Raw genomic sequence first — 57,671 nt, forward strand, 5'->3', positions numbered from 1 at the left:
TGGTATCTCCTTACTAGGAGACCAGCAGTTAAGCTGATGCCGAATTCTTTCAGATATGAAGACGAGATTCTGACAGCCGACTTCGTCACTCGCAATAGCAAGACAGGAAAAGCTGACGTTCATACATTAGGCACCGACACTCGACATCTAGGACACCTAAGCGATTTTCAGATTTATGCAGATGGCTCATATTTTTCGTTCAGAACATCAGAGACCGTGATTCACGGTGATTCATGGGCACTCGCTTCATTGCTGGCCGAGGCCAGAGGAGATGTATCGCTACAGGAAGTCCTCTACGTTGGACAAGCATTCGGATCGAACAATTCGCGCAACTCGTATGAGCGCACTCTTACCCACAAGAAGCTACAGCGAATCTACGAAGATCACATTGACAGTGGATACGAAATCTTTGTAGTTCCACTGGCATGCGAAAAGTCGATATTCATCAGCGATGATCACATTGAAGACGCGGAGCCTGGTCCGGACCTCGAAATATACTGGCGAGATCTCGTCACCGTAGAAGGTAAAGTCCTGCGCGCGTCAGTCGATTTGATCGAACACAGCATAATTTCACATTTCTCTCCTCACTATAATGAGAAGCTTGTCGAGTGGCGTGCTTCGAGGCCAACCGACGCGATGCAAAAGATGCGCAAGGCGGGATTCCGCCTTCTTCACATCCACCTGAGTGGATGGCATGGCCTTGCCCGCTTTTATTCATCGGCGACACCTACACCATATAAAAGTCATCTCATATCGCACGACCTACCACCGAGTGAGCTGGCCGCTCCAGATGTCTTGCGAGGGATTTCAGCGCAACAAATGAGTGATTGGCGCTTCGGCTCCTACATGTTGCGACAAGGCCAGGACATTGTGGCGAACCTGGCTGAGAATTCAGGTGCGGCGATGCGTATCTTTGGCGACGCAGCACCTGCCATTCGTAAACCTTCCGGCATCAAAATACCTCCTCCAGAGGTACCCGCCGATACTGCCACGGAACATCACGAAGTCATTAGAGGAGAAATCAATCGAGTCAGGGAATCGGAGCGCCAGGCTAAGGAGCCGCCACAACACCCTGGACTGCCGACGTATGATCCACGCAGAGGCACGATTCAGATAGGCAAATACTCGGATGGAAGTCCGTCGCACCTCCAACTTTACGACCCAAAGACTGGGATAATCCAATCAGTTCTTATTATTGGCAGCCACGGCATGGGCAAATCAGCTAGCTTGCAAACCCTGATCATAGAAGCGTACGCCTCGGGCGTGTTTGATGTCATACCAGTCAATCCGCTCAATAACGACAGCTTGGCGGACATCTCCCGCGCGCTTCACAAGGACCGCCCACTAGTCACAAGCGTCAATGACGCCATTCATGTCCTAGAAATCGCGCTTCGCGTAATTGAGGAGCGGAAAGAGGGAGGGTATGTAGGGTTCCCCGGACGTGACAAGCCCGGACTATTTATAGCGATTGACGATGCTGACCAGATTCTTAGGGACGAGCGAGCCCACGAACTCGTCGAAGTAATTCGAAAGTCGGGAGGCAGAGTTGGTGTAGGACTTATGTTGGTCGTCTCTGAGATCTCATCCTTCGAGCTTAATGACGCCATCATGCAGACGCTCGTAACTTTCCCGCAACAATTGGCATTTATGAAGGACGGCTACTACGTGATGGCCGACCTTAAGGCTCGTTACGGACCAAAAAGAGAAATCACATGGGATCGTAACTCGGTCACTTTTGTTTTGCAGCGAGACTCGTCGAACACCCGCCTCGGCATCATTGTCGATACATTCGATCCTGCACTTGAGCCAGATCTCGCCAAGTCCAAATGTGCCCAGCAGATAATTCCCGACGAAGTTCGAGTTGGCAGTTGGAGGATGATTGATAGTGTAAATCGATGGAGCATCCATGGTCTCAATATGCGCGAGTGGATGCTGGCTCGACATGATGATGCTTGGGCCGTAACTGTGAACTTGGCCACCTTCTCGAATGAAGCTTTCGAGGATGCTGCAGACGTACTCAAGTGGGCAAACTCGGCTTTCAGTTATAGGTTCGATGGTGAGCTAGGTCGCTGGCAAGCAGGTCCGACCGTAGAGGGAGTTCTCACTCTCTACGCAGACGCAAAGAGAGAAATTGTTCCTAAGCATCGATCGCTTGAGTCGGTATATCAGATCATGGTCAAGAACTATTGGGCCAATGGCTAGCCTCAACAAAGAGGTTCTGATACTTCGGCAATCAGTACTCTCACGCGTTCTGCGGTCATCTCCTCGTCGGGCAGGCGCAGCCATACCGGGCCGGACGTGCCAGGGCAAGCCGTCATTCACGTGTACATGTATCCCGGTGAACTTCCGCGTGCGCTGGTTGTCCTGCCCGCACATGGCGGCTTGCCCTGGTGCGGCTGGTCTGGTGTCCCTTGGGGTGGCCGACGAGGAGATGGCCGCACAGGACCCCAGCCACTTCACATCACAGCAACCACCGATCTTTGGCCATCTCCGAGGAGGGCCGGGGTTTGGGGCGGAGCCCCATATTTCCCTCAAGCCGCGGGGCAGGTGCCTCGTGCGATTGGTCTGCCATGGACTCTGATCGTGGCGCTGCGGGAGTGGGCGAGGTCTGAGGAGGAGCGGGCGTCAGGGACGGCCAGGTCCATCATGCTCGGATGTGCCGCTTGCCGGCACGCGCGCCGCCGCGGCGGGACCGGCCGGAGAGCCGCAGCCCGCCGCGAGCGAGCGCGCAGGGGCCGGGGCTTCAGTGTTGGTGTCCCCGCGGTGGCGCGGTGTTGGCAGCGGAGACCGGAGAGCGGTGGACAGGCAGGCCCGGCGTTCGTCTCAGAGAGCTGCTACTCCTGCGAGCTGATGGAGTCGTGGTGATCGTTGCGCGTGGTACAGCCTCGCCTCGGAGTCCTCTCGTCGTCGCTCTTGGTGAAGCATTGCCGAAGCCCGCTCGTCTTGCTTATGGCCTTCCGCGTCAGGTCACACCCGAGGTCGCGGCCCCCTCCCCTGACCCGGCATGATCGCGCCGTACCCGCCGCTACGCGGCGGGCTTGAAGACGTGGAGAAAGTTCTCATTCATCGGCCCTCGATGGCCTGTGTCTAGTCCCAGAAGATGAGTGACGATTCTGTCCCAGGACATGCACGACAGGTGATCTAGGAAACATTGCTGACCTTGCGGGGCCGGTTAGCTTTGACATTGCGGATCGGAAGGTCGGTGGTGCGCCGCACGACTCGTGGCCCTTCCGGCAGGTCGATGGTCAAGGTGGTGTCACTGACGTGCACGGTGACGACCTGGCCCGCATGCAGGCGGCCCAGGCAGACCGTCTGACGTGCCACCATGACCACGCCGAACGCGTTGGCGCGGCGTTGCACCATCACCGGCGAGTTCGACACGACCGAAGCATCTGGCCCCGTAAGGACGGCCGATACGGCTATGCCGCGTTCGTTCAGACCACGGCGGGAACGGTCAAGCGAGTGCAGGGCTCTTCCCGGACCCAGGATGACGCACGGAAGAAGCTGACCGAGCTTCTCCGCCAAGCCGACCAAGGCATTCCCGTCTCGTCGGAGAACTGGACTGTGGCCGACTTCCTGACGTACTGGCTCAAGCACATCGTCAGCGAAGAGCGGCGCCCCAAGACCTATCAGGGTTACGAGGGCGTGGTCCGCCTCCATCTCATCCCTGGGTTGGGCAGGAAGCGGCTCGGCAAACTCAACGCCCAGGACGTCAGGTTGTTCATCAATCGAGTCCGCTCCGAGTGCCAGTGCTGCCGGAACGGCTGGGATGCTTCTCGCGAGACTTTTCAGTGCTGTGCCCTCAAGAATGGCACCTGCTGTCAGTCACGGTTGTCGACACGTATGGTGCAGTCCATTCATGCGGTTCTCCGGAACGCCTTGGAGTGCGCTGTCCGAGAGGAGATCATCGCCCGCAACGTCGCCAAACTGGTCAAGGTCCCGGTTCCCAAGTACAAGGTCAATCGCGGACTCACCGTTCCGCAAGCTCGGGCGGTCCTCAAGGCCGGTCGCGAACACCGGCTCTATGCCTTGTACGTCCTGGCGCTCTGCCTCGGCCTGCGCCGCGGGGAACTGCTTGGGCTCCGCTGGGAAGACGTCGATCTCGACGGCACCAAGCTAGAAGTCGTACAGAGCCTCCAGCGCGTCGGCGGACGCCTCCAGTTCGTCCGCCCCAAGACCGCCGACTCGGAGCGAACCGTCCCGCTACCTCTGATCTGCCTAGAAGCCCTGAAGGAGCACCGCAAGAAGCAGTTCGCAGAACGCTCAGACCGCTGGGAAGAGTGGAAGGAACACGGCCTTGTTTTCCCCTCCCGATGCGGCACCCCCATGGAGCCGGACAACCTACGACGAAGCTGGGGAGCCATTCGCAAGGCCGCCGGCCTCGGCGAGATGCGCTTCCACGATCTCCGCCACACCTGCGTGACACTCCTGCTCAACCTCGGTGTCCCGCCCCAGGTCGTCCGCGACATCGTAGGCCACAGCGACATCGAGGTGACCATGACCATCTACGCCCACGTCTCCCTCGACGACAAGCGCGCGGCACTGCACAGGCTCGGGGAAGCACTCTGGTAAGCCAAAGCAGCCGCACAGTGCCTCGACGCTCACTCCAGCGTCGAGGCACTCATCCTTACTTACCAGCGTCCTTCTCGGTCGTCTCGGAGGGTTCGTCATTCTGGCGAGACTGATCGGATCCGCCGGTGCGAGCGATCGCCTCGATCAGCTGCGCTACGGCTTCGGGCCGTTGGTCATCGTTAAGCTCCCGAATGAGCCTCTGCGCGACAAGAAATCTGAACGTCTCCTCGGGCTGAGCGAAGTATGACCGGAGGTGACGAGCTGTGGTCTCTTGTAGTCGCAGGAAAGTTCGCCCGATGTACGCGGCAAGTACCGCCCCGGCCGTACCGACCAGGCCAACAACGATGCTCGACGGCGGGGACAGTGTCTTCCAGGCTGCGATACCCGATGTGCCGACGATGATCAGGAAGCCGCCCAGAATCGCCCACTGAGCATTCCGAAAGCTCTGCTCCGCATGCTGATCGGCCCTTGTGTGATACCCACGCAGACGTTCATTGGTGATCTTCCAGAGCTCGCTGAGATAAGAATCGTCTTGTCCGATCAGTTCCGCCTCGCGAGAGCCCAGCTGAACATCCCGTCGGACTTCTCTGTTCTTGTCCTCGAAGCGCTGCTGTTGGGCCTGACGTGCATAGACCAAAGCTATGACGGCAACCAGGAAGATCACGGATAGGGCGAGCAGCACCCCAACCAAGTCGATAAAGGCGTCGGCGTACGCACCCTGGTAGACCGCCCATAGCGTGATCATCCACATCACGATTGCTAGCCACAAAGCAGCAAGAGTGACGGCGAGCCAACCGAACAATCGTGCCCGCTTCCGTTCAGGTGACCCCGACCATTCCTCTTGGTTCACATTACTGTCGAACGACACCTGACCAAGATTGCGCAACGGAACCTCAGCATGGCCTCAAACGATCAAACCGTTACAGAGCGTCAGGTGTAGTCGTTGCTGTCACTGCTGCTGTCACCGAATCAAAAAGCCCCGCACGCTGATCGCGTCGGGGCGTTTTTGCTGTTCAAGAAGGGTGGTCAGGGGCAGGGTCGAACTGCCGACCTTCCGCTTTTCAGGCGGACGCTCGTACCAACTGAGCTACCTGACCCAGAGCGGTCCTGACGGGACTTGAACCCGCGACCTCCACCTTGACAGGGTGGCGAGCACTCCAAACTGCTCTACAGGACCTTGCTTTCGTTCCGGCCTTCCGGCCGAACCGCCTCGCTTAGCTTACCAGTCTTTCGGAGGTCTTCGACCTTCCGTCCGGCTGGTGTCGCCGTGTGCCCCCAACGGGATTCGAACCCGTGCCGCCGCCTTGAAAGGGCGGTGTCCTAGGCCGCTAGACGATGGGGGCCCGGGACTTTCGTCCCGTTCCTGACGTCTTCCGTTGGAGACCTCTGAAGCATAGGGGACGAGTGCCCCAAGTGCCAAAGTGGTTGTCCACCGGAAGCTCCGCTGACGCTTCCCGTTGGCGACGGGGACGTCGTTGGTGCTGGGGAAATCATACGTCGAGGGTCCGGCTCGACGTGACGCTGGATGTGCACCGACTGCTCTCCGAGGCCGCCGAGCGTGATGTCGTCCCAGGCCTGGAGCCTGTGCGTGGTCTTGTCGAAGTACAGAACCGATGCCTGGACGGGTGTCGGTTCGGCGTGTTCGAGGGCGCGGAGTCCGGCGCCGCCGGTGGAGCCCTGGACGAGGACGCGGGTGCCGGACGGCAGGAGCGTGGTCGAGCGGCGGTGGGAGTGGCCGGCCAGGACCAGCGGAGCGAATCCGGAGAAGCCCTTGGCCGCGTCGGGGTCGTGGATGGCGACCAGGTCGACGGGAGAGGGCTGTGGCAGCCGTACGGCGTGCTCGCGGCCGAACTCACGCATGCGGGCCGGATCGTTGTCGGCCGGCACCGACTTGTCGGGGGTGAAGCGGGGGTCGCCCAGGCCGTAGATGCGCAGCCCGGCGACGGTGGTGGAGTCGTCGTCGAGGACGACCGCGTTCTTCTGCGCGGCGACCGCGCGCTCGGTGACCTTGGAGTCGTGGTTGCCGCGCACGAAGACGTACGGCACGCGGAGCTTGCCGATCTCCTCCATGAAGGCGTTCTCGGCCTTGGTGCCGTGGTCGGAGATGTCGCCGGTGTCCACGATGACGTCGACCATGAACTGCTCCTTGAGCGAGCGGACGACGTTCCACGCGATCGGGTTGATGTGGATGTCGGAGACGTGCAGGACCTTGATGGAGGCGGGGGCGGGGTCGTAGGTGGGCAGCGCGGAGACCGTGTCGTACAGCTTGGAGACGTTCGTCACGAGCTTGGTGAGCTGCTGGCGGTACGACTCGAACTTGGTCACGATCGACTGGGCGCTGCCCACGAGTGACGGCGCGGCGGCGATCAGCCCCGAGTAGCGGGGCTCCACGAGGGAGCTGGGGCGGAAGGTGAGGGCGGCGACGGCGCCGGTGCCCGCGAGGGCGACGGCGGCGGCCAGCAGGCTGTAGAGGGCGACCCTGGGCCGGCGGAAGACGAGGTATCCGGCGAGCAGCGCTCCCGCGGCGGCGCACAGCAGGGAACGGATCACCAACGCCTGGACTCCGCCGCGCAGGTCGTCCTCGATGATCTCGGGCAGCCGGGTGGCGAGCTTCGGGTCGTCGATGAAGGCTCTGGCCTTGTCCTGGTCGATGTTCTCGAGCGTGATGCGCAGGCGGAGCGGCGCGTCGTGGCTGCGGAACCTGAGGGTGCCGAGCGGGTGGGCGTCGACCACGGTCTCACCGGTCAACGCGGGCCTGAGCGACATCCCCGTCTCGACGGGACCGACCTGGGCGCGGACCGTCCCGCTGAGGATGATGCCGAGCCAGGCGCCGACCGCGGACACGAGAAGCACCGCCGCGACCCGGGCAGGCCGCGACCGTATGACGGTTCTGATGACGTTCATACGCCTTCTTGCCTACCTGACGGACGGGGCAGAATGGCAACCGTGATAGAGGTCTCCCGGGAGAAGTTCGAAGAACTCGTGGCCGAAGCATTGGACACGATCCCTCCCGACCTGACCCGCGTGATGGACAACGTCGTGGTGGTGGTCGTGGACGACCCGCCGGAGCCTGATCTTCTCGGGCTGTACACCGGTGTTCCCCTGACGCAGCGCGGCGATTGGTACTCGGCGGTCCTGCCCGACCGCATCGAGATCTACCGCAACCCCATCTGTGAAATGTGCGACAGCGAGGCACAGGTCGTGCAGGAAGTGCAGATCACGGTCGTCCACGAGATAGCGCACCATTTCGGGATCGACGACGAGCGGCTCCATCAGCTGGGCTGGTGATCGCGGGCCCGCGATTACAGTTTGCAAGAGCTTGGCTGCTTTCGGTTGCGCAGCAGCCCCCTCCCCGGCACCTTAGGTCACATAGCGAGCACACTGAGTCAGGTTCAGCGGGGACCTATGGGGGCTAGGCTTCCGGGGAGGCACAGGCGTGCCCCTGAACGGCGGGCCACGTACGGCGAGGTCTTCGCCCTACGTGAGTTCCGCGCGCTCTGGTACGGCCAGGGCCTTTCCCTGCTGGGCGACCAGCTCGCCCAGGTGGCGCTGGCCGTGCTCGTGTTCCACCGGACACAGTCCGCCCTCGCCACGGCCGCCGTCTACGCGCTGACCTACCTGCCGTCGATCCTCGGCGGGCCGCTGCTCGCGGGCCTGGCCGACCGCTTCGCGCGCCGCCGGGTGATGATCGTGTGCGATCTCCTGCGCGCGCTGCTCGTGGCCGTCATGGCCGTTCCCGGCATGCCGTTCGCCGTGCTGTGCGTGCTGGTGTTCTTCGTCGTGCTGCTCAGCGCGCCGTTCTCGGCGGCCAGGGCGGCGCTGCTGCCCGAGGTGCTCGAGGGCGACCGCTATGTCATGGGCTCGGCCCTGCAGAACATGACCAACCAGGCCGTCCAGATGCTCGGATTCGCCGCCGGCGGCGCCGCGATCGCCTTCCTCGGGCCCTACCGGGCGCTGGCGCTGGACGCGGCCACCTTCCTCGCCTCCGCACTGATCCTCGTCTCAGGGGTACGGCGGAGGCCGGCCGCCGGCCGTACGGACGGGAAGAAGCCGTCGATGTGGCACATGACGCGCGCCGGAGCCGTGCTCGTCTTCGGTGACAGGAAGCTGCGCACGCTCGTCCTGTTCGCCTGGCTGTGCGGGTTCTACGTGCTGCCTGAGGGCATCGCGGTGCCGTACGCCGTGGAGCTGGCGAAGGACGCCTCGCTGCCGGTACCGGTGATCACCGGCCTGCTGATGGCGGCCATGCCGGCGGGGACTGTGCTGGGGGCCTTCCTCCTCAGCAGGTTCGTCTCGCCCGCGGGGCGGCTGCACGCCATGGGGTGGCTGTCGATGCTCACGTGCGCGCCGCTGATCGTGTGCGCGATGCGGCCGTCGCTGGCGGTCGTGCTGGCCCTGTGGGTCCTGTCGGGGATCGGGGGCGCCTACCAGCTCGCGGCCAACGCCGCCTTCGTCCAGTGCGTCCCGGCCGAGCGGCGCGGCCAGGCGTTCGGCCTGGTGCAGTCAGGGCTGATGGCCGCGCAGGGCATCGGCATCCTGATCGGCGGCATAGCCGCCGAGAGACTCGGCCCCGAGCCCGTCGTCGCCCTGGCGGGGATCAGCGGGGTGACGGTCGCGGCCGTGCTGGCCATGATGTGGACCGAGTCTCGCGGCGACATCGTCGCCAGAGTGCGCGCCCAGGCCGCCGCCTGAGCCCGCCGGCACGGTCACGCCTGCGGCTTCTGGTCACCGGGCATGCCGGGCTCCTGGCGCTGCCAGCCTGCGGCCGGGCTGTAGTCGGGGGTCGCCTGGTGCCAGGTGTCCTTGGCCTGCTTGTTGTTGATCAGGTCCTGGACGATCGAGGTGTTCTTGCCCTCCTCGGGCATGAGCAGCCAGCCGATCGCGTAGACGCCGATGCCGGCGCCGCCGAACAGCGTGGCGATCGCCAGGCCGATCCTGACCAGGTTGGCGTCGATGCCGACGTAGTCGCCGATGCCCGAGCAGACGCCCGCGATGATCCTGCCCTGGCGGGTCCTGCGCAGCTGCTTGAAGTTCGATTCGCTCATGGCTCAAGACTGCCCCTGGGCCCGCTGTTTCCACATCGGGATTGCCCCTGGTAGAACCCTGGGGTATGGACGACTTGCTACGGGTCGACTTGCTACGGGTCGACGACAGGCTCACCGGCGACCAGAAACTGATCAGGGACACCGTCCGGTCGTTCGTCGCCGACCGCGTCCTGCCGTACGTGGGCGACTGGTTCGAAGAGGCCGTCTTCCCCGCCCGCGAGCTCGCGCCCGCCCTCGGCGAGCTGGGGCTGCTCGGCATGCACCTCGAGGGGTACGGCTGCGCCGGCACCGACGCGACCTCGTACGGCCTGGCCTGCCGCGAGCTCGAAGCGGGCGACTCGGGGCTGCGCTCGTTCGTGTCGGTCCAGGGTTCGCTGGCCATGTTCCCCATCTGGAAGTACGGGTCCGACGAGCAGAAGCGGCAATGGCTACCCCTGATGGCCTCAGGGTCGGCCATCGGGTGCTTCGGCCTCACCGAACCCGACCACGGATCCGACCCCTCCGCCATGCGCACCTTCGCCAAGCGCGACGGCTCCGACTGGATTCTCAACGGATCCAAGATGTGGATCACCAACGGGTCCATCGCCGACGTGGCCGTCGTCTGGGCCCAGACCGACGACGGCATCCGCGGCTTCGTCGTCCCGACCGACACGCCCGGATTCTCCGCGCCCCCGATCCACAAGAAGATGTCGCTGCGCGCGTCGGTGACCTCCTCGCTCTACTTCGACGACCTCCGCCTGCCCGGCTCGGCCGTCCTGCCCGGCGTGACCGGCCTGCGCGGGCCGCTCTCCTGCCTGTCGGAGGCCCGCTTCGGCATCCTCTGGGGCGTCGTCGGCGCCGCCCGCGCCTGCCTGGAGACGGCGCTCGACTACGCGCGCACCCGCGTCCAGTTCGACCGGCCCATCGCCGGATTCCAGCTCACGCAAGAGAAGCTTGCGTGGATGTACGTCGGACTGGCACAGTCGTCGCTGACCGCTTTCCACCTGGGAGCCCTGAAGGACGCGGGGGCACTCACGCCCCAGCAGATCAGCTTCGGGAAACTCGCCAACGTGCGGGCCGCGCTGGACATCGCCCGGCAGGCCCGCTCGATCCTCGGCGGAAACGGGATCACACTGGAGTACCCGGTGATCAGGCACATGACGAACCTGGAGAGCGTGCTGACGTACGAGGGGACTGAGGAGATCCATACGCTGGTGCTGGGAGAGGCGTTGACCGGGTTGTCGGCGTACAGGTGATGTGCCTGACGTCGCGCGGGGGGCGGTAGCCTCTGTACCCTGCATCTTGCGAGGGGCGTTAGCTCAATTGGCAGAGCTGCGGACTTTTAATCCGTAGGTTCCGGGTTCGAGCCCCGGGCGCCCTACCACTCTTCACCTCGAATACCGCTGCTGAGCTGGGGTTTCCCTCCCGTACGGCGTGAGCCAGGTGGGCAGCTGAATGCCACCGGATGCCGCCGTATGCCACGCCTCCCGGAATATACGCGGAATGGATCTTGGCGCGTTTGCCCAGGTCGGCCGCGCGTTTCGGAAGCTTCCAGGACTGTGCCTCCGAAAACTCTATCCATGCAGGTCAAGCGGCATGTGAGTACTCGTGGAGGACCCGCCGAGCAGGTTCCCGCCGGCGTATGTTCAGGTCGGCGATGCGCTTCGGATCGGTGATCGGATCCGGCACGGTACGCAACGGTGCCGCTTGGGCCAGGGCCTGATGGGCTCGGTGCTTGTTGTAGAACTTTTCGTACTCGCGCAGGGCGTGCCGTAGGTGGCGTTCGTTCCAGATCAGGCAGCGGTCGAGACGCTCTCGGCGGCACGACTGCACCCATCGTTCCATGATCGCGTTCATGCGCGGCATCCGGATACCGGTGAGTCCGACGCCGAAGCCAGCATCCGGCTCCGACAGCCACTCGCGATTGAAGCCGCGCTCCTCAAACCAGCGACAGATCCACGGCACTCGATCAGGAGCCGCGCGGTGCCGAGTCTTGCGGCCCCGTTCAGTGATCGTCGCCTGTACATGGCCGACCGCCTGTCCGTCGGCTACCCTGCGGATGATCCAGTTGTGCCATTCCGCCTGCCCATCGGGAGAATGGCCGACGACCTGCCGCGTGTAGAGGGCGCGCAGGCCGTCCAGCGTGGGGGCCGAACCGCCGATGAAGGCGTAGAGATCGTCACCGCTCAGGACGTCCACCATCTCGTCGGCGTCGGCCACGGTCAGCGGGGTGAGCGAGACCCGGGTCATGCTCCCCTTGTCCCGGGTACGCGCCTTGCCCTTGCCCTTGGGCTTCACGAAGATCCCCAATCTTGTAGCGCAGGATAGCGACCGGTTCCGCAGGAGGCGCATACTGGAGGGGATGAAGCCAGCTAGCGGCGGTCCCCGCCGTCACCTGCCCACAAGTCCCTTCAAACCCGCGCCCCCCGCTCCACCTGCCGAGCGGTTCAGCCTCAACGACCAAGTGACCCACGATCGGTATGGCCTTGGCGTCGTCGTCGGTGTCGAAGACGAGATCGCCGTGTTCGTCGATTTCGGATCACGGCGGGAACGAATCACAACGCCATTCAACAAGCTGTACAAGCTCTGAGACCACTGCACCACGGGGAAACACACAGCGCGAGCACATCCACGCCGGCGCCCGCCCACCTGGGCCGGCTGTTCCTCGACGAGCCCGTTCCCGCCGCCCGCTACGCCTCCGAGTTGCTCGACGACCCGGCCATGGAGCGCATCACACGCGCCTCCCTGCCCTGTGCGCCGCCTCGCTGCTCTTGTCTTTCGTGGCGGGCTGGGCGATCAGCGGCAGCCTGTACGGCAGGCTGACCGCGCCTCTGGAGCCGCTATGCCCAGGCGACAGCAAGGGCGCAGTGACCAGCGCGGACCCAACCCCTGTGATTCCCCGAGCGAAGGCCGCCACCATGACAATCACCGGCATTGCCAGGAGATCTGCGGATATCACCAGATCAGTTCTTTTCAACCATGTTCAGGCTTCAGAATGGGACACCACACGCGCAGCGAGACGACGTCGACACCCGCCGTGGTGTAGTACGGGTCCTCGGCCATGATCCGATCCACCCGCGCACGGTCAACGGTGAAGACCAGCAACGCTCCCGAGTCGTCCTCCCAAGGGCCGGCCAGAAGCAGAGCGCCCTGCTCGTGCAGCGCGCGCAACCGTTCGCGGTGAGCGGGCCGCGCCGCCAGACGCGCGCGGTCGTTGGTGAAGGACAGTTCTACGCAGATCATGGAGGGGAACGGTACGGACTCCTCGCCCGCGCTTCTGTATCGCGAGATACTCTCCCAGATGTGGACAAAGGGGAACTGGCGGCGGTGCCTCTGTTCTCAATGCTCAAGGATGCGCGCCTCGAGCGGCTCGCCGAGCAGTGCCCGCCGCGGGAAGTCCCCGCGGGCGCCACTGTCGCGCGTTTCGGTGACCCGGCTCAGCATCTGGTCATTCTCGAGCAGGGGACCCTGTCTGCCACTTACGACACCGGTGACGGCTCGAGGGTTCGATTCGCGACGGTGACGGGGCCCTGCGTGATCGACAAAGCCGCGGTGCTGGACGGCGGAGCGCACACGGCCACCTGGACCGCCTCGGCCACCTGCCGGGTTCGCTTCCTGCCGGTAAGCCTCCTTCGAGGTCTCATCGACGAAGTGCCGGCGCTACGCGACCACGTACTGCGCCACCTGTCAGGGCAGGTGAACCGTGACCGGCGGGCCCATGTCCGCCGGGCCGCGCCGCGACCGGTCGTCCAGATCGCAGACTGGGTCGCCGAGTCCATGCGTGAACAAGGGAGCCGGATCACGCTGCCAGGGGCGCAACAAGGACTCGGCGAGGAGATCGGCCTGTCGCGGGTCACGGTCAACCGCGCCCTGCGAGTTCTCGCCGAGGCAGGCGCCATCCGCGTCGAGCCCGGCGTCATCGTGGTGCTAGATCCCAGACGACTCAGCGCCATGTCCCGTAGAAGCTGAACCTCCCGCTGCAGAAATCTGGTGCTGCACAGCAGCCCCGGCTATCGCAGTCCCGCCACCTCCGAGTCCTCCCTCTCAGCCTGACCGCCACACCGGTGGCGTGTTTGAGATGGATGATCAGCATCAGTCGCAGATGTAGCGGGGCTGTCGTGCCAGGACGCGCTGTCCGACCGGGTGGAGCGGCTCGTCCCCGCCGCTGACGGGGTCGGCCTCCGGGGCCCGACAGGCCGGGATGTCGGCCTGGCCCGGGCCCACATCCATGACCAGGCCAAGCTGGCGGACAGCCCGCTGCTGTCCTGCGCCCGCACGGCGACGGTGCAGGACCCGCAGGAGTGGCTGCGGGATGCCGTGCGCCTGCTGGAGGACGGCGACGCACCGGAGGACGCCAAGGCGGGGTGGATCTAGCTGACCGGCGCGGTGATGATCGCGGTGACCAGGTCTTCCACCTCGGCCCGCGACATCGCCGCAGCCGCGGCGTACGCGGCGGCGAAACCGGACTCAAGATGAAAAGGGCTCGGCCGGGAATTTCCCGTCCCGGTCTCGGATCAGATAACCCGCCGACTTCATCGCCTGAATGACCCGGCCCGCAGTCGGGTACGCAGTGGTGCCGGGCACGCGGACACGCCATGTCCGGGCAATGAAATTGGCCTCGGCCATAAGGATGCCGAGGCCCATCAGGCGCGCTGGCTCAGAAGACGTATACTTCTTGCCAGGTTACCCGGTAGTTGGTCTTACAGGTGTACTCGTGGCGCGAGCCCGCCGCGAGGGGATGGAAGTGCTTCAGGTACCTGGCGTTGCCATAAGTGCATTGCACGGAGTGCTGCCATTCGCCTAGGTACTGCGCACAGAAGGCATAGGCTGTACGGCCCCCATCGATGGTTCCGGAGTAGCATCCGTCGGGAGCCGCCCTTTTAGCAGCGGGAACCTCCGGCTGCTCGCCGGCCGTCACCAGAGCTCTTCCAGCCCGGTGGATGGTGTGCGATTTGACACGAGCGTCGCCGCCCAATGAGCAGGAGATCTCATTGGTGGTCGTGAAGGGTTCGAAGTATTGCTCGTCCCCATTGCTGCCAGAGCAGTACACCTCATGGATATACGATCCGGGGGTACAGGATGCGCGTGACGTGCGTCCAGCGTCCAAGAGGCGGATCGTGCATGGCGCGGCCGACGTGCTGGAAGTAGTCGCGGTGGCGGCAGAAGCCGCTGCCGGGACGGTCAGCACAATAGTGGAGAGGGCTGCCGCCAGGACGGAACATAAGGCAATGAAGCGCTTGATGACCTGACTCCTTTCATGAGGGGTAGGAGCCCCAGGTTGAGACGGGACGAGAGTTGCATACGGCGAGCAGATCGCTCGAGCCTTGACTTGCAGCATCTCATGTGTCAATCAATGCGGTTGAGTTGCTGCTTCATGCTTGAGCGTGAGACATCCCTGGTGAGGGTTAAACAACATCGCAGCCCCTTCTCTCCGGACGCCTGCGTTTAAATAGATTTGTAAGCAGGTTCCGGACAGCCGAATTCGGAGATATGCTGCAGACGCCACGCCCGAACTCGTTGACCATGGCTGCAGGTGTCGTTAATCCGTTGCCGGCCGCCATGCGCATCGCCGATGATTGCGGCCATGGCCACGACTCGACGAGCCGACATGTTCACCGAGGACGGCAAGCCGTCCGACGACGACCCGCGTGAGAACGGACCGACGTTGGGCGACGAGCGCGTCACGCTGGTCGAAGCCCTGCGCTGTGCACGCCTCACCTTGGAGATGAAATGCTCAGGGCTTGATGCGGAGGCCATGGCGCGGCGTGCCGTTGAACCATCGACGATGTCGCTCCTGGGGCTGGTGCGACACCTGGCCGAGATGGAGCGTCGAACGTTCCGGGAGATGATGGCGGGACAGGACGTGTCCCCGCTGTTCTGCTCCGACATCGACCGTGACGGTGATTTCGATGGTGCTGTCCCCGACCCCCATGTAGTCACGCAGGCGTGGGAGGCATGGCGTACGGAGGTGGACTTCGCCACGCGATTGGTGGCCGAGGCGCCCAGTCTCGACATCACCGGCGACGATCCCTTGAATCAGCATGGCGGCGGTGGAGGGGCGATGTCGCTGCGCGAGGTGCTGGTCGGAATGATCTGGGAGTACGGCCGCCACATGGGTCACGTCGACCTGTTGCGCGAGCGGATCGACGGACGCATAGGCCAGTGATGATCACGGGTAGGGCACGCCGACCCCGTTGACGTACGACGGAACGACGCAGGACTCCGGCATCTGAAGATGGTCCCACCACAGATCAACTTCACAGGAGCCCCGCGCCATCATGGGTGTCACATACACCGCCGCGCTGTCCGTGCGGGCGGAGACCGTGCTGTACCTGTCGCGGTAGTGCGCCACTGTGACCGCCCACCGTCCGCAGGCCGGTCTCAGCCCCGCCACAGGCCCGAACGGCTCAGCCGGTCGGCGGGGGAAGGACCGGCTTGAACGCCGTGAGAAGGATGCTGCCCATTCCGGACATCGCGGCGCAGTTGGCGATCGCGCTCTCGACGCGTTCCACGGCCTCGACTCCGTATTCGGCCGTCAGCTCGTCCCGGTGGCGGTCGAATCTCTCAAGGATCCGGCCGTAGAAGGGTTCGGTGTGTTCGCTGATGTCTTCCGTGGACTCGATCTCGAGATCCGCCACGCGCAGGGCCCTCGTGTAGGCCTCCTCGGGTTCTATGGACAGGACCTGGAACATGTCGAAGTACGCCGCCAACCGTGACCGCATCTCGTCGGTGAGGGGGGCGCGCAGGTACGGGGTCTCGACCACCACCCGTCCACCGGGCCGCAGCACCCGGGCGATCTCCGCGAACAGCGGTTCCGGCATGAAATGTGGTGTCGTCTCCAGAATCAGCACCGCGTCGAACGAGGCTTCGGGGTACGAGGTGGCCAGGGCGTCGCACCGTTCGAAGGACACCGACGATTCCACGCCGCGTTCACGCGCCCAGGCCCTTCCACGTTCCAGGGCGTGCTCGTTGACGTCGATCGCCGTCACTCGCGCTCCGGTGGTCTCGGCTACCGCCACGGCGGGGCGTCCGTTCCCGCAGCCGACATCCAGCACGTGGTCGCCGGCGACGGCTTTCAGCCTTTCGATCACCACGCGGGTCAGCCGTTCGGTGGCCTCCTCGATCGAGGACCGGTCCTCCGGTCCCGACCAGTACCCGTAGTGCAGGTCGGGTCCGCCGACCTTCTCGGTCAGGGCGGCCAGGTACTCGTATGAGCCGGCGATGTCTTCGGTTCCGGGAAGCGATCCGCTCGACATTTCTCCTCCATCCGTTGAAAGGGGTCCGCTGCAGGCCGCCGGCGCAACAGAGCGACAGGCGACCGTCGCCGCGCTGCCGCGCGGAGACCGGCGCACATGGGTTTCCGCTCGCCGTCCGGTCCGGATGGCCGCTGGTTCCCAGCGCGGTGCTACCACGCCACCGGAAGCGATTCGACGCTGTATGCCGCGTTCATCGGGGTGAACCGCAGTTCGTCGAACGGGACGGCCAGACGCAGGCCGGGGAAGCGGCGTAGCAGGCGGGAGATGCCGATCCGTATCTCCATCCTGGCCAGTTCCGCTCCTAGACAGTGGCGCGGGCCGTGTCCGAAGGCGAGATGGGGCGGCGGTTCGCGGCTGATGTCGAACCGGTCCAATCCGGGGCCCAGGTCCCTGTCGCGATTGGCTGACGGCAGGTGGCACAGGACGTACTCTCCGGCCCTGACCTCCTGGCCACCGACCGTGGTGTCCTCGGCGGCGGTGAACACCTTCCCGAAGGCCACCACCGACAGGTGGCGGAGCAACTCCTCGACGGCGTGGTCCGTGTCGGCGGAGCCGTCACGCAGCGCGGCGGCCTGGTCGGGGTGGTACAGCAGCAGCAGGACGCCCAGAGCGATCGTCCCGGACGTCGTCGCGTATCCCGCGAGCAACAACTGGGCGGCGATCCCGGCGACCTCGGAGTCGGACAGCTCCGCTCCGTGCGAGGTGATCAGTCTGCCGACGAGCCCGGGAACCGTACGACGGCGGCACTCCCCGACGAAGCCGCTCAGGTACGTGTCCAGCTCGCCGAACGCGACCGCCTGGTCCTGCGGGTCTGCGGTGAAGTCGAGCAGCATGTCCACGTGCGGCAGGAGCCTGGGCCGGTCCGATTCCGGGATCCCGAGGAGTTCGAAGAACAGCCGTGACGGGACAGCGAGCGCGAAGTCCGCGACCAGGTCGGCGGGAGGTCCCAGCCGGTCTATCGCGTCCAGACAGTCGTCGACCACGCTCTCGACCCGCGGGAGGAACTCCCGCATCCGGCGCGCGCTGAACTCGGCGTTGAGCATCCGCCGGACGCGGCCGTGCTCGCGTGGACCGTACGTCGAGAAGAACCCCGGACGCGGTGGGGGGAAGCCTCCTTCCGGCATGGGTATGGGAATCGGGCCGTCGATCGCGGCTTCGGAGCTGAACCGGGCCTGGTCGGAGATCACCTGGAACACGTCGGTGTAGCGGGTGACCATCCAGGCGCTCGCTCCGGTGGACAGGGTGATGCGGGTCACCGGTTCCGAGGCCCGGAGACGGGCGAGTTCTTCGGCCGGGTCGAACGGGCAGGTGCTCGATCGGCGGACGAAGATCGGGACAGTCGAGCGGGGCGGGGTCACGGGCGTGGAACCTCTTTCACGAACGGGCCGACCTCGGAGGGCTCCTCGCGGCCGAGGCGCCGCGTGCCGGCGCCCGAGGCCGGAATCGAGCTGAGACGGTTACCGATGTCGGCGACGAGGTCCGCTTCCGCCTGCAGCAGGTAGAAGTGCCCTCCGGGGAAGGTACGGAACTCGACGCCGGCATCCGTGACCTGGCTCCAGGCGCGCATGTCCTCCTGGCTCACCTGCTCGTCGTCCGCTCCCCGGTAGGCGACGATCGGAATGGTGAGCCGCGGCGAGCGCGTGGGCCGATAGGCGTGAAGGAGATCATGGTCCGCCCGTAGCGCGGGCATCACCACGCTCATCAGCTCGGGGGCGTACCGTAGCAGCGGGTCCGCGGAGCGCGCCTGCTCGGCGAGCTCGTCATCACTGAGCGGGACCTTCCAGGTGCCGTCTGCGTGCGCGGGTGGCGCGATGTGCGCGGACACCAGCAGCGCGTGCGGAGTGATGCCCTGCTGGGTGATGAGCCGGACGGCGACCTCGTAGGCGACCACGGCGCCCATGCTGTGCCCGAACAGGGCGAGAGGCCGGTCGGCCAGGGGCGCCAGCGCCTGGCAGATGTGGTCGACCAGGAGGTCCATGCGGGTGATCGGATGTTCGTTGAACCTGTCCTGCCGGCCTGGGTAGCACACGGCGACGAACTCGACGTCCGCGGGGATCCGGGCCTGCCAGCCCCGGTAGAAGGCCGGGGTTCCGCCGGCGTGGGGTAGGCAGACGAGTCGCAGCCGTGGCTCGGGGAGCGTCCGCTGCCGGCGGAGCCAGAGCCGGGAGACGCCCGGGATCGTTTCGGTCATGGGACGTCACTTCCTTCGAGATCCATCAGGAGCCGCCCTTCGCCTGGCGTGTCGTCGCCGGCCGCCGGGGCCTCGGCGAGCGTTCTGGCCAAGCCCTCGATCGTCGGGGCGCTGAAGAGCGCCTTCACCGAAAGCCGCGCCCCGAACCGTTCCCTGCAGCGCTGGACGACTTGGAGTGCGCTGAGCGAATGTCCGCCCAGGCTGAAGAAGTCGTCGTGTCTGCCGATGGCGCTGGCACCGAGCACTTCCTGCCACACCGTCAGGAGTTCGAGCTCGTGGGGACTCCAGTCACCGGTGTCGCCGGAGCGGCCGGACGTGTCGGCCGCGGGTACGGCGGGAGCGGACCAGCGCGCAGGCCGGGGCTCGGTGGCGGACTCCGGGCTGGGGGCGTGGGCAGCTCCGGGAGGGCTGGAGGACACGATGACCTGTCCCAGGGGGACGGCCGCCAGGCACCTTTCGAAGGCCGCGATCCCTTCGTCGGGGCTCAGCCCGCCGGTCAGCGCCTCGCCGGTGAGGGCGTGATGGTGGCGTTCCACGTCGCGGGCCATCCCGACGCCGTTCCAGCGGTCCCAGTTGACCGACAGGATCGGTGTCCCGTCGCGACGCGTGTGCAGGGCGAAGGTGTCCTGGAAGGCGTTGGCCGCGCCGTAGCAGGACAGGCCGGGAGCGCCGGAGAAGGACGCGAGCGAGGAGCACAACAGGATGAATTCGGGGCGCGCGCCTGTCTCTGCGAGGGCGGAGACCAGGGTGGCGGTTCCCGTGGTCTTCGCCCGCAGGGCGGCGTCGATGCTCTCCCGGTCCAGGAACTGCGCCATGCCGCCGCCTGGCACGCCGGCGGCGTGGATCACGCCGTGGATCGTGCCGAACCTCATCTGGACTTCGCGCAGGATCTCGCCGAGGGCCGCCGGGTCGGCGACGTCCGCGTGGCGGAGCAGGATGTCGTTCTCACGCCCCGCGAGCAGTGCTCGCACATCCAGACCGGACTCGCCTTCGGGAGACGCGTCACGCGTGCCCCGCCCGATGAGGGCGAGCCGCGCCGAATGGCGGCGCGTCAGATGTTCGGCCAGCCGCAGGCCGATCCCGCTCGTTCCGCCGGTGATCACGTAGGTTCCGCCGGGGCGGAACGAGGGACCCGCCCCTGGCGGTGTCTCCAGCGCCTCGAATCCCCGCAGCCATCGGTGGCCTGCCCGGAGACCGACGGGGTCCTGCCGCGGAGGGCGGGAGAACTCGCCGAGGATCTGCCTGGCCCGTCGCCTGTGGTCTGCGCTGTCGTCGGCGTCCACGTCCACCAGCCGGACGGGCACGTCGGTCAGTTCGCAGCGGAGCGGTCCGGCGGCTCCGATCGTGAGAGCTGCCCGAGGATCGAGCAGTTCGCCTCCGGTGATCTCCAGGGCTCCTGTCGTGACCAGGCAGAGATCCGTCTTCCCGAGACGGCCGCCCAGCGCGTGGGCCAGGCCGACGATCTCGCTCAGTGGCCCGCCCACGTCCGCGGGGAGCGTCGCTCCCCACAGGCAGATGATCCGCAGGGGTCTGCCCGGTCCCTGTTCGGTCGCTTTCAGCAGCCGTTCGTAGTGCTCGGGACGCTGAGGGTCGATCTCGTAGTGTTCGGGGTGCCGCGGGATGGTCGTGGCCCGGGGTGAGGACCCGCGCCGGAACTCTCGTCCCGGGGTGACGACGGTGACGGACGCTCTCCGTTCCTCCAGCTCGGCGGTGATCGCCTCGGCGAGGGGCGAGACATCGGAGAACAGGATCCATCCCGTCTCGTCCGGGGCCGTCCCGGGATCCGCCGGATCCGTTTCCACGGCGCGTTTCCAGCTGACCCCGTAGAGCCCTTCAGATGAGCGCCGAGCGGGCGCGGGTTCCGGGGCCTGTGTCGGTTCGGGCAGGTGCAGGGTGGACGCGAATGGATAGGGCGCCGCGGGGTGCCGTCGGCGCGGCTGCGGCCAGAGCGCGGGCAGGTCGACGTCGACTCCGGCCTCCCACAGCCGGGCCAGCGCGCGGAGCAGGACCTCTCTGTCGGGGCGCTCGTCCAGCGGATGGCGGGTGGTGTTGATGACGACGGAGTCCTGACCGGCCCGTGCTCCGGCCAGCGTGGTCAGCGTGGTGCCGGGCCCCATCTCGATGAGGACCTTCGGGCCCCGTGCCAGGACGTGGTCGAGCCCCGCGTCGAACCGGACCGTCCGGCGCAGGTGGGAGACCCAGTACTCGGGGTCACTGAGATCGGCCTCGTCATCCCCTGTCACGTTGGAGACCACGGGTACCGACGGGGCCTGCAGTTCGATGCCGTTCAGGAAGTCGCGGAACTCGTCGAGGACCGGATCGACCAGGTGGGAGTGGGCGGCGGTGCTGAGCGGGAGCAGCCGACAGGCGATCCCCTGCCGGTCCAGCGACCGGCCGACCTCGGCGATCCGAGCGGACCGGCCGGCCAGCACGCACGCTCCCGGCCCGTTGACCGCCGACAGGCAGACCTCTTCGCCGAGGAACGGCTCGACCTGCCGTACCGGGGCCGAGACCGCGAGCATCGCACCGTCGCGCAGCCGGGACAGGAGCTCACCGCGTTTGGCCACGATCGCGAGGGCGTCGCGCAGCGACACCACGCCGGCGACGCAGGCCGCGGTGTACTCCCCGAGGCTGTGCCCGATCAGCAGGGCGGGTCTGACCCCGAAGGATCCGATGAGCCGGGTCAGCGCGATCTCCATGATGAACACGGCCGGTAGCGCCAGTGAAGGGTCGGTCTCCTCGGCCGCGCTCCTCGCATCCGGCGCGGCCCACAGGGCGTGCAGCCGCTCGGCGGTGGGACGGTCGGGCAGCAGGCGCAGGCACTCGTCCACGGCCATGCGGAAGACCGGTTCGTCGCGGTAGAGCTCCCGCCCCATCGAGGGATACTGCGTCCCCCCTCCAGGGAACATGAACACCACGTCGTCTCGGGTCGCCCAGGCGCGTGAGAACCGCCCTGCGGTCGCCCACTCCCGCGGGGCCGCCACGGCGGCGGATCGGTCGCGAAAGACTCCCGCGTACCGGTGGGGAAAGTGGCGGCGTCCGGCTGCCAGGGTGTAGGCGAGATCGGCGAACTCGGTGTCGGAGGCGTCCTGGAGCGCGTCGGCGCAGGATCGGGTCAGCTCGGCCAAGGCCGCGTCGTCACGCGCCGACAGGGCCACGAGCTGCCACGGCTCGGCGGGTGGCCGGGCCGGGAGGGCCGGTGGCTGTTCGAGGATCGCGTGGGCATTGGTGCCTCCGATGCCGAAGGCGCTGACGGCCGCCCTGCGCGGGGCGCCGGTCTCCGGCCAGTCCGCCGCCTCGACCGCGGGGCGAAACGGGCTCGTCTCGAAGTCGATCTCGGGGTTGGGGCGCAGGGGCGTGACGGGGCTCGGTGGGATCCGGCCGTGGTACAGCATCAACGCGACCTTGATGAAACCCGCCACCCCGGCCGCCGCATCGGTATGTCCGATGTTGGACTTCACCGAACCCACCCGGCAGTACCCCCGGCCTACCGCGGCGGCGGCCCGGTACGCCCGGGTCAGCGCGGCGACCTCCACGGCGTCTCCGATCGCGGTGGCCGTCCCGTGGGCCTCGACATAGGAGACGGTGTCCGGGCGGACCGCGGCGACCGCGAGCGCCGCCTCCACCACCGCCTGCTGGCCGCGCACGCCCGGCGCCGCATAGCTGAGCTTGTCCGAGCCGTCATTGTTGACGGCGCTCCCCTTGACCACGGCGTAGATGCGGTCCCCGTCGGCGAGCGCGTCGTCGAGCCTGCGCAGGACCACGATGCCGAGGCCGTCGGCGGGGACGAAGCCCGAGGCGTCCCGGTCGAAGGAGCGGACCTGGCCGTCGGCGGACCAGACGCCGCCTTCCTGATGAAGGTAGCCCTGACGGCGCAGAGGGGTCCAGGAGACCCCACCGGCCAGAGCCATGTCGCAGTCATGGGTGATGAGCGCCCGGCAGGCCAGATGGATCGCGACCAGGGACGTGGAGCAGGCGGTCTGCACAGCGATGCTCGGCCCGGTCAGGCCCAGCTTGTAGGAAACCCGGGTGGGCAGGAAGTCCTTGTCGTCGGCCGCCATGAGCAGGTCCGCGGACGTACCGAGGAAGGTCTGGTGGTTCCTCGCGCGGTGGGTGCCGAGGGTCTGGCCCGCGTAGACTCCGACGGTGCCGGCGAACCCCTCGGGTGTGTGACCGGCGTCCTCCATGGCGTGCCACGCCTCTTCGAGGAACATGCGCTGCTGTGGGTCGATGAGGGCTGCCTCGCGCGCCGGATAGCCGAAGAAGACCGCGTCGAAGCATTCGGCGTCCCACAGCACGCCGGCCGCGGGGACGAGGGCGGGATCGGCGATCCGCTCCCGACCCGCGCCGCCTGCCGCGAGCTCCTCTTGGGTGAGCTCGCGGATGCCCCGGCCACCGTCGCGGATGAGCCGCCAGTACTCGGCGGGGCCGCGGGCACCGGGGTACCTGCAGGCGATGCCGACGACGGCGATGTCGGTGCCCGCGGGATCACGCTCCGCCGCCTCCGGCCCACGGGTGCTCGTCGGGCTCACCTCGTCTGCTCCTTTCCGAGACGCTCCCCGAGCCGGCGCCCGCCGTCGTGCAGTCTCCTCCTGCTCCCGGCGGGCCTTTCGGCCCTGCATTCACCGTGTCCGTCGTGCTCGTCGAGCAACGCCGCCAGCAGCCGCACGTTGTGAGTCGCCATGAGGTCGGCGATCGGCACCAGCACCCCCCAGCGCTTCTTGATGTCGGCCTGGAGCTTGACGAGATCGGCCGAGGTGCCCCCGAGATCGAAGAAGTTCTCCTCGACAGCGACGTCGTCCAGGTGCAGGAGCCGTCCCACGACCTCGGCCAGCTCCCTTTCGCGCACCGACGCGGGGACCGTGTCCCCGCCCGCTGTCCGTGGCCGGACCTCCGGGCGGGGCAGCGCACCGCGGTCGACCTTGCCGTGGGACGTCAGCGGAAGCCGGTCCATCGTGACGAAGACCGACGGGATCATGTACGCCGGAAGGAGATCGGCCAGGAAGTCCCGATACTCTCCCGAGGAGAGCGGCAGCCCTGCCGTGAGCTGCACATGGGCGGTGAGCCTGACGGCTTCGGCCTCCCCGGTCGCGGTCACCACAGCCCCGGTGACGCGAGGATGGCACATCAGCGCCGCTTCGACCTCGCCCGGCTCGATGCGGTACCCCCGGATGTTGAGTTGCCCGTCGATCCGCCCCATGAAGTCGATGACGCCTCCGGGCAGCCGCCGGGCCAGGTCACCTGTCCGGTACAGACGTGCCCCGGCGCGACCGGAGAACGGGTCGGGAACGAACTTCTCCCGGGTCAGGTCCGGCCGGTTCGCGTATCCCCGCGCCACCCCACGTCCTGCGATGCACAACTCACCGGTCTCACCGTCCGGTACGGGGTCACCCGCCGGGCCGAGGATGTGGATCTCGACTCCCCTCATCGGATGGCCGATGGAGGGCTTGCCCTCTCCCGGCAGGCAGCGTCCCGCCGTCGCGGACACGGTCGCCTCCGTCGGGCCGTAGGCGTTGAACACCCGCAACCGCCTCCCCCACCGCTCCACCAGGAACTCCGGCAGCGGTTCGCCGCCCGACGTCATGGTGGTGACCGGTATCGACTCATCGTCCGGCAAGGTCGCCAGGAGCGACGGGGCGCCGGACAGGTGGGTGACGCCGAACTCGCGCAGGACCCGGCTCAGCTCCGGGCCGCACAGCGGTGACCTTGCCGAGGGGACGCACAAGGTTCCCCCGTTGAGCAGGCTCATGGAGAACTCCCACACCCAGGCGTCGAACGTGAACGGCGCGAACTGCAGGACCCTGGCCCCCTCCAGGTCGCCGAACAGGTCCCCCAGCCCCTCAGCCAGGTTGGTCACGCCACCGTGCTCCACCATCACCCCCTTCGGGGCGCCCGTCGATCCCGAGGTGTAGAGGAGGTAGGCGAGGTCTTCCCCATCAGGTACGGCGGCGCCGCCGTCCGGATCCTTACGCCCGGCGGCGCCTGTTGCCGCACGGCGGGGTGCGTCCGGTCGTACGGTTCGCACACCGCGCCCGGGCAGGACGCTGTGCGGGTCAAGCTCGGAGACGACAAGCCGGGCGCCCGTGTCGGCCAGCACCAGTTCGGTGCGCCTGGACAGGTGTGCGGGAGGCAGGGGCACATAGGCGGCACCGGCCTTCCAGACAGCCAATACCACGACGGGCAGCAGGTAGGAGTGCTCCGTGAGGACGCCCACCACGTCACCCGCGCCCGCCCCCGCTGCGACGAGTTCCTCGGACAGGATGGTGGCGCGCTCCTCCAGCTCCGCGTAGGTCATCCGGCCGCCCCGGTGGACGAGGGCGTCACGGTCGGGCACGGTCCGCGCCCATGTCGCGAAGAGATGGTGCGCGCCGACCTTCTCACCGCTCGGATCGATACCGCGCATGTTTCCGCCTCACCCGCCGCCGACGGGCACTCGGCCGGCGGACGATTCGCGGCGGTCGCGGAACCACGTGGTGAGCACCGCGATGTGCTCGCGCCGGTAGCCCCGGTCCATCGCTTCGCGCACGCGCTCGCGCATCACGCCGAGATAGGAGCGGTCGATCCCGGCCTGCTCCGCGATGCGGGTCAGGTTGTCGAGAACGTCCAGGTGGGAGGTGAGCGGAGCCTGTTCGTAGGTGTAGTCCCCGCGATCGATGAGGTCGAGGCCGACCTCGATCGTGTTCTGGAAACCGGGGTCGTAGAGCGGCACGGATTCGGCGAAATCCGCCAGCGGGACGCCCATGGCCTCCGCGATGGCCGAGCATTCGAGGAAGCCGTTGATGAACGCGTAGTAGAAGGCGCTGGAGACGACGTGGTACGCCTTCACGTAAGCGGGATCGGCGCCGAGATAGGCCTGCCTGCCGCCCAGCGCGGACGTCACGCTCTTCAACCGCTCGAAGTCCTCGACGGCCCCGCCGTAGACCGTGAAGCAATCCTCGGTCCCGATGGCGTCGGGGTAGTTGAGGATCGCGGCCTCCATGTACGCCCCTCCCCCGGCCTCCACCCGCCCGCGCAGCGGGGTGACGTTCTCGGGAGTGCCGCTGGCGTTCTGGACGACGAGCCTGCCGGAGAAGTTCGGAGCCGCCTCGTCGATGACCCGATGGGTGATGTCGTAGTTGAGCAGGCACATCAGCACGATCGGTGAGGCCGCGACAGCGTCGGCCGCCGTCGCGTGGGAGTGGATCCCCTCCTCGACGAGCACGTCCGACCGCTCGCGCGTACGGTTCCAGACCGAGACCTCCAGTCCGGAACGCGCACAGGCCCGCGCGACCGCCGAACCGATCACTCCGGTCCCGATGACCGTGACGTCCGTCATATCAGAGCTCCATCCTGGTGAAAGTCATGATCACGCCGCCGATCTCGGTGGCGTCCGCCCACGCGGAGAAGGTGTCCAGCAGCCGGTCAGCCTCGGCCGCACCGCCGACAGCCTCCAGGTCGGTCCTGCGTTCCCGGAGCCCTCGCACCAGGCGGGGGAAGGAGTGGCGGACGTTGTCGGTGATGTCGACGAGCTCCACGGCGGCCATTCCGGCCGCGCGCGCCGCCGAGAGGTGCTGCTCGGGCGAGTCGAGCGATACCGCGTTCAGCATGGTCAGATAGGGGCCGATCCGCCGCCAGGTCTCCTCGGTCATCGGCGTGCGAACGTACGGGGTCTCGACCACCAGGCGGCCTCCGGGGCGCAGAACCCGGGAGATGCGCTGGTAGAGCGGGGCGATCTCGAAATGCGGGGTGCTCTCGAACGCCAGCACCGCGTCGAACGAAGCGGGAGGGAACGGAAGGTCCGCCGCGTCGATCCGCCGGAACTCCACCAGAGCGTCCACCTGCCGCGACCGAGCGTGCTCGGCACCGTTGCGCAGTGCATGCCGGTCGACGTCGATCGCGGTGACCCGCGCCCCCGAAGTCTGTGCGATCCGTACGGCCGGGCGGCCGTTTCCGCAGCCCACGTCCAGCACATGAGACCCGGGCCCCACATGCAGCTTGGACGCCACGAGGTCGGTCAGCCGCTCGGTGGCCTCCTCGATCGAGGCTCCGTCGTGCGATCCGGCCCAGAAACCGTAATGGCGATCGGGTCCGGCGGCCGCGTCCACCAAGGCCGCGATTCCGTTGTACGCCGTCTCGGTCTCCGAGCGTGCGCGCGAAATCAACCGGTCACTTTCCATGCTCATGCGAGATGCTTCTCATATCCGTTCAGGGCTTGACATGACAGCCTTTTCCGAGAACAACGATGTGAATCATCGTCCATCGACTGATCCGGCCCGGGCGGCGACACTCCGTCACGCAGGTGAAGTTTTGACACGTATTGCATCGGGTCGGCGCGCCCAGGGAGCCACTTTCACCGGAAATTGATTCCGCGACCGTAGGTCCATGGAAAACGGCAGTCACCCAAGAATGGCGACGAACCCATGGGCCGGAGTGGCGAACCCGGTGCTCACGGTGGAACAGCCGGTGCCATCGCCCCTGGTATCTCCCACTCCGCGCACGTCGTCAAACCCAAGGAGAGGAAGATCCATCGCCGACGCCGCATCGGACGCCGACCATCGATACGGGTCCGCCGGTGGCGGGCTCCAGGGAGCGATCACGCAGGCCGGGACCCCATACCGTCAAGCTAATATCCGCGACGGTACAGGAAACGGATGGAAAACTTGCTCGATCCGGGCCGGAGTGCGTAACCGATAATCAATTGTCCCGCCGACGTGCAACGAAAGGCGCAGGCAGTCGGTCACAGATCCTCAGAAGGGTATAGCCCGTTCGGGAGTCCCGAGCCGACGCTCCGGAAACGATGAGCGGCCGACGGGCCGGGATACCGCCCCTCGCGTGTCGCCGACGAACGATTCCAAGACCGGAGAGAATATGGACACTGTTTCTGAACCTGCCGACTATCCTTTCGGGGAACCCGTCCGCCTCGACGTCCATCCGGAATACGCGCGGTGCCGCAAACGGCCGGGGCTGGTCAAGGTCCGCCCGCCCTACGGCGACGACGCCTGGCTGGTGACCCGCTTCCATGACATCCGCTTCGTGCTGCGCGACCGACGTTTCGTCCGAACGCCCCCTCCCGGGGGCGACGAGGCCCGCCTGACCGTCCTCCCCCTCCAGGACAGCATCCTCAACACCGACCCGCCCCAGCAGACCCGACTGCGTAAAGCCGTGGCCGGCGGGCTGGGGTTCAACACCGAGCGCGTCCACGCACTCCAGGAGCTGGCGGAGCGCCACTCCCGCAGATTCATGACCGTGCTTCTGGCCGAGTCGCCCCCGCTCGATCTGGTCGACGCCTACATCAAGCCGCTGGTCGTGGAGATCCTGTGTCCCGTCATCGGCATCCCCCAGCAGGACCTGTCGATCTTCCTGAACTGGTTCGAGGGATTCGCGAGCACCGCGCTTTCCGCCGACGTCGTGGCGGCCAGGGTCGAAGAGATCTCCGACTACACCGACCGTCTCATCGCCGAGCGGCGGAACCGGCCTCGCAACGATCTGGTCAGCGCTCTCACCGGTGCCGCCTATCGGGAGAAACAACTCACCGAGCCGGAGATCAAGGAACTGGTCAACGACATCCTCCTGGCGATCGACAACGTCACGACACAACTGACGAACGCCGCCTACCTGCTGATCACCTCGCCGGTCCACCTGCGGGAGCTGCAGGCCGATCCAGGACTGATCCCTCAGGCGGTCGAGGAACTCCTGCGCTACGCGCCGTTCCCCTCCCACGCCACCTTCTCCCGTTACGCCACGGAGGACATCGAGGTGGGAGGAACCCTGGTACGGGCAGGAGAGCAGGTCCTGCCCGCCCTTCCCGCGGGGAATCACGATCCGTCCGCGTTCCCCGATCCCGGTGAGATCGACTTCCACCGCACGACCAACCCGCATCTGTCCTTCGGGCACGGTACGCATCACTGCATGGGTCCCCCCCTGGTGCGCATGCTGATGAGGGTCATGGCCTCCTCCCTCACGCAGCATCCGTCCATGTGCCTCGCCGTACCGGAGGAACTGCTGGCGTGGCGGTCGGATCTCCTGATCCGGCGCCTGGAGTCCTTGCCTGTCACCTGGTGATCCATTCACCCGGACCAGGTCAGGCTGCACGGCCCGACTGTCCGCAGGACAGAAATTGTTCGGCGAAATTCGGAAGAATTGAAACATGAAATCGGCGGCCACGTCGTTCCGTGGCCGCCGATTCCGGCTATCTAGCAGATGTCACACCGCGCCGAAAGTCTTGCTGCTGCGCGCTCCGAGGTTTTCGCTGCCGACGAAGAAGTCGCGGCACGCCCGGAAGTATTCTTCGGGGCTGATGCGACCGTCACCGTCGGTGTCGATGCTCTGCGAACCGACCTGGGCGTCATTCTCGGACAGCCCCATGGCGGCCAGCAGCGCCCCGTACTCGGACCGGGACAGGTAGCCGTCGTCGTCGACGTCGGCCACCTCGAACTCGGCGTCGGTGATGGGACGCAGCAACTCGTCGGCGTTCTCCCTCTTGGCGTTGTTCTCCATGTAGGAGCGGAACTCCTCCCTGGAGATGGCGTGGTTCCTGTCCGTGTCCATGGCCTCAACCATGATCGTCCAGCACCGGTCGTACGCCTCGGTGATCCGCCTTCCCTTGACGGACGTCTTGTCCAGGTTGAAGCGCTTCAGCATCCTCTCTCCGAGGGCCTGGAGATCGCTGCGCTCGATCCTGTTATCGCCGTTGACGTCAACCAGGTTGAACCAGTGGTCTGACTTGCGGGCAACAGCGCCGACAGCCATTTATACCTCCCATTGAGATTGCGATCGGACCGAATAAGCCCGTTGATTGTCATGCCCGCACCGGTCGCCGCAAAAAACAAAGAGGACGGCTGTTCATCGCAAACCGTCGGCGAAGCGGAATCCGGCCGGCGGGGTACCCGCGGCCGCCATTCCGGAGACCCGGTAGGTTCGCCGGGCCCTTCTGCCTTGCGTGAAAGGCAGGGTCATCGGGATGCCGCCGCTCCGATGGCCGACGAGCCGGTAGACGTACGCCCTGGGAGCCGTGCGCGTTCCGTCATGTGCCGGTGATCCGCTTCAGTGCCTTGCGTCCCCGGGTCAGCGTGTCGCGCGCCTGGTTGAGGTCTCCGATCACGGTCGCCTTGTCCACCTGCTCCCTGGCCTGCTCGTAGGCGTCCAGGACGCGGTGCCAGTCCGTGGCGCTCGTCTCCCGCGCGCGGTCGTCCGCGGCGTCGATCTCCTCGCCGAAGCGCGTCACCTCCTCGGCCAGCTCGGCCCTGACCTCAGCCAGCCGGGCGGCGGTACGGGCCCCATGCTCACGGCGAGCCCGGCGGCGCTTGGCCGAGCCTCTCGCGACGCCGTAGGCGATCAGGAGCAGCAGTCCTGCGAGGATCCCCCAGAAGATCTTCCAGCCGAGCGCGAGGGTGGCGTGCGAGCCGGACAGGTCGACCCCGACCCCACTCTCGGGCCCGCCTGCCCCTGCGCCGGCTAGATGACCGAACAGAAGACGCGACGCGCCTACTCGAGCGCCTTGCGCTAACTGTCACACGGACAACGGCCAGTAGAGCGTGTAGGCCAACACCGCGCCCACCGCGATCGACAGCGGCCAGAGCGGTATGAGCCACAGCGCTACCAGGCGGGCGCGCCGACGCCGTTCAGGAATGAACGAGACCAACCACCCGAGCAGCGCACACCCGAACGGCGCACCGAGCCGGCCCGCCTCTCGTGCTGGAGAGTGAGGGCGCCGCTCTTTGCGCGGCATGGCGCGTGAAGAGCGGCGCGTGTGCTGCGGCGCCGTCATCTGGTGACGGGTTCAGCCTTTGTAGTCGGTGGTGTGGGTCTCGGAGCCGGTCGGCCACAGATATCTGCCGTGGTCCGCGGTCGAATAGTTGCTGTTGCCGTCTCCCGGACGGGCCTGGATGAGGTTGCGGCGCCAGGTGGAGCCGCGGGCCGATCCGCTCCAGAAATTGCCGTACAGGAAGCCGTACAGCTGCTCGAGTTCCGCCGAGAACACGTTGTCGGTGACGGTGATGTTCCTGGCGTTGTTGGTGACACCGATGCTGATGGCGTATCCCCAGCCGGAGACGTAGTTGTTGGTGACCTTGATGTTCTGGTAGACGCCGTTGCCCTGCAGGGCCAGGGCGTTGGTGTTGCCCACCGAGGCCAGGGTGTTGTGGTGGACGATCATGGGACCGCCGTTGCCTTCGCTCTGCGGGCCGATGCCGTCGTGATGGTAGACGTCGCGAGCCGTGTCGGCCATGTCATGGATGTAGTTGTTCGTCCAGGTCGACGGGCGGCCGGGGAAGCCCGTCACCATTTCCATGCCCGCGTTGCCCCAGATGTCGTTGTGGTCCATGACGGCCACGGCTTCCTTCATCGTCGTGGCGAGCTGCCAGGACTTCTTGAAAGGAGTACCGGGCTTGGAGTGGGCCGACGAGACGGTGCCGTTGTTGCCCGGCGGCCTCGAGTAGGAACTCGGCTTGAACGTCGAGTACAGGAACTTGATGCCGGTGTCCGAGTAGATCTGGACGAGGTTGTCGTTGGGGTTGGTGCCCTCGAAAAGACAGCCGACGAACGTGAGGTTGTCGCCGTAGATATAGATCTTCAACGCGCGGAAACGCTTGAAGGAGATGACGCTGTTGTCGGGGAACCTGAGCGTCAGCGGTTTGGTGTCGCTCATCTTCGGCGCGTGGTCGGTGAGCTTGCCGGGGTACTTGCCCAGGCCCAGGCCTCCGGCGTTGGCCGGCGTGTTGGCGTAACCGGTGTTCGAGAAGTCGGGCCAGACCCCGGAACCGTCGTTGGGCCGGGCGCCGAAGCCCGGAACCGGCTTCGCCGGCCCGCCGTTCGCGGCCGGGCTCGCGGACGGCGTGGGCGTGACGGCGCTCGCGGACGAGGTCGGCGTGACGGCGCTTGCCGACGGGGTGGGTGCGACGGCGCTCGCGGGCAGAGCAGGCGCGACGGCGCTCGCGGGCAGGGCGGGCGCGAGGAACGCGAGAGCGGCGACGGCGGCGAGGCCGCTGCGGGTGAACGCGCGGGCGAGCGGAGAGCTGCCTCGGCTGGATAATCTCTTGATCTTGTACTCCGGTGCAGTCGGTTGTGAGCGTTACCGGCGGGTCGAGGCCCCTGTGCGGTCCGGGAGGAACCGCCTCCTTCAGCCCAGAGGTTCCCTCGACACCAGGAAGTGCTCCGAGGCCACCGGAGGTTACAGGTGATTTTCCTGACCCACCCGCCGCAGGACGCAGCTCGCTCGGCGGGGTTCCACGCTCGTGGCCGGATTCTCCCGCCCTCGTCCGCTCCGTCCTCGGCAACCAGCGGCGATGATCCCGGAACACTACACCAACAAGATCGTTGACACCATGTACAACGATCTGTGACGTCACCAATACCAGGTCGAGGGCGGCCCCGGCGGCCCACCCGATCGCCGGGGCCACCGGATCGCGCGAGGCCACCGGATCGCGCAGGGCCACCGGGACGGCCTTGCCGGTGTTCCGGGGCGTGACCTCGTTCCCGAGGGTTCGCCGGCGCCGTACCCCGGACCGGCCCCAGGCTCAGCGCCTGATCACCCCGGGGTGCGCGGCGTCGAACTCGGCGAGCCCCTCGGGGGTGAGCCTCAGGTAGAGGCCGCCGGGAACGTCCACCACCAGAGGCTTGCCCTTGCCATAGACCACGACGGAGACGTCCAACGCGAGGTAGGTGTTCTCGTGCTGCTTCTCCAGGAAGTTGCGTTCGACGATGTTGGCGTTCCGCGAAGCGGCTTCGTCCGCCGTCTTCACGCTGCCGCCGATGCCGCCGAAGCCCAGCGTCCCGTCGCCGGTCGATCCGGCGGACCCGCCACCTCGGACCGACTGGCCCCGGCCCTGCTCCTGGCCGTGCCCGCTCGTGCTCATGGTCTGCTCGTAGACGCGTTGCTTGACCATCGCGCTGGCGACCTCGTGGGCCCCCGTGACGTCGATCCCCACCTTGCCGATCCCGGGGATCTCGTACTCATGCGCGAGCAGCTGCTCGAGATGGGCGCGCATGGTCCTTTCCTTGGTGGCCTCGGCGACGGACATGCCGGCCGGGCGAGAGAGTTCGTATCCGTTGGGCCGGTCGGCCAGCGAGGGCACCTCCGCCCGGAGCTTCGGCGGTACCGCGGCCATCGGTGCCCATTCCTCCACCAGACCGGCGGCCGGGAACGCGACCTGGCTGACGTCTCCCTTGGGGACGCCCTTCCCGAGCGTGCTGGACATGCTGTTGGGCCCTGCCGTCTCCGCCCATCGCGGGTCTGCGGCGACGACCGGCGTGTGCGCCGTGACGGGGGTTCCCTGCGGCACCTCCGTGGTGAGGTGTCCCGGCACCAGGACGCCGAGTTCGCCGCTCACGACCGCTCTGGACGTCGAGGTGACCCCGACATGCCGGTCGAAGAACCTCCCGGCTCCGTCGTGTCCGGTCACCTCGCCCACCTTGAGCAGCACCTTGCGGGCAGCGCCCTGCACGGGTTCCAGGACAGGGCGGACCGGGACGCGCTCGAGCGTGATCTCGTACGCGACCGGATGCCTGAACTCGTGCGGAGCTTCGCGCGTCTGGTAACGGTTGATCGCTTTCCCGATCGTTCCGTGCGCGTCCACGGTGTGGGAGTCGCGGTAGTTCGCGTACCCCGCTTCGGCTCCCCTGACGTCGTCCGAAGACTCCAGGTAGCGCCCGAGCAGCTCCGTGCCGCGGTCCGAGCCCCTTTCGTGCACCTGCAGGTCGCCGCTGAGGCGCTCGCTGCGGAGCATGAGGCCGGTGTCGGAACGCTCACCGACGTGTACGCCCTCGCCGGGCTGGGCCTTGACCCGGATGCCCACGCGTTCGATGACCCGGCCGTGTTCGTCGGTGATGAACAGCCAGGAGGACACTCCGTTCCCGCGGAGTTCCCCCAGTCTCGTGCCGAGCGCGTCCTGGCCGTAGAGGCCACGCAGGTGCTCGGCCACGGGGTGGTTCGTGAACTCCTGGTCAGGAAGGAGGAGCTGCTCGTCTCGGAGCATCTTGAAGATCGTCGGGAGTACGGCCTGCGCGTCGAGATACTGAACGGAGGCGGCGCTCATCGCCGCCTCGGGCGCGGCGTAGGCGCGGGTCGTGTCCCCCGCCTGCTGGGCGGGCTCCACGGGTTCCACGGGCTTCGGACCTTCCAGTCCGTTACGGCGTGCCACCTCGTCCGGAAGGACGAGGTCCATGATGTCCGCCACCCGGACGTACGTGGTCGGGCCCCGTTCGACCGTCGCCCCGTCGGTCTTGGTCGGTGTCACCTCCACGACCAGGTCCGCGCGGTACCAGTGCGAGGTGCTCCCGTCCGAGTAGGTGACCCGGGCCACGTCGCTGCCACCCAGGTAGGAGCTTTCCTGGGTCATCCGCTTCGCGGTGCCGTGCACGCCCGCTCGCGCGACGACCTTGCGCTCGGTTCCGCCGCCTTCCTCGCTTCCTCGCGCGTGACCTGCCTGCTCGCCGTCGCCGCCGAGGGTGACGCGCAGACCGGTCCGGGCGTGCCCGCCCAGGGACTGTCTGCTGCGCTCGCCGTCCGTCGCCCTCGAGTTGCTGTTCGAGTAGCTTTCGTGCTCCACCCCGGTCTCCGACTTGACGTGCTTCATGTCGGCCACGTGGACCTTCACATGCACGTCGTGGCGCGTCCCCCCGCGATCGGACACGGTGTAGTACAGGCCGTCGGGGTGAGAGGTGACCATGGTTTCCAGCTTGATCACATCAGTCGCGGTCTCGAACGCATGCGGTACGTCCAGACGCTCCGCGGGCACCGGCAGTCCCGCCCATCTGGCGTACGCCTCGGCCACCGCCATGGGCAGGTCAGGCATGGCGCCCAGACGGACGATGGCGGACAGCTCGCCCTCACGAGGCCGCCACACGTCGCCGGGCGGCTCCGTCGACGACTCGATGCGTCCCACGTGCGCGACGTCCTGCGCGAGCACGGGCGACTCCGGCAGGTGGACGTTCGGTACGAGGACCTCCGCCTTGCTTCCGTGCACCTCCCACCCGGTGTTCGTCACCTCTGTGCCGTTTCGCGAGATCCTCATCCTGACGTCGAAGGAGAGATCCCGCGTGAAGGTGAAGCCGCCCCTGGTCTCCGTGCGGTCGTACCTCGTGCTACCGGCGGAGAAGCCGGCGCCCTCCGCCTTCGTGCTGCTGCCGGTGAGAGCCAGGTTCACCGGGTCGACCTTGAGCCCGTCGTTCACTTCGAGGCGCGCGACACCACGCACCTCCCCACGGCCTGAGACAGAGGTCTCCCGCTGGCTGGTGTTGGTCTGCGACGTGATCCTGCGCTCGTTCACCGTCATGTCGGTCGAGCCGACCTCGTGCCGCCGGCCGAGAGCGCCCTCGGCCGCGATCTCGAAGGTGTAGCCGCCGATCGTCTTCTCGTACCTGATGCCGTGCAGAGCATGCGTCAGGTCGGCTTCCAGGGCCGGGCCGCCGAAGCGGCTGTCGATGTCCCGCATGATCTGCCGTTTGATCTCCGGCGGGAGGTCGGGCAGCGCCTGGTCGACGGCCTGGCTGATCTCCGTGCTGAGGAGCGTCTCGGAGTGGACGCGGATGCCGCTGCCCAATCCTGTTCCCCGCCCGGCCGCGAGCGTCTCCGGCTCCAGCACGTGAGGGTCGTAGCCGCCGTTCGGATGCTCGCCCCTGGGCGGGTATTCGGCGAGCGGCTCGCTCCGCACGTACTCCGCACGGACGTCGTCCATCTCCCGGTGGAGATCGGCGAGTTTCTGCCGGATGTCGTTGAATTCCCCTGGCGGCCGGAGATCGTGCCCGAAGACGTCCTGCTCCATCCGGGGCGCGTCGCGGGCCGGTACGACCAGTTCGGCCTTCACCTCGACCTCGAAGGTGCCCATCCGCTCGGTCTCGACCTGCAGCAGCATGTGGGCGTCGTACATCGTGACGTCATCGATCCTGGTCAGGACGGTGTGGTTGCCGTGCGCCCGGCTGCTGGACGTCACATGGTCCGTGCCGAAGCCGAACCCGCCGATGAGGCGTGCGACGACCTCCACCTTTTCTCCCAGGCTCACGCCGAACTTGCCACCCGCATGGACATTGACGCTCGTGCCCTGCCGATGTGACGTCCCCTCGCTCTCGCGCCGCCCCATGTCGTCCCGGAACATCGTCTCGATCGGTGGCCGCGCGCTTCCGTCGACAGGCTCGATCCGCGTGATCCGGCCGGTGACCTTGACGGATTCCTCCGCTGATCCCAGCGCGGAACTCTTGTACCGGACCGCCTCGGAGGCGGTCCCGCTCGACAGCATCGACTGGCTGCGGTTCTTCATTCCCTGCTCGCTGAGCACGGTGGACGTGAGGTGCTCAACGATCTTGACCACCTCGCCCGCGGGCACGCCTGCCGACAACGCCCGACGTTGCACCTCCAGCACCAGAGGCGTGACGTCCATCCCGGTGATGGCGATTCCGTGATCGCGGAACTTGTGCTCGGCTCCGACCGGGACCTCGTGGCGGGGCAGCGACGGGGGGTGGTCGGCGGACAGCAGCGGCCCTTCCCTGGTGAACTGCTGGGGAAAGGGGAGGGTCAGGGACAGGTCGGGGACCGCCGCGGTTTCTGTGACCCTTTCACCGTTGCGGTAGACGTCGAGGGAGATGTCCGCGGCGAAGTAGTCGTGCGTCGGGGAAACGGCCTTGTGACCGCTGATGACCTCGATGCCGTTCGTGTGGGTCGTGCGCGACGTACTGCTGACGCCGATACGGGGCAGGGCGCTCGCCTCGGCCTCGTCCGGCGAGTGGTACAGCCCTCGCATCAGACCCGCGCTCCGGTCCAGCGACGAGGCGCGCGAGGACTTGCCTTCCACACCGTCCCCGCCGAACGCGACCGGCTTCTCGGGCGCCAGGCTCGGGTGCTCCACGTGCGTGAGCTCGCTCGGCTTCAGCTTGAGGTAGATCACGGTGTCCTTGACACTGAGCGCGACGCCTCTCTGGAGATGATCGGTCCAGGTGTCGCGGTCGCTGTCGGAAAGCGCCTCCTCGAGCCATTCGCGGATCGCGCGCCGTTCCCGCGGGGTGACACCCGTGATGCCGTCGGTCAGCGCCCGAGCCGCCGTCGTCACGTTCTCCGGGACCTTGACGTCGTGGACGGCCGTTTCGCCCAAGGCGCCGATCTCGACGGTGCGCGGCGGATGGATCACGGGCTTGACCGACGTGTCAAGCTGCTTCCAGGTCGGCGAACCATCAGGCCGCGACATCGGCCCACCCGCGGACTGCCCGGCGTTCACCCCCGCCGACCGCGACCCGTCGACCCGCCACGCCGGCGAACCGTCAGGCCGGAACGGCGCGGAGGCGTACGTCACCGGCTGCGGCGTCTCCATGCCGGAAGCCAGCCGGGACGCCTGCGGGACCAGCATGTCGGGGCTGTTCCAGGCAGGCGACTTGATGGCCTCCTGGTTATGCCTCATCGCCGCCAGCGTCGTTTCGGCGCTGGGCTCGGGCCCGCGCTCGGGGCCGGCGTCCGGGCGGGACGGAGGACGTTCGGACGAAGAGGTCGGGTGGGGCGAGGGCGAACCGTCGGCACCACGGAGCAGGGCCGCGCCCCCGTGCTGCCCGTCCGCCCCGAGCGCGCTGGACGTGATGCCCTTGGCCAGCATGTCCCAGCTGAAGTCCCCCTGGACCGCCAAGGTTCCCGCGGTCGTGATCCCGCCGGCCACGGCATACTGCGCGGCCTGCCCGTACAACGACGACGTGGCCGCGGCCAGCAGCTTCTCGGCCATGGTCATCTCGGCCCTGGTCAGGCCGGACCGCAGGGCCGAGGTGGCCAGCGCGTTCAGCCCGACAGAGAGCGCCCCCATGAGCCCGCCCATGGCACCACCGGTCAGCGCCGAGGTCCCCAACTGCCACCAGTCGATCTCGTCCCTGCGACCCTTCACCATCTGCAGGATCTGGAGGCCCAGGTCCATGCCGGCGACGATCCCGGCGAACAGCAGGATGTTGCGCACGCACTGCTTGGCGATCTGCCTGACCGTCAGCCGGGCAAGCTGGACACGTACTGGGATGAGCGCCAGACTCGCCCCGCCACTGGCCAGGGCCGCGCCCAGCAGATACACCAGTTGGGCGACCAGCAGCCAGACGGTGACCTCGATCATGTACTTGGTGTACTGGATCTGCACGCCCACGCCGTTGAGCGCGACAGCGGTCTCCACGAGCCGCTTGACCACAGCGGCGACCTGACCGCCGGCGACCCGGTCGACATGGGCGGCGAAGGCGAGATGGGCCTCCCCGTCCCAGTCGGCGCCGATTTTGGTCGCGCTTCCCGGCTGGTCGGCCCCCGTGCCCTCGACGAGCCGGTGCGCGGCCTTCACGCAGGCGTCGGCCAACCGGAAGCAGCCGGACTCGTCGCCTTCCGGCCAGTCCATGCCGACCACCCAGCCGACGTACGGCTTGGCGAAGTCGGGCACGAGGAACCCGTCGAACCCCATGGACGATCAGCCGCGCTCGACCGGGGGATGCTCCGCCCCCTCGTAGTTGCGAGCGGTGGCGTTCAGGCGTGAGGCGACACGCTCGAGCTCGTCGATGTGCGCCTTCAGGGCGTCGAAGATGCCTCCTTCCATTTCGGGCATCTTCTTGGCCAGTTCGGCGCCGTACATGTCGTCGCCGAGCGTGTTCCTGTCCCGGTCGAAGGCGGCGCGCAGCTCGGCACGCACCTCCTCCGCGTTGTGCGCGAGCTGGTCGTAGACCTTGGCCTGTCGGTGCAGCGACTCCCACCACACGGAGAAGCCGGTCACGGGGCCGGCTCCACGGGCCTGGGGAAGAACGCGTCGAGCACGGCCCGCTCTCCGAAGACCTCCTCGTACGGCACGCTCTCCGGCATCAGGGGCTCCAAGAGCTCCTTGCTCTGCTCGGAGACCGCGGCGGTGGCCTTGTCGACCTCGTGCATGATCGCGTCGGCCAGCTGCGAGGGGGACAGGGTGCGGTACACCCTGGGGTTCAGCTCGATGCCGAGCATCTGACCGTGGCGGCCGACGGTCACGCTCACCAGCCCGTCGGCTGAACGGGCCGTGTGCTCCATATCGGAAAGTTCTCCGTACGCTTCGCGAATGCGGGCCATCTGCTGATTGATCTCGCCCGCGAGCTCCCCGATCTCCACCTCGAACGCATCCGCCACAGAGGTACCTTCCGTACGTCCACTGCCAAATGGCATCTTAAGTTACTTTTCCCCCAAGATCCCGATGACTCACACCGTTTGCGCCGCTGTTAACGAAGTTGTCACTGAGCACACATGAAGTCGCAACCAACCACCGTCGTCCGGCGGCATCGCGACGTACACTTCATGAAGTACGTGCTTGACGACAATCGCGGAGTTGGCGCCAGTGGAGCCTCCGGAGATCGAGTTCGTCAATCGGATGGGGCTGGACATGGAGCGTCTGGGCGGGACGCGCACGATGGGCCGCTTGTACGCGTGGCTCATGATCTGTGATCCGCCCGACCGGTCCCTCACCGACCTGGCAGCGGAGCTCGGCGTGAGCAAGACAGCGGTCAGCACGGTCGCCAGGCAACTGGAGGCGGGCGGGATGATCGAGCGCGTGCCCACGGCCTCCCGCGAGCACCGCTACCGGATGACCGTCGGCGGGTGGACACAGGTCATGCGGGTCCAGCTCGCCGGCGTCCGGATGAGCCTGGACACGCTGGACTTCGGGCTGTCGGTCCTCGGCGGCGAGGACCTGCCCGAACGGCGCGCCCGGATGGCGGACACCCGGGAGTTCTTCGCCTTCGTCCTGCGGGACGCCGACGGGATGCTCCAGCGCTGGGAGGAACACCGCAAGAAGTCGTCGTGACGTACATCTCGACAGAGAGATCCTCAACCAAGGAGAGGCGATGGCCGACTTCGTCGAGCGGTACGACATCCCGAAGCAACACTTCTGGCTGCACGGACCCCGATCGGGCCCGCCCGTCGAGTTCGACGCCCAGGCCGGGATGTGGAACGTCTACGGTTACCCGGAGATGCAGGAGGTCCTCGGCGACCCCGCGACCTTCTCCTCCGACACGATGCGCGTGGTCCCCAAGGGCATGATGCCGGACGAGGACTTCTCGCTGGAGGGCTTCATCACCCAGATCGACCCGCCGGATCACGGCAAGCTGCGCAAGCTGGTCAGCAGCGCGTTCACCCGCAAGGTCGTCGCGGATCTCGAGCCGCGGATCGCCGCGATCACCCACGAACTGCTCGACGCGGCGCGGGAGCGCGAGCGGTTCGAGCTGGTGCGCGATCTGGCCTATCCGCTGCCGGTCATCGTCATCGCCGAGCTGCTGGGGGTGCCCAGCAGTGATCGTGCGCTGTTCAAGCGGTGGGCGGACGCGCTGTTCCAGCGTGACGCCGCGGTCTCGCTCAACCAGTCCGCCGAAGAACGGAACGCCGCCTTCGAAGCCACGATGAAGCCGTGGCGGGAGATGAGCGCCTATCTCGCCGGCCACGCCGCCGAACGCCGCCGGCAGCCGCGCGCCGACCTGCTCACCAGGCTGGTCGCGGCCGAGGTGGACGGCGAGCGCCTGCCCGACGGGCAGGTGGTCAACTTCGCGATCGTGCTCCTGCTGGCCGGGCACATCACCACGACGATGCTGCTCGGCAACACGGTGTTGTGCCTGGACGCCTTCCCCGCCCAGCAGGACAGGGTACGCGCCGACCGCGCCTCGGTCCCGGCCGTCATCGAGGAGTCGCTGCGGCTCCTCACCCCGTTCGCCGCCCTCGGCCGTGCCACGACGCGCGAGGTCGAGCTCGGCGGCGTGGTGATACCAGCCGATCAGATGGTCATGTGCTGGCTCGCGGCGGCCAACCGGGATCCCCGGCAGTTCCCCGACCCCGAGGCGTTCGATCCCGATCGCGACCCGAACCCGCATCTCGCCTTCGGCCGCGGCATCCACTTCTGCCTGGGCGCGCCCCTGGCCCGGTTGGAGGGGCGGGTCGCGCTGAACATCCTGCTCGACCGGTTCGATCCCCTGCGCACCGATCCGGAGGACCCGGTGCAGTTCATCCCCGCGCCGACCATGACGGGGGTGCGCCGCCTTCCGCTCCTGTAGGAGCGCGGGCGGACACGTCCTGTAGGAGCGCGGGCGGACACGGAGCCGCCCGCTCCAGGTCGTCTCGCCGAGGAAGCGTCCCTGCTGCGTGAGGTCGAGGGTGGGCCCACGCCGGAGGGACGGGTGGTGAAGTGCCGGCCGTTGGAGGGTGGGGCAGTCTGCGCTGTCGTCTGAGGGGATCCCGCGAAGGGTCGTCTACCCGGTGTCCATCGTGCGGCTATCCGCCTGCGCGAAGGTCTCCGGCGTACCTCGAATGCCCTGAAGGGATGACATATGCGCAAACAGCTCACGCTCGCGGGAACGGCCGCCGTCGTCGCTCTGACCGGGTGCGCCTCCACGGCCGCGCCATCCGCCGCCCCCGCGGCCGAGTCCGCCCCCGCCTCGACCGCGCCCGCGCGGCCCGACCCGGTCTGCGCGGAGCTGAAGAAGTTCCAGGAAGGTGTCGACCGGGAGGGCGCACCCGACGTGGTCGGGCTCGTCCTCCAGGTCGGCGACCTCAGCGCCGGCCTCCTCGGCAAGACAAAGAACGCCGACCTGATCAGGGCCTTGACGCTCAACACCGAGGTGGCCGGCTCGATCGAGAAGTCCATCGCCGCCGGCGACGACCCGAACAAGGCGTTCGAGACCGTCCAGACCCAGATCGACGAGTCGGACGCCCTCATCGACAAGGTGTGCGGCAAGATCTGACCCCGCGCCGGACGGCGGCCGGCTACGCCTCCCCCGGCAGGGCGTCCAGGAGCTGTCCGGTGTCGTACGCGTCGGTGACGCCCAACCGGTCGAAGATCGCGACGGCGCCGGTCAGCGCGGCCTTGGCACGCCCGTGCCGGCCGAGCGTGGACAGCGCCCGGCCGATCTCCGTCAGCGCCTCGGCCATGCCCCGCTCGTTCGGGTAGGTCGCCAGCCCCGCCAGGCCCGCCTCGGCGTACGCCAGCGCCTCTTCCGGCTGGTGGAGGTGGGTCTTCACGCGCGCGATCGCGATCTGGGCGGTCGCTGTCCAGAACAGGTAGCCCAGCGCGGTCGCGAGGCTCAGCGCGGACTCCAGATGCTCCAGCGCCTCCTCGTACTCACCGGCCCTGGCCAGCACGAAGCCGAGAAGGTAAGGCGTGATCGGCTCGACCTTGCCGTCGCCGATCTCGATCTGGAGGTCGAAGCCCCGCCGTGCCGCGGCCAGGGCGTCCTCCTTCCGGCCCATCGCCGACCAGGTCGTGCCCATGCGGCCGAGCAGCGCGGCCTCGAGCCGGCGATCCCCCGCCGCGCGCGCCAGTGTCATGCCGCGCTCGAAGCACTCCGCGGCACGGGCGCTGTCCCGCCGGAAACCGGCCTGGTAGCCCAGCAGGGCCCACCCGTGGGCCTGCACGCCCAGATCTCCTGCGGCCTCGGCGAGCGTCACGGCGAGCCGCCCGTGCCCGTCGGCGTCCAGGCCGGTGGCCGACCGCGAGCCGTCCATGTGTTCCAGGCCCTGCATGAGGTGGATGTAGCCCTCCGCCGCGCGGTCTCCCCTGCTCGTCGCCGCGGCGAGCAACTGGTCGAGGCGCTCGACGTACGGCTGGCCGAGAGTGCGGAGCTCCCCCAGCGCGTTCATCAGCCGGGCCAGCCCGTACAGGTCGCTGCCGGGCAGGTCGGTGACCTGGCTCACGCAGTTCAGCAGGATGTCGCAGCTGGTGTCCAGCCACGCGCCGACGTCCGCCAGATCCGCGAAGGCGATCGCCTCCCCCGCCTGCTGTTCGAGTCGGTCGGCGAGCGGGTTTCCGGGGGAGCCGAGCCGGAGGGCGCCTGCCATGCAGGCTTCGAAGTAGCGGTGGAGCCGGACGAGGGCCGCCCGCCGGGCGTCGTCCTCCTCTTCTTCCTTCAGCCGGGCCCGAGCGAAGAACTTCAGCAGGTCGTGCTGCCGGTAACGGCCCATCGCGGGTGACTGCAGGAGACTGAGGTCGACCAGTTCCTCGCCCAGCCGCTCGGCCTCGGGTTCGGCCAGGTCCAGCAGGCGCGCGGCCATCACGGTGGTGAGCTCGGCCGCGTCGGGAACGGCCAGCAGCCGGAACGCCCGCGCCAGCTCAGGGCGGAGCTGTTCGTAACCGAGGGAGAAGCTCACCTCCACAGCCAGGTTGCCGACCTGGAGTTCGGCCAGCCGCCTGCGCTCGTCGGCCAGGCGGGCGCACAATTGGGCGATCGACCACATGGGCCGGGTCACCAGGCGGGCGGCGGCGATCCGGATCGCCAGCGGCAGGAACCCGCAGGCGGTCACCAGCTCCAGCGCGGACTCCGGCTCCGCCGCCGCCCGTTCCTGTCCGAGGATCGTCCCGAGCAGCCGGATCGACTCGTCGGCGCTGAGCACCTCCAACCCCACCTGGAACGCTCCATCGAGGCCGATCGGCTTGGCACGGCTGGTCGCCAGCACGGCGCAGCCGGCCGATCCGGGCAGCAACGGGGTCATCTGGGCCACGTCGCGGGCGTTGTCCAGCACGACCAGCATGCGGCGGTCGGCGAGCAGGGACCGGTAGAGCGCGGCGCGTTCGGCGAGCCCGTCAGGGAGGTCGCCCTGGCCCAGCGATCGCACGAACCCGGCCAGCGCGGTCGCCGGAGGTATCGGATCCGGGCCGGCCCCCTGCAGATCCACGAAGAGCTGGCCGTCAGGGAAGAGGTCCTTCACGGCGTGCGCCACGTGCAGCGCCAGCGTGGTCTTCCCCACCCCGCCCTGGCCGGACACCGCCCAGATCAGCAGCGTCCGCACGTCGCCCGAGCGCAGCGATCCGACCATCTTCGCCACCTCGGCGTCCCGGCCGGTGAAGTCGGCCACGTCCAGCGGCAGCTGGCGGGGTACCGGCAAGGTCACCGCCGCGGGCTCGGCGGCCACCCTGCCCACGTGGAGCGTCGGGTCGCCGGTGATGATCCGCTGGTAGAGGCAGGCCAGCTCTGGCGAGGGATCCACCCCGAACTCCTCGGCCAGCAGCCGCCGCGTGTCGGTGAAGAGCCCGATCGCCTCCGCCTGCCGTCCGGACCGGTACAGCGCCAGCATCAGGAGCCTGCACACCCGCTCCCGTGCCGGGTGCGCGGTCATCAGCGACGTCAGCTCCGCCACCGACTCGTGGTGCCGCCCCAGCGCCAGGTCGCACTCCGCGCGCGCCTCCAGCGCCGACAACCGCATCTCGACGAGACGGGAGCGCTGCCGCCGGGCCCACGCCCCCGGCAATCCCGCCAGCGGCTCGCCGCGCCACAACCGCACCGCCCGCTCCAGCAGGTCCCTGGCCTCGGCCGGCGGCGCGTCTCGCGCGCGTGACACCAGCGCCACGAACTCCCGCACGTCCAGCCTGGCCGTGGAACTGTAGCCGCTCCGCAACGAGCGAATCGCGCCGTCGCCCAGCACTCCCCGCAGGCGTGACACGTAGTTGCGCACCGTACTCGCGGCCGTCGGCGGCGGGGCTTCGGCCCACAGGACGTTCACCAGCTGCTGGACGCTCAGCATCCGCCCCTCGGCCAGCAGCAGGGCCGCCAGCGTCAACCGCTGCTGCGGCGATCCCAGGTCGAGCTCCGTGTCCGCCCGCCAGCCCCGCACCGGGCCGAGAAGCTCGAAGCGCGTCTCCGTGAGTGGCATGTGGTTCACCGGCGGACGGCATCGTGCTCGGGAACGATGTCGCCGCCTGCGGGACGGCGGCGGCAGGCGACGCGTGATCCAGGGAAGCTGATGTCGATCTGCATGGCGTCAACCTGGTGCGGCCGCCTAATGAAAGCGTTGACGAATCGTATACAGGACGTAGATCGGGTTCCCTGAAAGTGATGCCGCATGTTTGTACATGGGGGGTCAATGATGAGGTTCGGCGTCTTGGGGACGGTGGAGGTCCACCGTGACGAGGGGCAACTCGACCTGGGCTCGCCGAGCAGCAGGGCGGTACTCGCGCGACTGCTGCTCTCGCGGGGCCGGGTGGTGCCACTGGACAGGCTGATCGAGGATCTGTGGGAAGCGGAGCCGCCACGCCAGGCGCTGGCCTCGCTGCGGACGTTCGTCTGCCGGCTGCGGCGCGTGCTGGAGCCGGCGGACAAGCCCACGGTGCTGCTGACCGAGCCGCGCGGCTACCGGCTCGACGCCTCGGCGGACCAGTTCGACGCGGACGTCTTCGAGAGGCTGGTGAGGCAGGCCGATCCGCAGCGTGATCCGGCGGCCGCGCTCGAGCTGCTGGATCCGGCCCTGGAGCTGTGGCGCGGGCCGGCCTACGCGGAGTTCGCCCACTCGACGTGGGCCCAGGTGGAGATCGCCAGGCTGGAGGAGCTGAAACTGGCGGCGGTCGAGCGGCGGCTGGCGACGCTGCTGGCGCTGGGACTGCACGCGCAGGCCATCCCGGACCTGGAGGCGTTCACGCGAACCCATCCGATGCGGGAGGAGGGGTGGCGGCTGCTCGCTCTGGCGCTGTACCGCTCCGCCCGCCAGGGCGACGCGCTGTCCGTGCTGCGCCGCGCACGCGGACACCTGGCGGAGGAGCTGGGCCTGGATCCCGGCCCTGCGCTGCGGCAGATGGAGGCCGACATCCTCGCCCAGGTGCCCGGCCTGGGCGCGCCACCGCTCCCGCCGGTCCGTGAACTGGCCGCGCCGGTCCGTGAACCGGCCGCGCCGGTGCGGATCCGCTGCCTCGGCCGCGACCATCTGCTGGACTCCGCCAGCGACGTGCTGGGCGCGGCCGAATCGGGTGACGGCGGTGCGCTGCTGGTGGCGGGCGAGCCGGGCACCGGCAGGACCCAGCTGCTGCGGAGTGTTGAGGCGTTGGCACGGCTGCGCGGCCTGCAGGTCGCCTGGGCGACGGCGTGCCCTCTGGAGAGCGGCTACGCCTTCGGCATCGCCCGGCAGCTGTTCGAGCCGATGCTGGCGGCACTGCCCGAGGAGGAACGCGCGCGGGTGCTGGAAGGAGTGACGCTCCCGGCTGCCGACGTGATCTGGCGCAACAGGCGCGGGGGCGATCTCGCGGAGGTGCTGCACGGGCTCTATTGGGTGACCGTACGGCTGGCGCGGCGAACCCCGCTGCTCATCGTGCTCGACGACGTGCAGTGGTGCGATCCGGAGTCGCTGCGATGGTTCGCCTACACGCTGCGGCGGCTGCACGGCGTACCGGTGGCGTTGGTCGTCTCCCGCGCGGCCGGCGTGCCCTCGGACTGGCCGGACACGCTCGAGACGACGTGCTCGATGATGCCGTCGGTACGCCTGGGCGCGTTGCCTCAGGAGGCGGCGACCGCGCTGGTCACGGAGCAGACGGGCGCCGAACCCGACCCGGCGTTCGTCTCCCGCTGCATCGCGGAGACCAGAGGGAACGCCTTCCTGCTCGCCGAGCACGTCAGGACGCTGGACCGCGGCGAGCGTCCGGAGACGATCGCCCGATGGGTGTCCGGCCTGCTGCGGGCGGCCGGCCCGGGGGCCGCCGAGCTCGCACGGGCCGTCGCCGTCCTGGGCGAGCAGGCCACGCCGGACGCCGTGGCCGGGATGGCCGAGCTGAGCTGCGCCCGCTTCCCCGCCGTGCTGTCCGTCCTGGTGCAGATGGGCCTGCTGCAAGACGGCTCGCCGCTGCGCTTCGTGCACCCGGTGGTCCAGCGGACCGTCCTCGACGAGGCGCTTATCGCTTCGCAATGTGCCATCTATATCGGCCGAACACCCTTCTAACCATGCACACCCAGACATACAACCCTGTCGAGCAGGTCGCTCCGCCCCAGGAACGTCCGCAGCCTGATCGCGGCAGCATCCTGGACGTCGTCGAGAAGATCGGGTCGGTGGCCGTGCCGATCGCGGTGGCCCTGTACGCGATGCTCTACCTGGGCCTCCAGCACGTCTACGCGATCTTCGGCATCACGCCCGAGCAGGCCGGCCTGGACCAGGCCACCGTCTTCGCCAGACTCGTCGGCACGCTGGTGGAGATCTTCCTCTACCTGCTCCCCGTCGTCGGCGTCATCGTCACGCTCTTCTGGCTGGTCAACCTCCTGACCAGGGGCGCGGCCGGGCGGGCGCTCGCCTGGGTCCGCGAGAAGTCATGGGTCGCCGCGACCCTCGCGGCGCTGCTCTCGGCGATCGGTTACTGGGCCTACCTGACGACCACCAACGGCGTGTCCGAAGACCTGGACATCGACTACGGCTCCGCCGTCCTGCCGGCGGTCGCCATCGCCTTCCTCGGCCTGCTGGCGCCGTACCGGATCATGCGCCAGCGCGGGTCCACCCGGGCCGGCATGAAGGTCATCACGGGTGCGCTCGTCGGCGTCGGTCTCGGCTTCCTCCTCGTCCTCCAGATGGTGATGGGAGCGGCGGACATCTACGTCAACGGCAACGGCAACGGCTTCCTCGACATGGTCGGGTTCAAGAACCAGTGGGCCACCGTCCATGACGGCGACGGCAAGCCGGTCGTCAAGGACGACGATCGCGTGCTGATACTGGGCGAGAAGGAGGGTGCCTACGTCTACTACAACTGCGGTGACCAGATCACCTACCGCCGCCCGGTCGAGGCGACCGTTCTCGGCCAGTTCGAGATCGACCCTGACTTCACCAACGGCGGTACCGAGGAGCCCATGGCCTGCGGCTACTTGACGGAGCAGCAGTGACCAGGGAGCGCCTGCGCTACTGGTTCGACTCCACCATGTCGAAGGGCACCCCTGCCCTCATCGGCTGGCTGGCGGTGGCCTCGGCACTGCTCGTCGCCGTCGTCACCCTGGCCGCCTGGCCGTTCGCCGACGGGCTCAGCCCGTGGCGGGTGGCCTGGATGGGTCTCCTGCGGACGCTCGATCCGGGCACCATGGGAGGCGACGACGGCAACTGGTTCTTCGTCTTCATGATGCTCGTGGTCACGCTGGGCGGCATCTTCATCGTCAGCGCCCTGGTCGGCGTGCTCAGCGCCGGCCTGGACACCAAGCTCGACGAGCTGCGCAAGGGGCGCTCCCGCGTGGTCGAGCGGGAGCACACCGTCGTCCTCGGCTGGTCGGAGGAGATCTTCGCCGTCGTGTCCGAGCTGGTCAAGGCCAAGAAGAGCGAGCGCAGGCCGGTCATCGCCGTCCTGGCCGACCGTGACAAGGTCGAGATGGAGGAGGAGCTCCGCGCCCGGCTGGGCGAGATCGGCAGAACCCGCCTGGTGGTCAGGTCCGGCGATCCGGCCGAGCCGTCCTCGCTGGCCCTGGTCAGCCCGGACGCGGCGCGCTCGATCCTGATCCTCTCGTCGGACGACGCCGAGCTCGTCAAGACGCTCCTGGCGCTGGGCAGCAGGCGGCGGACGGCATCGGGTCCGTCGGTCGTCGCCGCCGTCACCGACAGCGGCAACCTCACGGCCGCCCGCATCGCCGCCGGCCCCTTCGCCGAAGTGGTGGACTCGCAGAACCTCGCCGCACGGCTGGTCGTCCAGTCGTGCCGGCAGTCCGGCCTGTCGGCGGTTTACACCGAGCTGCTGGACTTCGACGGGGACGAGATCTACATGTGGACCGAGCGGATGCTCGTGGGCCGGATGTACGGCGAGGCGCTGTTCGCCTTCGACACCGCCACGGTCGTCGGGCTGCGGCTGGGCGGCGGCCGGGTGGTCCTCAACCCGCGCAGCGACACCGTCATCGGCGAGGGCGACCAGCTCATCCTCATCGCCGCCGACGATTCGGAGATCCGGCTGGCCACCGCGCCGCCCGCCGTCCTGCCGAACACCATCGGGCTACCACCGGTCCCCCAGGCGGAACCGGCCAGGACGCTGATCCTGGGGGACAACCGCCGCAGACGGCGCATCCTGCGGGAGCTCGGGCATCACCTGCTGCCCGGTTCGGAGATCCACCTGGTCGGCCCGGTCGCCGAGGACGTCCCGCTGCCGAGAGACGTCCTCGTCACGGCGAAGCAGGGAGACATCACCGACCGCGCCACCCTCGAAGCGCTCAATCCCGGGATCTACGACCAGGTGATCGTGCTGTCGTGTGACGCGTACGAGCCCCAGAAGGCCGACGCCCGCACGATGGTGACGTTGCTGCACCTGCGTGACATGGACACGGGGGCGGCGATCGTCAGCGAGATGAACGACGAGCGGAACCGGCTGCTGGCCCAGGTCGCCGAGGCCGACGATTTCGTGGTGGGCGGTCGGCTGGTCAGCATGCTGCTCGCCCAGCTGGCCGAGAACCGGCACCTCGGCCAGGTCTTCGACGCGCTGCTGGAGCACGACGGGCCGGACATCTACCTCGAGCCGGCGGAGAACTACATCACGCTCGGCGCGTCCTCGACTTTCGCGACCGTGATCGAGGCGGCCCGCCGGCGCGGCGAGACGGCCCTGGGGTACCGGCTGTCGTCGGACAGCGCCACAGCGCCCCGTTACGGCGTGCGGCTCAACCCGCCCAAGTCCGAGCACCTGGCGTTCCGGCCCGGCGACCAGGTCGTCGTGGTGGCCGACAGGTGACAACCTGACGAGGCCGTCCCTGATCAGGGACGGCCTCGTCAGGTTGTCATGCGGCCTTCAGATGCGGCTCCAGGAGCTTCGCCCAGGCGGCGCTGACCTTCTCCCACTCCTGCGGGCAGCGCTCCGCCCTGGCCGCCGGCAGGAAGGAGTCGTCCGCCTCGCCCACCAGATCGGCGAACTTCTCGGGGTCGGAGCCGTAGACGAGGCAGGCGTAGTTGTAGCCCCGCTGCTCGTCCATGGAGTGCTCGTCGTAGAACGGCAGGGAGTCGCGGTCGGTGTCGGCCGCGGCGATGAAGTACGACTGGGCGGCCTGCAGCGCGAAGTTCTCCCCCTCCTCGCCGGCCTGGATCATGAAGATCGCGGACAGCTGGTCGACGGCGTCGTCCTCCTTGCCGACCGTGGGAAGGTCGAAGATGCTGATGACGGCGTGGCCGAGCTCGTGGAAGAGCGTGTCCATCAGGACACCGGCGATGTAATCCTGCTTCTCCTGGTCGGTGCTGAAATTCTCCTCGGCCTTGGTGACGGCGTCGGTGAGCAGCTCGTAGCAGATGGTGATCTTCTTCTCGTCGGGGCTCCAGAAGGCGTTGGCCTGCTTGCATTCCTCGGCCGCGAGGGTGTAGTCCCCTTCCGGCAGCTTCAGCACGTCATTGAACAGGTCGGCCGCCTCCTCCAGCATTTTCTCGTCCTTGAAATTCTTGGCCATCGCCTGGTTCACCTCGTCCTCGGCATCCGCGACGACAACGGAGAACGCGCCTTTCGCTCCGCTGTGACCGCCGGACGCCGCGGGGCTCTTCTGCCGGGCAGCCGTCGGCTCGGCGCCGCACGCCGTGAGCATCGTCCCGGCCAGGAGCGCCGCGACGGCGATTTCTCTGATCTTCAGGGTCATGTGGGAAACCCTGCCGGTCAGGCATTGACAGTCAGTAGACACCGGCCGTGGGCCGCTGCGCGGCGACGTACCAGATCGTCAACGGCCGTCGGGGCCGGGATCCAGGAGAGCCGAGTCGGCGATCTCCTGGGACAGCGCGCGGGCTTCCTCCTCGTACTTCCGCGCCAGATCGGAGTGGCCGGCCTGGCGGTACGCGGCGGCGAGCCTGGAGGCGTTCTCCAGCGCCATCTGCATCAGGCCCTGCTTGCGGTACGCGGCAAGAGCCTCGGCGTAGCAGGGGATCGCTTCCTCGTATCGCCCCAAGGCGGTGAGCACGACGCCTTTGATCGAGATCTCGAAGGCCGCGACGCCCACCGAGGCCGCCAGCGCGATGGCGGCCTCGGTATGGGCGAGGGCTTCTTCCGCCTGCCCGATACGGAGAAGGATCTGGGAGAGGTACGTCAGCGTCCTGGCTTCCACGCGCGGGTCGCCGGACCGGCGGGCCGTCGCCACGGCGCGCCGTGCCACGCGGACCGCTTCCGGCCAGTCCTGCCGCGTGGCGATGGTGAGGGCGAGCAGCGTGCCGCTCTCGGCGAGGAGGATCCCGTCGGCCGCCTGCCCGACCGCTTCGCGCAGGAGCGGCTCGGCGTCGGCTCTGCGCCCCATCGAGTACAGCACGCTCGCCAGTACGCACGCGGCGCCGGCTCCGGTCTCGCGGTCCCCCCGGTCCTTGGCCGCCTGGCGGAGCCGTTCCGCCGCGCCGCTGAACTCGCGGTGGTGGACGACCCGGTCCACCCGTTCCTCCAGCAGGCGCAGGAGGCGGACCGCCAGATGGATGTCGGCGGCCTGCCCGAGCAGCGGCCAGATGCCTGCCAGCTCGGTCTCCAGCCAGGCGGAGGCCTCCTCCTCGCCGGAGAAGCTCAGGCCGGGCCGGGGGCTCGAGCCGGACCAGGATCGCCCGAGCCCCCATGCCGTGCAGGCGTTCTGCAGGGTGGCCAGCAGGTGACCGGCCAGCCGGTCGACCGCTTCCTCCCGCTCGGGATCGGGTTGCCGGCGGGCGTACACCTTGAGCAGGTCGTGGTAGCGGTAGCGGCCAGGAACGGGCGACTCCAGCAGGCTGAGGTCGACGAGCGACTCCAGGAGATGCTCGCTCTCGTCCTCGTCCAGGGCGAGCAGCTCCGCCGCCGCGTCCAGCGGCAGATCGTCGCAGTCCGGCGCGGCCGCCAGCCGGAAGGCCCGCGCCTGCGCGGGGGTGAGCTGGCGGTAGGACATCTCGAAGGTGCTCTGGACGTCCAGTTCTCCGGCGCGGAGCGCGTCAAGCCGGCCGCGCTCGTCGAGGAGTTCGGCGAGCATGGACTCGACGGTCCTGAGGCTGCTGAGCGCCAGCCGGGCGCCCACCACGCGGATGGCCAGCGGCAGATGCGCGCACAGGGCCACCAGCCGTTCGGCCGCGGCCCGCTCGGCCGCCACCCGCTCATGACCGACGATCCGGGCGAGCAGATCGACGGCCTCCCCGGGCGTGAGCGTGGCCAGATCGACCCCGTGGGCGCCACCCAGGCCCGGCAGCTTGGGCCGGCTGGTGACCAGCACCGCGCAACCGGGACTGCCGGGGATCAGCGGGGTCACCTGAGCGGCGGCCCGCGCGTTGTCCAGCACCAGGAGCATCCGCCGGTCGGACAGCAGCGAGCGGAACAGCGCGGAACGCTCCTGCACGCCCTCGGGAATCCGCTCGTCGCCCACGCCCAGGGCGTGCAGGAACGACGCCAGCACCGAGGAGGGGTCCAGCGGAGCCGGGTCCGCGCCCCGCAGGTCCACGTACAGCTGCCCGTCGGGATAGTCCTGCCGCAGGGCGTGGGCCAGGCGCACGGCAAGCGTGGTCTTGCCCACCCCACCGATCCCGGAGACGGCGACCACCGGGGGCGCCTGCCTTCCGGTTGCCCGCAACGCGCCGAGGAGGCTGTACGTCTGCGCCGCGCGGCCGGTGAAGTCAGGGATGTCGGGCGGTAGCCGGCAGGGAACAGGCGGGGCCGGTCGCCGCTCACCGGCATGGCGATGGGAAGCGGCCAGGGCCGGGTCACCGGAGATGATCTGCTGGTAACGGGCGGCGAGGTCCGTCGAGGGGGCGACGCCGAGCTCGCGGGCCAGGAACCTCGTGGTGTCGGTGTAGACGCCGATGGCCTCGCTCTGGCGGCCGGAGCGGTACAGGGCGAGCATCAGTTGCCCCACCAGGCGTTCCCTGGCCGGGTGGGCGCGGGTCAGCTCCGTCAGTTCGGCCACGAGGTACTGATGGCGGCCGAGCGTCAGATCGGCCTCGATCCTGGCCTCGAGAGCGGACAGCCGCAGCTCGGCGAAGCGGGCCCGCTGTCCTTCGGCCCACGCGCCGGGCAGTCCGGCCAGCGCCTCCCCGTGCCAGAGTCGCAGCGCGCTCGCGAGCATGTCGCCGGCCTCGGCCGGTGGGGCCTGCCGAGCCTGCCGGACCAACGTGGTGAAGTCGGAGGCGTCCAGGGAGGCGGAGCAGCCATACGCTCCGCCGACCGAACGGATGGCTCCCTCACCCAGCACGGCCCGCAGGCGGGACAGGTACGTGCGCACCGTGGCTGCCCCGGTCCGCGGCGGTTCGTCCGCCCACACGATGTCCACGAGCTGGTCGACGGTCAAGGATCGGCCCTCGGCCAGCAGCAGGGCCGCCAGGGTCAACCGCTGCTGCGGGGAGCCGAGCTGGAGTTCCTCCTCGCCCCGCCAGCCACGAACCGGCCCAAGCACCTCGAAACGCACAGATCACATCGTAGGTTGCGGCATACGACGAATCCGGCAGTCCCGGCAGGGCGGGGATAAATACCGGGACAGATCGCGGCAATGGGACCGGTTATCGCCTGTCAATGCCGCCCTGTGAGGCTCCAGCTCGTCCGTTGAGAACACGCTCAAGGAGAACTGATGAGCAACGAGATCGAGTTGACCGACGCCGAACTCGCGTCCGTCGTCGGCGGTGTGTGGCCGGATCTGGACTTCAGCCTGCCGGACTACATCGAGATCGGCCACGGCAGGGGCTGCCTCTGCCCGGGCCGGCCGAACCTGTACTAGCGGTTCGGGCCTGTCCGAGGGGACCCGGGCCCGCGTCTGAGGGGCTCGGATCAGTGTTGAGAGGCTCGCGCCCCGTTTGACGGCAAGGGCTGGAAAGAGCGCCGCCGGGGCAACCCGGCGGCGCTCGTCATGTGAGGAGTCAGTTGATGCGGCAGGTGTACCGCAAGGAAGCGCTACGACATCACCGGCGAGCGCAAGCTCAGGTTCCTTCGTCCAGCGAGATTCCCCGGGGGTGGATCGGCACCCTGTGGGCGGTGGTCGCCGCGCTGATCCTCGCCCTGGTCGTCATGAGCCTGCAGGTGGCGGGGAAGCTGTGAGGAAGGTTCGGCTGGTCCAGCAGAGCACGGCGGTGGACTGCGCGGCCGCCTGCCTGGCCATGGTCCTCAACCACCACGGCCACGGGGTGTCGCTGCGCGACGTGCGGGACAGGACGGGGGTCGGGAGGGACGGCCTGTCGGCGCGTGACATCATGCGCGCCGCCCGAGGATACGGGCTCAAGACGCGGGCCTTCTCGCTGGAACCGCAGGCGATGGCCGGCAAGCCACTTCCGGCCATCGCGCACTGGCGGTTCGAGCACTTCGTGGTGGTGGAAGCGTGGACGCCCCGCCAGGTGACCATCGTGGACCCGGCGGCAGGAAGGATGACGCTCAGCAGGAGGGAGTTCGCCAGGGACTTCACCGGCGTGCTGCTGACCTTCGAACCGGGACCCGGTTTCACCCGGCAGCCCCGGGCTCGCGGATGGTGGCACTCGCCCGTGGTGCGCGCCGCCGTACGCGACAAGAAGGCGCTGTTCGCGCAGATCATCGCCGCGTCGGCGCTGCTGCAGGTGATGGGGTTGCTGCTTCCCGCGGCCTCCGGTGTGATCACCGATCGGGTGCTGCCGGGAGGCGATGAGGGGTTGCTGGCGTTTCTCGGGATCATGCTCGCGGTCGGGGTGCTCACCCATCTGGCTGTGGGGCAGCTGAGGACGCTGCTGCTGGCGATGTTGCGCACACGCGTCGACGGGGAGATGACCGAAGGGATCGTCGCCCATCTGATGGCGCTGCCGTACCGGTTCTTCGCCCTGCGGGGAGCGGGGGACCTGGTGACGCGGACCGCCAGCCTGGCCCAGGTACGTGCCCTGCTCAGCGGGCAGATCGTCGCGGCGATGCTGGACGGGCCGATGGCCGCCGGCTATCTCGTCCTCCTGCTGGCCATGGAGCCGAGCTTCGGACTCGGCCTGATCATGATCGCGGGCCTGGAGATCCTCGCGCTCTTGCTCACCCAGCGCAGGGTCGGCGAGCTCATCACCCGCGAGCAGATCGCCCAGGCCGACGCGCAGACCAAGCTGATCGAGTCCATCAAGGGCATGGAGAACCTCAAGGCGGCGGGCGCCGAGCAGCGCGCGTTGAGCCGCTGGCGGGAAGCGTTCGCTCGTCAGCTGGCCGCCGCGCAGCTCGGCGGGCTGACAGCGGGCTCGGTCACCTCGGCGACGGCGACGGTGCGGTTCGCGGCCCCGGCCGCGTTCTTCTGGATGGGGGCCTGGCAGGTCCTGTCCGGGGACCTGAGCCTGGGACAGGTCCTGGCGCTGAACGCGATCGCCGTGGCGGCGCTCACCCCGCTGGGGTCGCTGATGGGCAGCCTGCACCAGCTCCAGACCGTGGGCGCGCACGTGGAGCGGCTCGACGACATCGCCGCCACCCCGCGCGAGACGTTTCCCGTCCAGGCGGAACGGCCGTCGGCCGTGGGCTTCATCCGGCTGCGCGACGTCAGCTTCCGCTACGACCAGCGGTCGCCGTGGATCCTGCGCAACATCTACCTGAGCATCAGCCCCGGAGAGAAGATCGCCCTGGTCGGCAGCTCCGGATCGGGCAAGAGCACGCTCGCCCGGCTGCTGCTGGGCCTCTACCAGCCGGACGAAGGCGAGATCTTCTACAACGGGCAGCCCGCCTCCCAGATCGACATCCGGCACCTGCGCACCCGTTTCGGCATCGTCAACCAGGAGCCCGTCCTGTTCAGCGGATCCATCAGGGAGAACATCTGCCTCAACGACCCTGACGCCTCCTACGAGCGCATGGTGCGAGCGGCCCGGCTGGCCCACATCCACGACACCATCGACGCCATGCCGATGAAGTACGAGACCATGCTCACCGACGGCGGGCTGATCTCCGGAGGCCAGCGCCAGCGCATCGCCCTCGCCCGCGCCCTGCTCACCGAGCCTGCGGTGCTGCTGCTGGACGAGGCGACCAGCCATCTCGACACCAGGACCGAGGCCATCATCGAGCACAACCTGAGCCATCTGCCGATCACCCGCATCGTGATCGCCCACCGGCTGAGCACGGTACGGGACGCCGCGCGCATCTTCGTCATCGACAAGGGCAGCGTCGCGGAGGTCGGCGACCACGACCACCTCATGAGCCGGAGAGGCCGATACGCGGCGCTGGTCGGCCATGACGCCTCCGCTGCGATCACCCGCGATCAGTCCTGACGGGCGGATTCCGCAGGTCCACGCGGCCGGCGCCCGCGCCCCTTCGCTCCTCGTGCCGGCAGCCCCGAAACCACGGGCGGGTCAGCTGATCGCGTGAAACAGGATGCCGTAGGTCTCCTGGGTGCTGATGGTGATCTCCCGCCAGCCCAGCGGATTGTCCTCCAGCAGGTAGGTGCCGCGATCGGTCCTCGTCATGTCCAGCTGGCCCAGATCCTCGAAGGCCGACTCGTCGAGCCGCTGCCTGATCCTCCCCACGGCCTCCGCACAGCCGGACACCCCCTCCTTGGCCGCCATCGCGGCCCTGGCCTGCTCGGTCATGTACGGCTCGGTGCAGATGCGCGAGATGGAGTCGCTGCCCATCAGGCTGAGGAACGCCTGCGCCTGCTCGACCTCCTCCGGCAGCCCGCTTCCGGAGAACCGGTCCACGGTGGTCAGCGTCGTGGTCAGACACAGGAACCAGGCGACCCCCAGGACCGCCGGCTTGACCCCGCGGAGCGTCCCCTTCCGGTAGAGGACGAACCCGACGATCGGCAGGACCACCACTCCGACGAAGCTGACGACGGTGAACAGGAACACCATGACGGCCAGCCCGACCAGGATCGCGGCGAACCCGCCCGTTCCCATCCCGCCCAGCGCCTGCTGCACCGCCCCGGGACCCTGATCGCCCCAGACCTGGCGGTTCTTGGCCGCCAGCTCGTCGATGACGCTCGACCCGCCGCCAGGCGGCGGGTCGGCATGAGACAGCCTGGGGGCCGACATGCGGGGCGGGGTGCTGGGGACGTGGTGGTCGCGGTACACGCCACCGGACGAGTCGCGCACCTGGTCACCCCATTGGCCGTTCTCGCTCCACCGGGTCTTGCCCTGGGGGTCCTGGCGCCAGCCGGGTCCGTACATGGTGGTCCTCTTCAAGGTGTTCGGGCAGTCGTGTCTGCCGGTCGGGGGTCGGGTGGGCTTCCTGCTCCGGGTTCGCGCGGGGTTCGCCGGCGCCGTGCGCCGCGCGCCGCCTCGTCGTGCTCGGTGCCGCCCGCCGTATCGACGTCGTCGGAGGCGGGCAGCGGCGGGGGTCAGCGGGTGGCTTCGCTGCTTTCCCTGACGGCCTCTTCGACGTCGCGCTGGGCGACACGGGCGCTGCTCACCCTGGCGATCGCCCGTGACTGGTTGGTCCCGTAGTTGTCGTTCCACCAGATCCGGCCGACGCCCATGATGTAGCCGTCCGTGATCCGCAGGGTGACCGCGTTACTGCGTCCGCTGCTCCACCCGCCGACCGCCGTCGACTGCAGCTGACCGTTGCACACCCCGCGCGTCTGGCTGGGCCGTTGGCAGTGCTTGAGCTGGATGGTCATGTGCTTGGAATAGCCCCAGGTCTGGTTGCTGGAATTGAGGTACGCGCAGGCGACGGCCGTCCGCGAGTCGTAGAAGACGTGGACGTACGCGGCGGTGTCCCCGCTCTGGATCCGCACGGGCGTGTGCAGGATGCGCACGCCTTCGCAGCTCGCCGACTGGGCCGACTGCGCCGGCTGGGCCGAGGCCGCCGCCGGTGAGACCAGCAGTCCGGCGGTGAGCAGACCTATGAACGCGGCACGCATGAGTTCTCCTCGTGTCGTTGGCATGCCAGACAGGTTGGCCAGGAAACGACATCGGTGGAAGGATTTTGGGACTTGAACTGTCCCACCGCCCATACAGCGCTCTGACCTGCTGTTTCAGCGGCCCGGCAACGGTTACACGGGGGATCGCGTGAACGTGGATGAAACGGCCGACGCGCTCGGCCATGCATTGGACGAGGCGGCCGCAGGCTTACGCGAAGCGCTGGAATCCGCAGGGAAACAGCAGAAGTACCTGGTGCATCGCGTGAGAAACGCCACGGCCTC

At 68.0% G+C, this 57,671-nt stretch carries 45 protein-coding genes and 4 tRNA genes (2 of these 49 cut by a window edge); 22 read left to right on the plus strand and 27 right to left on the minus strand.

Going from position 1 to position 57,671, the window contains the following annotated elements; translation table 11 throughout:
- Positions 1 to 2,202, plus strand: partial view of a hypothetical protein gene (locus ACWDLG_RS19255; RefSeq protein ID WP_449921645.1) — the 3' portion only. It extends 96 nt beyond the left edge of the window; only the last 2,202 of its 2,298 coding nucleotides appear in the window; the start codon falls outside the window, past its left edge; it ends in the stop codon at positions 2,200 to 2,202.
- Positions 2,203 to 3,141: 939 nt separating this feature from the next.
- On the opposite strand, the gene ACWDLG_RS19260 is transcribed toward ACWDLG_RS19255, so the two are convergent.
- Positions 3,142 to 3,381: a hypothetical protein gene (locus ACWDLG_RS19260; protein ID WP_449921648.1), complete on the minus strand. Its 240-nt coding sequence runs from the start codon at positions 3,379 to 3,381 to the stop codon at positions 3,142 to 3,144.
- A gap of 81 nt (positions 3,382 to 3,462) precedes the next feature.
- Between ACWDLG_RS19260 and ACWDLG_RS19265 the strand changes: the two genes are divergently transcribed.
- The gene (locus tag ACWDLG_RS19265; RefSeq protein ID WP_449921651.1) at positions 3,463 to 4,572 is read left to right on the plus strand and encodes a tyrosine-type recombinase/integrase; all 1,110 of its coding nucleotides are present in this window, start codon (positions 3,463 to 3,465) and stop codon (positions 4,570 to 4,572) included.
- A gap of 55 nt (positions 4,573 to 4,627) precedes the next feature.
- On the opposite strand, the gene ACWDLG_RS19270 is transcribed toward ACWDLG_RS19265, so the two are convergent.
- The 5 genes from ACWDLG_RS19270 to ACWDLG_RS19290 all read right to left on the minus strand — a co-directional run bounded on the left by ACWDLG_RS19270 (position 4,628) and on the right by ACWDLG_RS19290 (position 7,425).
- Positions 4,628 to 5,440 carry a TRADD-N-associated membrane domain-containing protein gene (locus ACWDLG_RS19270; protein WP_449921654.1) on the minus strand — a complete coding sequence of 271 codons (813 nt, stop codon included), beginning with the start codon at positions 5,438 to 5,440 and terminating at the stop codon, positions 4,628 to 4,630.
- 155 nt (positions 5,441 to 5,595) lie between these two features.
- Positions 5,596 to 5,669: transfer RNA gene (locus ACWDLG_RS19275), tRNA-Phe, on the minus strand.
- 5 nt (positions 5,670 to 5,674) lie between these two features.
- A tRNA-Asp gene (locus tag ACWDLG_RS19280) sits at positions 5,675 to 5,749 on the minus strand.
- A 93-nt stretch (positions 5,750 to 5,842) separates the two neighbouring features.
- Positions 5,843 to 5,915, minus strand: a tRNA-Glu gene (locus tag ACWDLG_RS19285).
- Positions 5,893 to 7,425 carry a metallophosphoesterase family protein gene (locus tag ACWDLG_RS19290; RefSeq protein ID WP_354923288.1) on the minus strand — a complete coding sequence of 511 codons (1,533 nt, stop codon included), beginning with the start codon at positions 7,423 to 7,425 and terminating at the stop codon, positions 5,893 to 5,895. The genes ACWDLG_RS19285 and ACWDLG_RS19290 overlap by 23 nt, the downstream gene beginning before the upstream one ends.
- Before the next feature lie 84 nt (positions 7,426 to 7,509).
- Here ACWDLG_RS19290 and ACWDLG_RS19295 point away from each other — a divergent pair, with 84 nt between their 5' ends.
- Positions 7,510 to 7,860: a metallopeptidase family protein gene (locus ACWDLG_RS19295; RefSeq protein WP_449921657.1), complete on the plus strand. Its 351-nt coding sequence runs from the start codon at positions 7,510 to 7,512 to the stop codon at positions 7,858 to 7,860.
- Between the two features lie 117 nt (positions 7,861 to 7,977).
- The gene (locus ACWDLG_RS19300) at positions 7,978 to 9,264 is read left to right on the plus strand and encodes an MFS transporter (RefSeq protein ID WP_449921660.1); all 1,287 of its coding nucleotides are present in this window, start codon (positions 7,978 to 7,980) and stop codon (positions 9,262 to 9,264) included.
- 14 nt (positions 9,265 to 9,278) lie between these two features.
- Here ACWDLG_RS19300 and ACWDLG_RS19305 read toward each other — a convergent pair whose 3' ends face one another.
- Positions 9,279 to 9,617, minus strand: coding sequence for a PspC domain-containing protein (locus ACWDLG_RS19305; protein ID WP_449921663.1), 339 nt, complete (start codon positions 9,615 to 9,617; stop codon positions 9,279 to 9,281).
- 65 nt (positions 9,618 to 9,682) lie between these two features.
- Here ACWDLG_RS19305 and ACWDLG_RS19310 point away from each other — a divergent pair, with 65 nt between their 5' ends.
- Positions 9,683 to 10,852 (plus strand): acyl-CoA dehydrogenase family protein, encoded by a 1,170-nt coding sequence (locus ACWDLG_RS19310; RefSeq protein WP_449921665.1) that lies wholly within the window; start codon positions 9,683 to 9,685, stop codon positions 10,850 to 10,852.
- A 52-nt stretch (positions 10,853 to 10,904) separates the two neighbouring features.
- A tRNA-Lys gene (locus tag ACWDLG_RS19315) sits at positions 10,905 to 10,980 on the plus strand.
- A 203-nt stretch (positions 10,981 to 11,183) separates the two neighbouring features.
- Here ACWDLG_RS19315 and ACWDLG_RS19320 read toward each other — a convergent pair.
- Entirely contained in the window at positions 11,184 to 11,906 is a 723-nt protein-coding gene (locus tag ACWDLG_RS19320; RefSeq protein ID WP_449921668.1) for an integrase core domain-containing protein, read from the minus strand.
- A 52-nt stretch (positions 11,907 to 11,958) separates the two neighbouring features.
- Here ACWDLG_RS19320 and ACWDLG_RS19325 point away from each other — a divergent pair, with 52 nt between their 5' ends.
- Positions 11,959 to 12,186 carry a hypothetical protein gene (locus ACWDLG_RS19325; RefSeq protein WP_354915924.1) on the plus strand — a complete coding sequence of 76 codons (228 nt, stop codon included), beginning with the start codon at positions 11,959 to 11,961 and terminating at the stop codon, positions 12,184 to 12,186.
- Positions 12,187 to 12,569: 383 nt separating this feature from the next.
- Here the strand turns inward: ACWDLG_RS19325 and ACWDLG_RS19330 are convergent, their stop codons facing one another.
- Positions 12,570 to 12,839, minus strand: coding sequence for a YciI family protein (locus ACWDLG_RS19330; protein WP_449921670.1), 270 nt, complete (start codon positions 12,837 to 12,839; stop codon positions 12,570 to 12,572).
- A gap of 60 nt (positions 12,840 to 12,899) precedes the next feature.
- Here ACWDLG_RS19330 and ACWDLG_RS19335 point away from each other — a divergent pair, with 60 nt between their 5' ends.
- The 3 genes from ACWDLG_RS19335 to ACWDLG_RS19345 all read left to right on the plus strand — a co-directional run bounded on the left by ACWDLG_RS19335 (position 12,900) and on the right by ACWDLG_RS19345 (position 15,762).
- A complete protein-coding gene (locus ACWDLG_RS19335; protein WP_449921672.1) occupies positions 12,900 to 13,565 on the plus strand; it encodes a Crp/Fnr family transcriptional regulator in 666 nt (221 codons plus the stop codon).
- A 174-nt stretch (positions 13,566 to 13,739) separates the two neighbouring features.
- Positions 13,740 to 13,970: a hypothetical protein gene (locus tag ACWDLG_RS19340; protein WP_449921674.1), complete on the plus strand. Its 231-nt coding sequence runs from the start codon at positions 13,740 to 13,742 to the stop codon at positions 13,968 to 13,970.
- A gap of 1,234 nt (positions 13,971 to 15,204) precedes the next feature.
- Complete coding sequence (locus ACWDLG_RS19345; protein WP_449921677.1) at positions 15,205 to 15,762, plus strand: DinB family protein; 558 nt, start codon at positions 15,205 to 15,207, stop codon at positions 15,760 to 15,762.
- Between the two features lie 241 nt (positions 15,763 to 16,003).
- On the opposite strand, the gene ACWDLG_RS19350 is transcribed toward ACWDLG_RS19345, so the two are convergent.
- From ACWDLG_RS19350 to ACWDLG_RS19380, 7 genes are all read right to left on the minus strand, one after another.
- The gene (locus ACWDLG_RS19350; protein ID WP_449921680.1) at positions 16,004 to 16,948 is read right to left on the minus strand and encodes a methyltransferase domain-containing protein; all 945 of its coding nucleotides are present in this window, start codon (positions 16,946 to 16,948) and stop codon (positions 16,004 to 16,006) included.
- A gap of 53 nt (positions 16,949 to 17,001) precedes the next feature.
- Positions 17,002 to 18,108, minus strand: a complete 1,107-nt coding sequence (locus ACWDLG_RS19355; RefSeq protein WP_449921683.1) for a cytochrome P450 — start codon at positions 18,106 to 18,108, stop codon at positions 17,002 to 17,004.
- A 98-nt stretch (positions 18,109 to 18,206) separates the two neighbouring features.
- Positions 18,207 to 19,043 (minus strand): thioesterase II family protein, encoded by an 837-nt coding sequence (locus ACWDLG_RS19360; protein ID WP_449921685.1) that lies wholly within the window; start codon positions 19,041 to 19,043, stop codon positions 18,207 to 18,209.
- Positions 19,040 to 23,575 carry an SDR family NAD(P)-dependent oxidoreductase gene (locus ACWDLG_RS19365; RefSeq protein ID WP_449921687.1) on the minus strand — a complete coding sequence of 1,512 codons (4,536 nt, stop codon included), beginning with the start codon at positions 23,573 to 23,575 and terminating at the stop codon, positions 19,040 to 19,042. The genes ACWDLG_RS19360 and ACWDLG_RS19365 overlap by 4 nt, the downstream gene beginning before the upstream one ends.
- Positions 23,572 to 25,446, minus strand: a complete 1,875-nt coding sequence (locus ACWDLG_RS19370) for a non-ribosomal peptide synthetase (RefSeq protein WP_449921690.1) — start codon at positions 25,444 to 25,446, stop codon at positions 23,572 to 23,574. Before ACWDLG_RS19370 ends, ACWDLG_RS19365 begins: the two co-directional genes overlap by 4 nt.
- Positions 25,447 to 25,455: 9 nt before the next feature.
- Positions 25,456 to 26,358, minus strand: coding sequence for an NAD(P)-dependent oxidoreductase (locus tag ACWDLG_RS19375; protein ID WP_449921692.1), 903 nt, complete (start codon positions 26,356 to 26,358; stop codon positions 25,456 to 25,458).
- A gap of 1 nt (position 26,359) precedes the next feature.
- Positions 26,360 to 27,205 (minus strand): SAM-dependent methyltransferase, encoded by an 846-nt coding sequence (locus tag ACWDLG_RS19380; RefSeq protein ID WP_449921695.1) that lies wholly within the window; start codon positions 27,203 to 27,205, stop codon positions 26,360 to 26,362.
- Between the two features lie 685 nt (positions 27,206 to 27,890).
- On the opposite strand from ACWDLG_RS19380, the gene ACWDLG_RS19385 reads away from it, so the two are divergent.
- The gene (locus tag ACWDLG_RS19385) at positions 27,891 to 29,084 is read left to right on the plus strand and encodes a cytochrome P450 (RefSeq protein WP_449921697.1); all 1,194 of its coding nucleotides are present in this window, start codon (positions 27,891 to 27,893) and stop codon (positions 29,082 to 29,084) included.
- Between the two features lie 141 nt (positions 29,085 to 29,225).
- On the opposite strand, the gene ACWDLG_RS19390 is transcribed toward ACWDLG_RS19385, so the two are convergent.
- The 3 genes from ACWDLG_RS19390 to ACWDLG_RS19400 form a co-directional block, all read right to left on the minus strand.
- A complete protein-coding gene (locus tag ACWDLG_RS19390) occupies positions 29,226 to 29,771 on the minus strand; it encodes an EF-hand domain-containing protein (protein ID WP_449921700.1) in 546 nt (181 codons plus the stop codon).
- A gap of 274 nt (positions 29,772 to 30,045) precedes the next feature.
- Positions 30,046 to 30,246, minus strand: a complete 201-nt coding sequence (locus ACWDLG_RS19395) for a hypothetical protein (protein ID WP_449921702.1) — start codon at positions 30,244 to 30,246, stop codon at positions 30,046 to 30,048.
- 555 nt (positions 30,247 to 30,801) lie between these two features.
- Positions 30,802 to 31,668 carry a hypothetical protein gene (locus ACWDLG_RS19400; protein ID WP_449921705.1) on the minus strand — a complete coding sequence of 289 codons (867 nt, stop codon included), beginning with the start codon at positions 31,666 to 31,668 and terminating at the stop codon, positions 30,802 to 30,804.
- A gap of 82 nt (positions 31,669 to 31,750) precedes the next feature.
- Here ACWDLG_RS19400 and ACWDLG_RS19405 point away from each other — a divergent pair, with 82 nt between their 5' ends.
- Positions 31,751 to 32,200 (plus strand): hypothetical protein, encoded by a 450-nt coding sequence (locus tag ACWDLG_RS19405; protein WP_449921708.1) that lies wholly within the window; start codon positions 31,751 to 31,753, stop codon positions 32,198 to 32,200.
- A 336-nt stretch (positions 32,201 to 32,536) separates the two neighbouring features.
- Here ACWDLG_RS19405 and ACWDLG_RS19410 read toward each other — a convergent pair whose 3' ends face one another.
- Genes ACWDLG_RS19410 through ACWDLG_RS19420 form a run of 3 tightly spaced genes read right to left on the minus strand, consistent with a single transcriptional unit; the run spans position 32,537 to position 39,108 of the window.
- Entirely contained in the window at positions 32,537 to 38,422 is a 5,886-nt protein-coding gene (locus ACWDLG_RS19410; RefSeq protein WP_449921711.1) for a WXG100-like domain-containing protein, read from the minus strand.
- 6 nt (positions 38,423 to 38,428) lie between these two features.
- Positions 38,429 to 38,728, minus strand: a complete 300-nt coding sequence (locus tag ACWDLG_RS19415) for a hypothetical protein (protein WP_449921714.1) — start codon at positions 38,726 to 38,728, stop codon at positions 38,429 to 38,431.
- A complete protein-coding gene (locus ACWDLG_RS19420; protein WP_449921717.1) occupies positions 38,725 to 39,108 on the minus strand; it encodes a YbaB/EbfC family nucleoid-associated protein in 384 nt (127 codons plus the stop codon). Before ACWDLG_RS19420 ends, ACWDLG_RS19415 begins: the two co-directional genes overlap by 4 nt.
- Positions 39,109 to 39,313: 205 nt before the next feature.
- On the opposite strand from ACWDLG_RS19420, the gene ACWDLG_RS19425 reads away from it, so the two are divergent.
- The 3 genes from ACWDLG_RS19425 (at position 39,314) to ACWDLG_RS19435 (ending at position 41,702) form a co-directional block, all read left to right on the plus strand.
- Positions 39,314 to 39,778 carry a GbsR/MarR family transcriptional regulator gene (locus ACWDLG_RS19425; protein ID WP_449922144.1) on the plus strand — a complete coding sequence of 155 codons (465 nt, stop codon included), beginning with the start codon at positions 39,314 to 39,316 and terminating at the stop codon, positions 39,776 to 39,778.
- 40 nt (positions 39,779 to 39,818) lie between these two features.
- Positions 39,819 to 41,015, plus strand: a complete 1,197-nt coding sequence (locus ACWDLG_RS19430) for a cytochrome P450 (RefSeq protein ID WP_449921719.1) — start codon at positions 39,819 to 39,821, stop codon at positions 41,013 to 41,015.
- A gap of 273 nt (positions 41,016 to 41,288) precedes the next feature.
- Positions 41,289 to 41,702 carry a hypothetical protein gene (locus tag ACWDLG_RS19435; protein ID WP_449921722.1) on the plus strand — a complete coding sequence of 138 codons (414 nt, stop codon included), beginning with the start codon at positions 41,289 to 41,291 and terminating at the stop codon, positions 41,700 to 41,702.
- Between the two features lie 22 nt (positions 41,703 to 41,724).
- On the opposite strand, the gene ACWDLG_RS19440 is transcribed toward ACWDLG_RS19435, so the two are convergent.
- A complete protein-coding gene (locus ACWDLG_RS19440; protein WP_449921725.1) occupies positions 41,725 to 44,604 on the minus strand; it encodes a BTAD domain-containing putative transcriptional regulator in 2,880 nt (959 codons plus the stop codon).
- A gap of 237 nt (positions 44,605 to 44,841) precedes the next feature.
- Here ACWDLG_RS19440 and ACWDLG_RS19445 point away from each other — a divergent pair, with 237 nt between their 5' ends.
- From ACWDLG_RS19445 to ACWDLG_RS19455, 3 genes are read left to right on the plus strand one after another with little or no spacing between them, the layout of a single operon-like run.
- Positions 44,842 to 46,653, plus strand: a complete 1,812-nt coding sequence (locus ACWDLG_RS19445; protein ID WP_449922146.1) for a BTAD domain-containing putative transcriptional regulator — start codon at positions 44,842 to 44,844, stop codon at positions 46,651 to 46,653.
- 2 nt (positions 46,654 to 46,655) lie between these two features.
- Positions 46,656 to 47,579 carry a hypothetical protein gene (locus ACWDLG_RS19450; protein ID WP_449921727.1) on the plus strand — a complete coding sequence of 308 codons (924 nt, stop codon included), beginning with the start codon at positions 46,656 to 46,658 and terminating at the stop codon, positions 47,577 to 47,579.
- Positions 47,576 to 49,390, plus strand: coding sequence for a CASTOR/POLLUX-related putative ion channel (locus ACWDLG_RS19455; RefSeq protein ID WP_449921730.1), 1,815 nt, complete (start codon positions 47,576 to 47,578; stop codon positions 49,388 to 49,390). Before ACWDLG_RS19450 ends, ACWDLG_RS19455 begins: the two co-directional genes overlap by 4 nt.
- A gap of 46 nt (positions 49,391 to 49,436) precedes the next feature.
- Here ACWDLG_RS19455 and ACWDLG_RS19460 read toward each other — a convergent pair whose 3' ends face one another.
- Together ACWDLG_RS19460 and ACWDLG_RS19465 are read right to left on the minus strand one after the other, a co-directional pair.
- A complete protein-coding gene (locus ACWDLG_RS19460) occupies positions 49,437 to 50,276 on the minus strand; it encodes a DUF4344 domain-containing metallopeptidase (protein WP_449921733.1) in 840 nt (279 codons plus the stop codon).
- A 78-nt stretch (positions 50,277 to 50,354) separates the two neighbouring features.
- A complete protein-coding gene (locus ACWDLG_RS19465; RefSeq protein ID WP_449921735.1) occupies positions 50,355 to 53,030 on the minus strand; it encodes a BTAD domain-containing putative transcriptional regulator in 2,676 nt (891 codons plus the stop codon).
- A gap of 159 nt (positions 53,031 to 53,189) precedes the next feature.
- On the opposite strand from ACWDLG_RS19465, the gene ACWDLG_RS19470 reads away from it, so the two are divergent.
- From ACWDLG_RS19470 to ACWDLG_RS19480, 3 genes are all read left to right on the plus strand, one after another.
- Positions 53,190 to 53,336: a hypothetical protein gene (locus ACWDLG_RS19470; RefSeq protein WP_354915858.1), complete on the plus strand. Its 147-nt coding sequence runs from the start codon at positions 53,190 to 53,192 to the stop codon at positions 53,334 to 53,336.
- Positions 53,337 to 53,482: 146 nt separating this feature from the next.
- Positions 53,483 to 53,653: a hypothetical protein gene (locus ACWDLG_RS19475; RefSeq protein ID WP_449921739.1), complete on the plus strand. Its 171-nt coding sequence runs from the start codon at positions 53,483 to 53,485 to the stop codon at positions 53,651 to 53,653.
- Positions 53,650 to 55,803: a peptidase domain-containing ABC transporter gene (locus ACWDLG_RS19480; protein WP_449921742.1), complete on the plus strand. Its 2,154-nt coding sequence runs from the start codon at positions 53,650 to 53,652 to the stop codon at positions 55,801 to 55,803. Before ACWDLG_RS19475 ends, ACWDLG_RS19480 begins: the two co-directional genes overlap by 4 nt.
- 81 nt (positions 55,804 to 55,884) lie before the next feature.
- On the opposite strand, the gene ACWDLG_RS19485 is transcribed toward ACWDLG_RS19480, so the two are convergent.
- A complete protein-coding gene (locus tag ACWDLG_RS19485; protein WP_449921744.1) occupies positions 55,885 to 56,697 on the minus strand; it encodes a hypothetical protein in 813 nt (270 codons plus the stop codon).
- Positions 56,698 to 56,867: 170 nt separating this feature from the next.
- Positions 56,868 to 57,389 carry a hypothetical protein gene (locus ACWDLG_RS19490; RefSeq protein ID WP_449921745.1) on the minus strand — a complete coding sequence of 174 codons (522 nt, stop codon included), beginning with the start codon at positions 57,387 to 57,389 and terminating at the stop codon, positions 56,868 to 56,870.
- A gap of 262 nt (positions 57,390 to 57,651) precedes the next feature.
- Here ACWDLG_RS19490 and ACWDLG_RS19495 point away from each other — a divergent pair, with 262 nt between their 5' ends.
- Positions 57,652 to 57,671 carry the 5' portion of a hypothetical protein gene (locus ACWDLG_RS19495; RefSeq protein ID WP_449921747.1) on the plus strand. Its footprint extends 1,219 nt past the window's final position, so only the first 20 of its 1,239 coding nucleotides appear in the window; it begins with the start codon at positions 57,652 to 57,654; its stop codon lies beyond the right edge, outside the window.

The sequence above is a fragment of the Nonomuraea sp. NPDC003727 genome, assembly GCF_053586935.1.

Bases quoted from the DNA above. Each gene is read 5' to 3' on its own strand.
- ACWDLG_RS19430 (WP_449921719.1), top strand. From the start codon at position 39,819: ATGGCCGACTTCGTCGAGCGGTACGACATCCCGAAGCAACACTTCTGG.
- ACWDLG_RS19345 (WP_449921677.1), top strand. From the start codon at position 15,205: ATGTTCACCGAGGACGGCAAGCCGTCCGACGACGACCCGCGTGAGAAC.
- ACWDLG_RS19310 (WP_449921665.1), top strand. From the start codon at position 9,683: ATGGACGACTTGCTACGGGTCGACTTGCTACGGGTCGACGACAGGCTC.
- ACWDLG_RS19410 (WP_449921711.1), bottom strand. From the start codon at position 38,422: ATGGGGTTCGACGGGTTCCTCGTGCCCGACTTCGCCAAGCCGTACGTC.
- ACWDLG_RS19485 (WP_449921744.1), bottom strand. From the start codon at position 56,697: ATGTACGGACCCGGCTGGCGCCAGGACCCCCAGGGCAAGACCCGGTGG.
- ACWDLG_RS19360 (WP_449921685.1), bottom strand. From the start codon at position 19,043: ATGACCGAAACGATCCCGGGCGTCTCCCGGCTCTGGCTCCGCCGGCAG.
- ACWDLG_RS19300 (WP_449921660.1), top strand. From the start codon at position 7,978: ATGGGGGCTAGGCTTCCGGGGAGGCACAGGCGTGCCCCTGAACGGCGG.
- ACWDLG_RS19440 (WP_449921725.1), bottom strand. From the start codon at position 44,604: ATGCCACTCACGGAGACGCGCTTCGAGCTTCTCGGCCCGGTGCGGGGC.
- ACWDLG_RS19305 (WP_449921663.1), bottom strand. From the start codon at position 9,617: ATGAGCGAATCGAACTTCAAGCAGCTGCGCAGGACCCGCCAGGGCAGG.
- ACWDLG_RS19450 (WP_449921727.1), top strand. From the start codon at position 46,656: ATGCACACCCAGACATACAACCCTGTCGAGCAGGTCGCTCCGCCCCAG.
- ACWDLG_RS19325 (WP_354915924.1), top strand. From the start codon at position 11,959: ATGAAGCCAGCTAGCGGCGGTCCCCGCCGTCACCTGCCCACAAGTCCC.
- ACWDLG_RS19295 (WP_449921657.1), top strand. From the start codon at position 7,510: ATGGCAACCGTGATAGAGGTCTCCCGGGAGAAGTTCGAAGAACTCGTG.
- ACWDLG_RS19470 (WP_354915858.1), top strand. From the start codon at position 53,190: ATGAGCAACGAGATCGAGTTGACCGACGCCGAACTCGCGTCCGTCGTC.
- ACWDLG_RS19380 (WP_449921695.1), bottom strand. From the start codon at position 27,205: ATGAGCATGGAAAGTGACCGGTTGATTTCGCGCGCACGCTCGGAGACC.
- ACWDLG_RS19475 (WP_449921739.1), top strand. From the start codon at position 53,483: ATGCGGCAGGTGTACCGCAAGGAAGCGCTACGACATCACCGGCGAGCG.
- ACWDLG_RS19435 (WP_449921722.1), top strand. From the start codon at position 41,289: ATGCGCAAACAGCTCACGCTCGCGGGAACGGCCGCCGTCGTCGCTCTG.
- ACWDLG_RS19390 (WP_449921700.1), bottom strand. From the start codon at position 29,771: ATGGCTGTCGGCGCTGTTGCCCGCAAGTCAGACCACTGGTTCAACCTG.
- ACWDLG_RS19370 (WP_449921690.1), bottom strand. From the start codon at position 25,446: ATGCGCGGTATCGATCCGAGCGGTGAGAAGGTCGGCGCGCACCATCTC.
- ACWDLG_RS19385 (WP_449921697.1), top strand. From the start codon at position 27,891: ATGGACACTGTTTCTGAACCTGCCGACTATCCTTTCGGGGAACCCGTC.
- ACWDLG_RS19460 (WP_449921733.1), bottom strand. From the start codon at position 50,276: ATGACCCTGAAGATCAGAGAAATCGCCGTCGCGGCGCTCCTGGCCGGG.
- ACWDLG_RS19330 (WP_449921670.1), bottom strand. From the start codon at position 12,839: ATGATCTGCGTAGAACTGTCCTTCACCAACGACCGCGCGCGTCTGGCG.
- ACWDLG_RS19375 (WP_449921692.1), bottom strand. From the start codon at position 26,358: ATGACGGACGTCACGGTCATCGGGACCGGAGTGATCGGTTCGGCGGTC.
- ACWDLG_RS19400 (WP_449921705.1), bottom strand. From the start codon at position 31,668: ATGAGCGACACCAAACCGCTGACGCTCAGGTTCCCCGACAACAGCGTC.
- ACWDLG_RS19490 (WP_449921745.1), bottom strand. From the start codon at position 57,389: ATGCGTGCCGCGTTCATAGGTCTGCTCACCGCCGGACTGCTGGTCTCA.